The organism is Photorhabdus sp. RW14-46 (assembly GCF_963887965.1).
In the GTDB taxonomy this organism is placed as follows: domain Bacteria; phylum Pseudomonadota; class Gammaproteobacteria; order Enterobacterales; family Enterobacteriaceae; genus Photorhabdus; species Photorhabdus laumondii.
On the sequence record NZ_CAWPHH010000028.1, the window covers coordinates 1 to 57003 of the forward strand.

Annotated in this window: 59 protein-coding genes and 4 pseudogenes (1 of these 63 only partly in view); 36 read left to right on the forward strand and 27 right to left on the reverse strand. The window is 41.0% G+C overall.

Going from position 1 to position 57003, the window contains the following annotated elements; genetic code table 11:
- From AACQ38_RS18245 to AACQ38_RS18265, 5 genes and pseudogenes are all read left to right on the forward strand, one after another.
- A pseudogene (locus AACQ38_RS18245) lies at positions 1 to 110 on the forward strand (IS630 family transposase); the annotation flags it as partial.
- 29 nt (positions 111 to 139) lie between these two features.
- A complete protein-coding gene (locus AACQ38_RS18250) occupies positions 140 to 1093 on the forward strand; it encodes a methyltransferase (protein WP_165578756.1) in 954 nt (317 codons plus the stop codon).
- 113 nt (positions 1094 to 1206) lie between these two features.
- On the forward strand, positions 1207 to 1377 hold the full coding sequence (locus AACQ38_RS18255; protein ID WP_165578757.1) for a hypothetical protein: 171 nt from the start codon (positions 1207 to 1209) through the stop codon (positions 1375 to 1377).
- Positions 1378 to 1677: 300 nt separating this feature from the next.
- Complete coding sequence (locus AACQ38_RS18260; protein ID WP_165578758.1) at positions 1678 to 1914, forward strand: hypothetical protein; 237 nt, start codon at positions 1678 to 1680, stop codon at positions 1912 to 1914.
- A 91-nt stretch (positions 1915 to 2005) separates the two neighbouring features.
- Positions 2006 to 3040 (forward strand): methyltransferase, encoded by a 1035-nt coding sequence (locus tag AACQ38_RS18265; protein ID WP_327082907.1) that lies wholly within the window; start codon positions 2006 to 2008, stop codon positions 3038 to 3040.
- Positions 3041 to 3440: 400 nt separating this feature from the next.
- Here the strand turns inward: AACQ38_RS18265 and fdoI are convergent, their stop codons facing one another.
- The 3 genes from fdoI to fdnG are packed head-to-tail and all read right to left on the reverse strand — an operon-like array spanning position 3441 to position 8066.
- On the reverse strand, positions 3441 to 4082 hold the full coding sequence (fdoI, locus tag AACQ38_RS18270; RefSeq protein ID WP_011148943.1) for a formate dehydrogenase cytochrome b556 subunit: 642 nt from the start codon (positions 4080 to 4082) through the stop codon (positions 3441 to 3443).
- Positions 4079 to 5008: a formate dehydrogenase subunit beta gene (gene fdxH, locus AACQ38_RS18275; protein ID WP_165578759.1), complete on the reverse strand. Its 930-nt coding sequence runs from the start codon at positions 5006 to 5008 to the stop codon at positions 4079 to 4081. Before fdxH ends, fdoI begins: the two co-directional genes overlap by 4 nt.
- 10 nt (positions 5009 to 5018) lie before the next feature.
- A complete protein-coding gene (fdnG, locus tag AACQ38_RS18280) occupies positions 5019 to 8066 on the reverse strand; it encodes a formate dehydrogenase-N subunit alpha (protein WP_165578760.1) in 3048 nt (1015 codons plus the stop codon).
- Between the two features lie 197 nt (positions 8067 to 8263).
- Between fdnG and fdhD the strand changes: the two genes are divergently transcribed.
- Positions 8264 to 9094: a formate dehydrogenase accessory sulfurtransferase FdhD gene (fdhD, locus tag AACQ38_RS18285; RefSeq protein ID WP_011148941.1), complete on the forward strand. Its 831-nt coding sequence runs from the start codon at positions 8264 to 8266 to the stop codon at positions 9092 to 9094.
- A gap of 111 nt (positions 9095 to 9205) precedes the next feature.
- Here fdhD and AACQ38_RS18290 read toward each other — a convergent pair whose 3' ends face one another.
- A complete protein-coding gene (locus tag AACQ38_RS18290) occupies positions 9206 to 10063 on the reverse strand; it encodes a transferase (RefSeq protein WP_339367068.1) in 858 nt (285 codons plus the stop codon).
- A gap of 514 nt (positions 10064 to 10577) precedes the next feature.
- Here AACQ38_RS18290 and AACQ38_RS18295 point away from each other — a divergent pair.
- From AACQ38_RS18295 to fic, 4 genes and pseudogenes are all read left to right on the forward strand, one after another.
- Positions 10578 to 11498, forward strand: a complete 921-nt coding sequence (locus AACQ38_RS18295; protein WP_165578761.1) for a carbohydrate kinase family protein — start codon at positions 10578 to 10580, stop codon at positions 11496 to 11498.
- A 47-nt stretch (positions 11499 to 11545) separates the two neighbouring features.
- Entirely contained in the window at positions 11546 to 12763 is a 1218-nt protein-coding gene (locus AACQ38_RS18300) for an MFS transporter (protein ID WP_165578762.1), read from the forward strand.
- A 44-nt stretch (positions 12764 to 12807) separates the two neighbouring features.
- Positions 12808 to 13026 (forward strand): annotated as a pseudogene (locus AACQ38_RS18305) (MFS transporter); the annotation flags it as partial.
- A gap of 219 nt (positions 13027 to 13245) precedes the next feature.
- A complete protein-coding gene (fic, locus tag AACQ38_RS18310; RefSeq protein WP_165578763.1) occupies positions 13246 to 14355 on the forward strand; it encodes a protein adenylyltransferase Fic in 1110 nt (369 codons plus the stop codon).
- Between the two features lie 166 nt (positions 14356 to 14521).
- On the opposite strand, the pseudogene AACQ38_RS24165 reads toward fic, so the two are convergent.
- Positions 14522 to 14629: pseudogene (locus AACQ38_RS24165) on the reverse strand (DNA translocase FtsK); the annotation flags it as partial.
- Positions 14630 to 14877: 248 nt separating this feature from the next.
- On the opposite strand from AACQ38_RS24165, the gene AACQ38_RS18315 reads away from it, so the two are divergent.
- A complete protein-coding gene (locus AACQ38_RS18315; RefSeq protein WP_165578764.1) occupies positions 14878 to 15828 on the forward strand; it encodes a hypothetical protein in 951 nt (316 codons plus the stop codon).
- Between the two features lie 217 nt (positions 15829 to 16045).
- Here the strand turns inward: AACQ38_RS18315 and AACQ38_RS18320 are convergent.
- From AACQ38_RS18320 to AACQ38_RS18335, 4 genes and pseudogenes are all read right to left on the reverse strand, one after another.
- Positions 16046 to 16135, reverse strand: a pseudogene (locus AACQ38_RS18320) (type II toxin-antitoxin system prevent-host-death family antitoxin); the annotation flags it as partial.
- 3 nt (positions 16136 to 16138) lie between these two features.
- Positions 16139 to 16261, reverse strand: coding sequence for a hypothetical protein (locus tag AACQ38_RS18325; protein WP_255563007.1), 123 nt, complete (start codon positions 16259 to 16261; stop codon positions 16139 to 16141).
- A 144-nt stretch (positions 16262 to 16405) separates the two neighbouring features.
- Complete coding sequence (locus AACQ38_RS18330; protein ID WP_165578765.1) at positions 16406 to 17068, reverse strand: retron Ec48 family effector membrane protein; 663 nt, start codon at positions 17066 to 17068, stop codon at positions 16406 to 16408.
- Positions 17058 to 18239 carry a reverse transcriptase family protein gene (locus tag AACQ38_RS18335; RefSeq protein ID WP_011148932.1) on the reverse strand — a complete coding sequence of 394 codons (1182 nt, stop codon included), beginning with the start codon at positions 18237 to 18239 and terminating at the stop codon, positions 17058 to 17060. Before AACQ38_RS18335 ends, AACQ38_RS18330 begins: the two co-directional genes overlap by 11 nt.
- Before the next feature lie 488 nt (positions 18240 to 18727).
- Here AACQ38_RS18335 and AACQ38_RS18340 point away from each other — a divergent pair, with 488 nt between their 5' ends.
- The 3 genes from AACQ38_RS18340 to AACQ38_RS18355 all read left to right on the forward strand — a co-directional run bounded on the left by AACQ38_RS18340 (position 18728) and on the right by AACQ38_RS18355 (position 19989).
- Positions 18728 to 18922 carry a hypothetical protein gene (locus AACQ38_RS18340; protein ID WP_011148930.1) on the forward strand — a complete coding sequence of 65 codons (195 nt, stop codon included), beginning with the start codon at positions 18728 to 18730 and terminating at the stop codon, positions 18920 to 18922.
- 227 nt (positions 18923 to 19149) lie between these two features.
- Positions 19150 to 19581, forward strand: coding sequence for a type III toxin-antitoxin system TenpIN family toxin (tenpIN, locus tag AACQ38_RS18345; RefSeq protein WP_011148929.1), 432 nt, complete (start codon positions 19150 to 19152; stop codon positions 19579 to 19581).
- A 309-nt stretch (positions 19582 to 19890) separates the two neighbouring features.
- A complete protein-coding gene (locus AACQ38_RS18355; RefSeq protein WP_207631916.1) occupies positions 19891 to 19989 on the forward strand; it encodes a hypothetical protein in 99 nt (32 codons plus the stop codon).
- 303 nt (positions 19990 to 20292) lie between these two features.
- On the opposite strand, the gene AACQ38_RS18360 is transcribed toward AACQ38_RS18355, so the two are convergent.
- Positions 20293 to 21156 (reverse strand): YicC/YloC family endoribonuclease, encoded by an 864-nt coding sequence (locus AACQ38_RS18360; RefSeq protein WP_011148928.1) that lies wholly within the window; start codon positions 21154 to 21156, stop codon positions 20293 to 20295.
- 126 nt (positions 21157 to 21282) lie between these two features.
- Here AACQ38_RS18360 and rph point away from each other — a divergent pair, with 126 nt between their 5' ends.
- Together rph and pyrE are read left to right on the forward strand one after the other, a co-directional pair.
- The gene (rph, locus tag AACQ38_RS18365) at positions 21283 to 22011 is read left to right on the forward strand and encodes a ribonuclease PH (RefSeq protein ID WP_011148927.1); all 729 of its coding nucleotides are present in this window, start codon (positions 21283 to 21285) and stop codon (positions 22009 to 22011) included.
- A gap of 84 nt (positions 22012 to 22095) precedes the next feature.
- Positions 22096 to 22737 (forward strand): orotate phosphoribosyltransferase, encoded by a 642-nt coding sequence (pyrE, locus tag AACQ38_RS18370; RefSeq protein WP_011148926.1) that lies wholly within the window; start codon positions 22096 to 22098, stop codon positions 22735 to 22737.
- 59 nt (positions 22738 to 22796) lie between these two features.
- Here pyrE and slmA read toward each other — a convergent pair whose 3' ends face one another.
- The 3 genes from slmA to coaBC all read right to left on the reverse strand — a co-directional run bounded on the left by slmA (position 22797) and on the right by coaBC (position 25165).
- Positions 22797 to 23396, reverse strand: a complete 600-nt coding sequence (gene slmA / locus AACQ38_RS18375) for a nucleoid occlusion factor SlmA (RefSeq protein ID WP_011148925.1) — start codon at positions 23394 to 23396, stop codon at positions 22797 to 22799.
- Between the two features lie 115 nt (positions 23397 to 23511).
- Complete coding sequence (gene dut / locus AACQ38_RS18380; RefSeq protein WP_165578767.1) at positions 23512 to 23970, reverse strand: dUTP diphosphatase; 459 nt, start codon at positions 23968 to 23970, stop codon at positions 23512 to 23514.
- Positions 23948 to 25165 (reverse strand): bifunctional phosphopantothenoylcysteine decarboxylase/phosphopantothenate--cysteine ligase CoaBC, encoded by a 1218-nt coding sequence (coaBC, locus tag AACQ38_RS18385; protein WP_165578768.1) that lies wholly within the window; start codon positions 25163 to 25165, stop codon positions 23948 to 23950. Before coaBC ends, dut begins: the two co-directional genes overlap by 23 nt.
- A 198-nt stretch (positions 25166 to 25363) precedes the next feature.
- Here coaBC and radC point away from each other — a divergent pair, with 198 nt between their 5' ends.
- The 8 genes from radC (at position 25364) to AACQ38_RS18425 (ending at position 31649) form a co-directional block, all read left to right on the forward strand.
- Positions 25364 to 26056, forward strand: coding sequence for a RadC family protein (gene radC, locus AACQ38_RS18390; protein WP_011148922.1), 693 nt, complete (start codon positions 25364 to 25366; stop codon positions 26054 to 26056).
- Between the two features lie 239 nt (positions 26057 to 26295).
- Positions 26296 to 26532 (forward strand): 50S ribosomal protein L28, encoded by a 237-nt coding sequence (rpmB, locus tag AACQ38_RS18395; protein WP_011148921.1) that lies wholly within the window; start codon positions 26296 to 26298, stop codon positions 26530 to 26532.
- A gap of 11 nt (positions 26533 to 26543) precedes the next feature.
- Entirely contained in the window at positions 26544 to 26711 is a 168-nt protein-coding gene (rpmG, locus tag AACQ38_RS18400; RefSeq protein WP_010847629.1) for a 50S ribosomal protein L33, read from the forward strand.
- 170 nt (positions 26712 to 26881) lie between these two features.
- On the forward strand, positions 26882 to 28003 hold the full coding sequence (locus tag AACQ38_RS18405) for a glycosyltransferase family 4 protein (protein ID WP_011148920.1): 1122 nt from the start codon (positions 26882 to 26884) through the stop codon (positions 28001 to 28003).
- Between the two features lie 187 nt (positions 28004 to 28190).
- The gene (locus AACQ38_RS18410) at positions 28191 to 29213 is read left to right on the forward strand and encodes a glycosyltransferase family 9 protein (protein WP_165578769.1); all 1023 of its coding nucleotides are present in this window, start codon (positions 28191 to 28193) and stop codon (positions 29211 to 29213) included.
- Entirely contained in the window at positions 29194 to 30312 is a 1119-nt protein-coding gene (locus AACQ38_RS18415) for a glycosyltransferase family 4 protein (RefSeq protein WP_165578770.1), read from the forward strand. The genes AACQ38_RS18410 and AACQ38_RS18415 overlap by 20 nt, the downstream gene beginning before the upstream one ends.
- Positions 30293 to 31468, forward strand: a complete 1176-nt coding sequence (locus tag AACQ38_RS18420) for a glycosyltransferase family 4 protein (RefSeq protein WP_011148917.1) — start codon at positions 30293 to 30295, stop codon at positions 31466 to 31468. Before AACQ38_RS18415 ends, AACQ38_RS18420 begins: the two co-directional genes overlap by 20 nt.
- A 37-nt stretch (positions 31469 to 31505) precedes the next feature.
- Complete coding sequence (locus tag AACQ38_RS18425; RefSeq protein ID WP_207631917.1) at positions 31506 to 31649, forward strand: hypothetical protein; 144 nt, start codon at positions 31506 to 31508, stop codon at positions 31647 to 31649.
- Here the strand turns inward: AACQ38_RS18425 and rfaL are convergent.
- Positions 31626 to 32843 carry an O-antigen ligase RfaL gene (gene rfaL, locus AACQ38_RS18430; RefSeq protein ID WP_242685625.1) on the reverse strand — a complete coding sequence of 406 codons (1218 nt, stop codon included), beginning with the start codon at positions 32841 to 32843 and terminating at the stop codon, positions 31626 to 31628. The genes AACQ38_RS18425 and rfaL overlap by 24 nt on opposite strands.
- Before the next feature lie 119 nt (positions 32844 to 32962).
- Between rfaL and mutM the strand changes: the two genes are divergently transcribed.
- Positions 32963 to 33772: a bifunctional DNA-formamidopyrimidine glycosylase/DNA-(apurinic or apyrimidinic site) lyase gene (mutM, locus tag AACQ38_RS18435; RefSeq protein ID WP_058588927.1), complete on the forward strand. Its 810-nt coding sequence runs from the start codon at positions 32963 to 32965 to the stop codon at positions 33770 to 33772.
- Positions 33773 to 33868: 96 nt separating this feature from the next.
- Here the strand turns inward: mutM and coaD are convergent, their stop codons facing one another.
- The 3 genes from coaD to waaA are packed head-to-tail and all read right to left on the reverse strand — an operon-like array spanning position 33869 to position 36402.
- Complete coding sequence (gene coaD, locus AACQ38_RS18440) at positions 33869 to 34351, reverse strand: pantetheine-phosphate adenylyltransferase (protein ID WP_041380446.1); 483 nt, start codon at positions 34349 to 34351, stop codon at positions 33869 to 33871.
- Positions 34351 to 35124, reverse strand: coding sequence for a glycosyltransferase family 2 protein (locus AACQ38_RS18445; RefSeq protein WP_113025389.1), 774 nt, complete (start codon positions 35122 to 35124; stop codon positions 34351 to 34353). The genes coaD and AACQ38_RS18445 overlap by 1 nt, the downstream gene beginning before the upstream one ends.
- Positions 35125 to 36402 (reverse strand): lipid IV(A) 3-deoxy-D-manno-octulosonic acid transferase, encoded by a 1278-nt coding sequence (gene waaA, locus AACQ38_RS18450; protein WP_165578772.1) that lies wholly within the window; start codon positions 36400 to 36402, stop codon positions 35125 to 35127.
- Between the two features lie 228 nt (positions 36403 to 36630).
- Here waaA and rfaQ point away from each other — a divergent pair, with 228 nt between their 5' ends.
- From rfaQ to AACQ38_RS18470, 4 genes are all read left to right on the forward strand, one after another.
- Positions 36631 to 37695: a putative lipopolysaccharide heptosyltransferase III gene (gene rfaQ / locus AACQ38_RS18455; RefSeq protein ID WP_113049557.1), complete on the forward strand. Its 1065-nt coding sequence runs from the start codon at positions 36631 to 36633 to the stop codon at positions 37693 to 37695.
- The gene (locus tag AACQ38_RS18460) at positions 37692 to 38822 is read left to right on the forward strand and encodes a glycosyltransferase family 4 protein (protein ID WP_011148910.1); all 1131 of its coding nucleotides are present in this window, start codon (positions 37692 to 37694) and stop codon (positions 38820 to 38822) included. The genes rfaQ and AACQ38_RS18460 overlap by 4 nt, the downstream gene beginning before the upstream one ends.
- Positions 38819 to 39922 carry a glycosyltransferase gene (locus AACQ38_RS18465; RefSeq protein WP_011148909.1) on the forward strand — a complete coding sequence of 368 codons (1104 nt, stop codon included), beginning with the start codon at positions 38819 to 38821 and terminating at the stop codon, positions 39920 to 39922. The genes AACQ38_RS18460 and AACQ38_RS18465 overlap by 4 nt, the downstream gene beginning before the upstream one ends.
- Positions 39923 to 40189: 267 nt before the next feature.
- Complete coding sequence (locus AACQ38_RS18470) at positions 40190 to 41149, forward strand: polysaccharide deacetylase family protein (RefSeq protein WP_113049567.1); 960 nt, start codon at positions 40190 to 40192, stop codon at positions 41147 to 41149.
- Between the two features lie 124 nt (positions 41150 to 41273).
- On the opposite strand, the gene rfaC is transcribed toward AACQ38_RS18470, so the two are convergent.
- From rfaC to rfaD, 3 genes are read right to left on the reverse strand one after another with little or no spacing between them, the layout of a single operon-like run.
- The gene (gene rfaC / locus AACQ38_RS18475; RefSeq protein ID WP_165578773.1) at positions 41274 to 42239 is read right to left on the reverse strand and encodes a lipopolysaccharide heptosyltransferase RfaC; all 966 of its coding nucleotides are present in this window, start codon (positions 42237 to 42239) and stop codon (positions 41274 to 41276) included.
- Positions 42239 to 43288, reverse strand: coding sequence for an ADP-heptose--LPS heptosyltransferase RfaF (rfaF, locus tag AACQ38_RS18480; protein WP_165578774.1), 1050 nt, complete (start codon positions 43286 to 43288; stop codon positions 42239 to 42241). The genes rfaC and rfaF overlap by 1 nt, the downstream gene beginning before the upstream one ends.
- A 10-nt stretch (positions 43289 to 43298) precedes the next feature.
- A complete protein-coding gene (rfaD, locus tag AACQ38_RS18485; RefSeq protein WP_165578775.1) occupies positions 43299 to 44237 on the reverse strand; it encodes an ADP-glyceromanno-heptose 6-epimerase in 939 nt (312 codons plus the stop codon).
- Between the two features lie 234 nt (positions 44238 to 44471).
- On the opposite strand from rfaD, the gene kbl reads away from it, so the two are divergent.
- Both kbl and tdh read left to right on the forward strand, forming a co-directional pair.
- On the forward strand, positions 44472 to 45668 hold the full coding sequence (gene kbl / locus AACQ38_RS18490) for a glycine C-acetyltransferase (protein ID WP_011148904.1): 1197 nt from the start codon (positions 44472 to 44474) through the stop codon (positions 45666 to 45668).
- A gap of 9 nt (positions 45669 to 45677) precedes the next feature.
- Positions 45678 to 46703, forward strand: a complete 1026-nt coding sequence (gene tdh, locus AACQ38_RS18495) for an L-threonine 3-dehydrogenase (RefSeq protein ID WP_165578776.1) — start codon at positions 45678 to 45680, stop codon at positions 46701 to 46703.
- Here the strand turns inward: tdh and AACQ38_RS18500 are convergent.
- The 4 genes from AACQ38_RS18500 to envC form a co-directional block, all read right to left on the reverse strand.
- Positions 46700 to 46831 carry a hypothetical protein gene (locus AACQ38_RS18500; protein ID WP_255563005.1) on the reverse strand — a complete coding sequence of 44 codons (132 nt, stop codon included), beginning with the start codon at positions 46829 to 46831 and terminating at the stop codon, positions 46700 to 46702. The two genes, tdh and AACQ38_RS18500, sit on opposite strands and share 4 nt — an antisense overlap.
- Before the next feature lie 160 nt (positions 46832 to 46991).
- Positions 46992 to 48038, reverse strand: a complete 1047-nt coding sequence (locus AACQ38_RS18505) for a 3-oxoacyl-[acyl-carrier-protein] synthase III C-terminal domain-containing protein (protein ID WP_041380444.1) — start codon at positions 48036 to 48038, stop codon at positions 46992 to 46994.
- A gap of 662 nt (positions 48039 to 48700) precedes the next feature.
- Positions 48701 to 49612 carry a divergent polysaccharide deacetylase family protein gene (locus tag AACQ38_RS18510; RefSeq protein WP_165578777.1) on the reverse strand — a complete coding sequence of 304 codons (912 nt, stop codon included), beginning with the start codon at positions 49610 to 49612 and terminating at the stop codon, positions 48701 to 48703.
- A 4-nt stretch (positions 49613 to 49616) separates the two neighbouring features.
- Entirely contained in the window at positions 49617 to 50924 is a 1308-nt protein-coding gene (gene envC, locus AACQ38_RS18515) for a murein hydrolase activator EnvC (RefSeq protein ID WP_113049553.1), read from the reverse strand.
- A gap of 481 nt (positions 50925 to 51405) precedes the next feature.
- Between envC and AACQ38_RS18520 the strand changes: the two genes are divergently transcribed.
- The 5 genes from AACQ38_RS18520 to AACQ38_RS18540 all read left to right on the forward strand — a co-directional run bounded on the left by AACQ38_RS18520 (position 51406) and on the right by AACQ38_RS18540 (position 54531).
- Positions 51406 to 51843: a rhodanese-like domain-containing protein gene (locus AACQ38_RS18520; protein ID WP_011148899.1), complete on the forward strand. Its 438-nt coding sequence runs from the start codon at positions 51406 to 51408 to the stop codon at positions 51841 to 51843.
- 69 nt (positions 51844 to 51912) lie between these two features.
- Complete coding sequence (secB, locus tag AACQ38_RS18525; protein WP_011148898.1) at positions 51913 to 52389, forward strand: protein-export chaperone SecB; 477 nt, start codon at positions 51913 to 51915, stop codon at positions 52387 to 52389.
- On the forward strand, positions 52389 to 53411 hold the full coding sequence (gpsA, locus tag AACQ38_RS18530) for an NAD(P)H-dependent glycerol-3-phosphate dehydrogenase (protein WP_165578778.1): 1023 nt from the start codon (positions 52389 to 52391) through the stop codon (positions 53409 to 53411). The genes secB and gpsA overlap by 1 nt, the downstream gene beginning before the upstream one ends.
- 43 nt (positions 53412 to 53454) lie before the next feature.
- Entirely contained in the window at positions 53455 to 54276 is an 822-nt protein-coding gene (gene cysE / locus AACQ38_RS18535; protein WP_011148896.1) for a serine O-acetyltransferase, read from the forward strand.
- 51 nt (positions 54277 to 54327) lie between these two features.
- Complete coding sequence (locus AACQ38_RS18540) at positions 54328 to 54531, forward strand: hypothetical protein (RefSeq protein WP_165578779.1); 204 nt, start codon at positions 54328 to 54330, stop codon at positions 54529 to 54531.
- On the opposite strand, the gene AACQ38_RS18545 is transcribed toward AACQ38_RS18540, so the two are convergent.
- The 3 genes from AACQ38_RS18545 to AACQ38_RS18555 all read right to left on the reverse strand — a co-directional run.
- Positions 54501 to 55199, reverse strand: coding sequence for a class I SAM-dependent methyltransferase (locus AACQ38_RS18545; protein ID WP_041380442.1), 699 nt, complete (start codon positions 55197 to 55199; stop codon positions 54501 to 54503). The two genes, AACQ38_RS18540 and AACQ38_RS18545, sit on opposite strands and share 31 nt — an antisense overlap.
- A gap of 554 nt (positions 55200 to 55753) precedes the next feature.
- Positions 55754 to 56242, reverse strand: coding sequence for a tRNA (uridine(34)/cytosine(34)/5-carboxymethylaminomethyluridine(34)-2'-O)-methyltransferase TrmL (trmL, locus tag AACQ38_RS18550; RefSeq protein WP_165578781.1), 489 nt, complete (start codon positions 56240 to 56242; stop codon positions 55754 to 55756).
- A 198-nt stretch (positions 56243 to 56440) separates the two neighbouring features.
- On the reverse strand, positions 56441 to 57003 hold the 3' portion of the coding sequence (locus AACQ38_RS18555) for a class I SAM-dependent methyltransferase (protein WP_058588851.1). It continues 136 nt past the right edge of the window; the window shows 563 of its 699 coding nt (coding positions 137–699); the start codon falls outside the window, past its right edge; its stop codon occupies positions 56441 to 56443.

Consider the following 57003-nt stretch of genomic DNA (forward strand, 5'->3'; position numbering starts at 1 on the left):
AATTTCGAGACAACGTCTTCAAATTTTTCACCACAACGCTACCGGATATAGCGGACTCGCTGATGTCTAGAATTAACGACCATTTTCAGGTGCTAAAAACTGCATCTTGAAGTTTCTTGGGTATATACAGGATAACGCTATGCTAATCGATCTTATTACATCATGTAGAAAATCAACCGTAATTTATGCTTTTGTTGATATGGGTTTATCTGTTCACTTTAAAGATGGGGCCTGCGTAAATATCAGTGAACTTGCCAGCCAATATGGCCTTGATCATTCTCGCTTTAGCCGATTATGTGAATATTTAATCAAAATAGGGGTATTGGTTAGCTGCAATGAGGGAGTGGCACTTTCTGAGGAATGCAGTGCACTTGCCGATCCGGAAAGTATGGAATCATTGATGATAAGGTGCGAAGTTAGCCCAGAATACTGGAAAGCTTGGTCAATGTATTCAAAATCCTTATATGAAAATAATAGCAAAACGGCATTTGAAATAGCGCATGGAAAACCCTTCTTTGAATATTTGGATCATCATGAATTGTTCAGATCAAATTTTGATTCTTTTATGTCAAAAAACTCGGACAAAATAATAGAGAAATTACTTGATATTTATGATTTTAGTCAACATAACAGAATATTAGATGTTGGCGGAGGAGAAGGAAATCTTTTGATAAGAATAAATGAAAAAATCAAAGGAAAAGATTACGCTGTATTGGACAGATATAATGAAACACCTGTTTTAGAAGATATTGAATTTATAAACGGAGATTTTTTTAAATTAGTTCCATCTGGTTATGATTTATATATTTTAAAGAATGTTATCCATAATTGGTCTGATAGTAACGCAATACTCATTTTAGAGAATTGCCGAAAAGCTATGGATGATAATGCAACTATTTTGTTGATAGGTACGGTGAAAAAATTAAAATTAGAAATAATTGACTCTACGGATATATTAATGGATGTACTATTATTAGGAAAAGAGCGTTATTTGAATGAATTAGAAGATTTGGCTCACCAAGCAGGATTTGTCGTTAAAGATATCAAAGAGATAAATGAGAAATATTCAATTATAGAGCTAGGTGTAAAATAAACTACAGATAATTATGGAACTCCACAAAAATAGTTATATGGATATATACCCTATGGATTTCAAGATGTATCGCGACGGCAAGGGAGCGAATCCCCGGGAGCATAGGTAACTATGTGACCGGGATGAGTGAGTGCAGCCAACAAAGAAGCAACTTGAAAGATGACGGGTATAGTGTCTCTGAAAACAGGTATAACAAATATGGCATCAAAATATCTGATGCCATATTTCTATCTTATATTATTGCATTAAACTTAGCGTCTATCCCAATAACCTTGTTGAGATAGGCTGTTAATTAACAATGGGTAGAATATGACTACCTTTCATTGATGATATTTGAAGAGGAACTCATTGACATTTTTTTCCTATTGTTGAAATAGTATGTTTATAAAATACCTTATAGTTTTTCAGGTTTTATAATTATTTATTTCTTCTATAAATGAATGTAAATAGTAATATATATTCTACGTTATTTTTTTATATTTAACCATCAAGAATTCTGAGAAGAGCTAATTGTGATCTTTGTCATTTCTTTTTATCAAATTTAATATAATCTGGTAGCTTACTTTTAACAATGCGGAAGCAAAGTGAATTATATCTTTGCGCGAAAAAGTAACAAAGTTAATAATTACATTTTGTTTTATACCCAATGGATTTCAAGATGGATCGCGACGGCAAGGGAGCGAATCCCCAGGAGCATAGCAAACGATGTGACCGGGGTGAGCGAGTGCAGCCAACAAAGAGGCAACTTGAAGGATAACGGGTATAAACAGATTGTTGCGATATCCAATCTATCATCATGTTATTTCTTGGATTTTGGATAAAATACTTAATTTTTTCATAATATATACCCTATGGATTTCAAGATGCTTCGCGACGGCAAGGGAGCGAATCCCCGGGAGCATAGATAACGATGTGACCGGGGTGAGTGAGTGCAGCCAACAAAGAGGCAACTTGAAAGATAACGGGTATACAGATAAAAAGGATGGCTCAATGCTAACTGAACTAATTGCATCAAATAGAAGATCAGCTGCAATTCATGCTTTTGTTGATACCGGATTATCTACTCACTTTAAAGATGGAATTTATGTCGATATAAGCGAGCTTTCCCGTAAATCTGGTGTTAATTATGCTCGGTTTAGTCGATTATGTGATTTCTTAGTTGAAATGGGAGTGTTGGTTAGTAACGATAATAAATTCAGGCTTTCTGATGAGTGTCATGTTTTTGCCAATCCTGAAAGTTTTGAGTCATTCATGATAAAGCTTGAAATTTGCTCACATTACAGTAACGCTTGGTTAATGTATGGAAAATCCCTATTTGAAGATGATGGCAAATCGGCATTTGAAATGGCACATGGCAGGCCATTCTTTGAATATTTGGATGGTAACAAGTTTCTCAAATCAAATTTTGATGCTTTAATGACAAGAGTCTCAAATTTAATCGTTGAGAAGTTACTTGGTATTTATGATTTTAATCAGCACAATAGAATATTAGATGTTGGAGGGGGCGAAGGGGAGCTTTTAGTAAGAATTAGTGAAAAAGTAAAAGGAAAACATTACGCTGTATTGGATAGATATAGTGAGCTTCCCGTTTCTGATAATATAGATTTTATCAATGGAAATTTTCTAAATTCAATTCCATCGGGTTATGATTTATATATTTTAAAAAATGTTCTCCATAATTGGTCCGATAGTGACTCAATACTCATTTTGGAGAATTTCCGCAAAGCAATGGATAAAAACTCATCTCTATTATTGATAAATATGGTGAAAGAGCCAGAATTTTCTAGATCTTTCGATATATTAATGGATGTGTTATTTTTAGGGAAAGAACGTAGTTTTACTGAATTCGAATATCTGGCTAACCAAGCTGGACTTGTCGTTCAAGAGACTAAAGTTATAGATCAATCATATTCACCGTATTCATTTATCAAACTACAGATAAAATAGATTGTAGGAACTACAGATTATTCCCAAAGATGATTACATGATATTGTGTTTTTGAGGAATTAATATATAAAAAAAGCATCAAGATTTTTTGATGCTTTTTTATATTAAAGAGATATATAGATTAAAATAGAAAGTGAATTGAATTTAAAAATTGATGATAAAAGAATAAATTAAATAAAAATATTAAACCTAATATTTAATCATTCCTTGCATTATTCGTGCTTAATAAGGAATATATCCGTTATCCTTCAAGTTGCTTCTTTGTTGGCTGCGCTCGCTCACCCCGCTCACATCGTTTGCTATGCTCCCGGGGATTCGCTCCCTTGCCGCCGCGATGCATCTTGAAATCCATAGGGTATAAGCAGGATATACTTATCCTGCTGCGATGATTATAAACGTATTAACGTTTCTCTTCTTGCTGCTCCTGTTTCATTATTTCACGATACCAACGTGGGTGATGTTTCTTTGCCCATCCACGGGTTACCCAACCTTCAACCATTGCTCGAAGAGTTCCTTTCACCCAGAATGCCGCATAAGCGTGAACCATAATCGTCAAGATTAAACCAATAGCTGACATTGAATGGATTAGAAGCGCAATTCGAATTATTGGAATAGAGAAGAGATCAGCAAAATAGGGGCGCCAAATAATAACACCACTGACAGCGAGTAATATCAGGAAAATAGTGATAGACCAATAAACCCCTTTTTGACCTAAGTTATACTGACCAATATCACCCGCTTCCTCATTTTTTACAATCTTACGGATATTTTTTAGCCATATAATGTCATCTTTGTCGATAAAGTTATGTTTAAAATATCTGAAGAACATAAAGATAAATAAAATAAACATCACTGAACCAACAAAGGGATGCAAAATCCGTGACAATTGAGGTGTACCGAAGATATTCATCAGCCAGTTAAAAGAGGGGAAAAAGAATCCTAATCCACTAATGGCGGTAAAGAAAAAACAGAGCACTACCGCCCAATGGTTTATTCGCTCAACAGGTGAGTGACGGATAATAATATCTTTCCTGCTTTTCATTGCTGTTCCTCCCCATTAGCTGATTTTTGTGATGATTCCGTATCACGACGCGCATTTTCCTCGTCTTCTTCAGTTACTCGGTTTGGTCCAATTCCCACATAATGGAAGAGGCTGGCAGCGAATGTGGCAGCAAATCCCACTGCGGCCAGCGGTTTCCAGATACCTTTCCAGAAGGTGACGGTCGGGCTGATAGCGGGATTGTCCGGTAAGCCATGATATAGCTGTGGTTTGTTAGCATGGTGTAGCACATACATCACATGAGTCCCACCAACCCCATCAGGATCGTACAGGCCCGCGTTCTCATAACCTCGGCCTTTCAACTCACTCACCCGTTCAGCCGCCAAATCTTTCATCGCTTTTTTACTGCCAAAATGGATTGCACCGGTCGGACAGGTTTTCACACAGGCAGGTTCCTGACCGACGTTAACGCGGTCAACACACAGAGTGCACTTATATACCCGGTTATCTTCTTTGTTGATCCGTGGCACATTGAACGGACAACCCGCGATACAGTAGCCACAGCCGATACAGTGTTCAGACTGAAAATCAACAATCCCATTTGCATACTGGATAATCGCCCCTTCGGCTGGACAAGCTTTCAAGCAGCCTGGATCAGCACAGTGCATACAACCATCTTTACGAATCAGCCATTCCAGTTTGCCGTTCTCTTCAACTTCTGAGAAGCGCATCACGGTCCATGATTTAGCGGTTAAGTCCGCCGGGTTATCATAAACACCAACGTTATGACCGATTTCGTCACGGATATCGTTCCACTCAGAACAGGCCACCTGACAAGCTTTACAACCGATACATGTTGTCACATCAATCAGTTTTGCAACGCCCTCTTGGTCATCCCGCACCCGTGGTGCAGGAGTAAAAGAATTTGTGGCAGAGCGACGAATGATGTCTTGAGTTTGCAATGACATGATTTCTCCCTTACACCTTTTCTATATTAACCAGGAACGCTTTGAACTCAGGCGTTTGTGTGTTCGCATCCCCAACAAATGGTGTCAACGTATTGGCAATAAAGCCTTTCTTCGCAGCCCCTTCAAAGCCCCAATGAATCGGAATACCGATAGTATCTACTTCACGACCATGTACATTCAGGGTTCGAATACGTTTGGTGACAACCGCTTTCGCTTTGATGTAACCACGATTAGAGCTAACCTTGACGGTATCACCGTGTTTGATGCCTTTCTTTTCCGCCAGTTTTTCACCGATTTCTACAAACTGTTCAGGTTGGATAATCGAGTTCAATAATGCATGTTTTGTCCAATAGTGGAAATGCTCTGTCAAGCGGTAAGTCGTTCCTACATAAGGGAATTTATCTGGCTTACCCATTGCTTCAAAGTCGCTTTTGAACACTCGGGCTGCCGGGTTGGATACCACATTCGGATGCAATGGATTGGTCCCCAATGGTGTTTCAAAAGGTTCATAGTGTTCAGGGAACGGCCCTTCAGCCATCTTATCAATAGCAAACAGACGTGCCATACCTTCCGGTTGCATGATAAATGGACCAACATCCGTTTCCGGTGCCGCCACGCTGTAATCAGCAGTATCGACACCACCCCACTTAGTACCATCCCACGTCAGTAACTGACGTTTCGGGTCCCACGGCTTACCCTGCGGATCAGCCGATGCGCGATTGTACAAAATACGACGGTTTAACGGCCATGCCCATGCCCAACCTAGCGTATTACCCAATCCTGATGGATCTGCGTTATCACGACGGGCCATTTGGTTACCTTCCGGCGTCCAGCTTCCAGCAAAGATCCAACAACCACTGGCGGTCGTGCCATCATCACGTAGCTGCGCAAAAGAGGTTAATTGCTGACCTTGTTTCACGATGACGTTGCCATTAGCATCAATCAGATCAACCAGTGCCCGGCCATTACTCTCTTGAGCCACCTCTTCTGATGTGGGGTTGTCCGGGTTGAAGTAATCCCAAGTCATGCTCAGCATCGGCTCTGGGGATGCACCCCCTTCCGCGCGGTACATATCCCGCAGACGTTTGAAGATTCCTGAAAGGATTTCGCCATCACCGATGGCTTCTCCCGGTGCATCAGCCCCTTTCCAGTGCCATTGCAACCAGCGGCCAGAGTTAACAATTGAGCCATTTTCCTCTGCAAAACAGCAACATGGCAGGCGGAAAACTTCTGTCTGAATTTTGGATGAATCGACTTCATTAAATTCACCGTGGTTCTGCCAGAAAGTTGAAGTTTCAGTATTAAGCGGATCGATCGTGATCAGGAATTTCAGTTTCGACAGGGCACCAACGACTTTGTTTTTATTCGGAAAAGAGGCTACCGGGTTAAAGCCCTGACAAATATAGCCATTCACTTCACCTTTCGACATCATGTCAAAAAATTGCAGAACGTCATAACCTTTGTCCCATTTCGGCAGCCAGTCAAAACCCCAGTCGTTATCTTTACGGGCATTATCTCCGTAGAAACTCTTCATCAGACTGATAAAGAATTTTGGGTAGTTACCCCAATAGTTAACCTGACCCGGCCGCATTGGTTTTGGCGTATTTGCCTGGAGGTAAGTTTGCAAATCAGCCTGTTTCTCTGAGGGGAGTGTCAGATATCCCGGCAAGCTTTGCGACAACAGCCCCAAATCAGTCAATCCCTGAATATTCGAGTGACCCCGCAATGCATTAACACCGCCACCTGCCATCCCCATATTGCCCAACAGTAGCTGGATTATTGCCATAGTCCGGATGTTCTGTGCACCCACTGAGTGTTGAGTCCAACCCAGCGCGTACAGAAAAGAAGCGGTCTTATCCTTAACACAAGTTTCTGCAATATATTCACAGACTTTCAGGAAGTCCTCTTTTGGCGTACCGCAAATATTACTGACGACATCTGGCGTGTAACGACTAACGTGCTCTTTTAGCAGATTCCATACACAACGTGGGTGCTTAAGTGTGATATCACGTTGAGCAAAGCCGTTTTCATCCAGTGCATAGTTCCAACTGGTTTTATCGTATTGACGTTTTTCTGCATCGTAACCACTGAACAAACCATCATCGAACGAGTAATCTTCACGCACGATCAGACTGGCGTTGGTATACGCCTCGACATATTCATGATTAATCTTATCGTTGGTCAGTAGGTATAAAATGACACCTGACAAGAAAGCAATATCAGTACCAGAACGGATTGGAGTATAGAAATCCGCCACAGATGCTGTACGGGTAAAACGCGGATCAATCACAATTAACTTAGCGTTATTATGGATTTTGGCTTCCATTGCCCAGCGGAATCCCACTGGATGTGCTTCGGCAGCGTTACCACCCATAACGACGATCAGATTCGCGTTCTTGATATCAACCCAATGGTTGGTCATCGCACCGCGACCAAATGTTGGAGCAAGACTTGCTACCGTTGGTCCGTGTCAGACACGTGCTTGGTTGTCTACGGCGAGCATGCCGAGAGCGCGACTAAATTTTTGCGATAGATAACCTGTTTCGTTACTGGCAGCGGATGCACACAGCATACCGGTCGTCAGCCAACGATTGACTGTGACACCCTCTTGATTGGTTTTAATGAAATTAGCGTCACGGTCTGCTTTCATTAGTTTAGCAATGCGATCAAATGCCTCATCCCAAGTAATACGTTGCCATTTGTCAGAACCTGCTGCACGATATTCCGGATATTTCAGGCGGCTTTCGCTATGAATAAAATCAACCAAGCCCGCCCCTTTAGGACAAAGTGCACCGCGGTTTACTGGGTGATCAGGATCACCTTCAATATGAAAAATAGTTGCTTTCGCATTTTTTGCGCCATCGCCAAGGCTGTACATCAACAGCCCACAGCCGACAGAGCAGTATGTACAGGTATTTCGGGTTTCACGTGCACGCAACAGTTTATAATTACGCGTTTGTGCAAGGGCTGCGGTTGGTGCAAAGCCCAATGCTGCTACCGTTGTACCTGCCATACCGCCAGCGCAGATCTTAAAGAACTGCCTTCTGCTGACTTGCATGGGAATCTCCTCGCTCACATTGTCTTAAAATGCATTGTCTTAAAACAGTATCCATTCCATCATGGGAAAAATTTCAAATGTATTCTTTCTTATTAAAACCACTTTCCGTAGCGGGATCAGATTTATTGCCTGACAAATAGTATAGACTCTTTTTTCCACACAATTATTGTGTCGTAACACTATTAGGAACTCATCTAATGTATAACGTAAAATCAGGGAAGTTGTTACCATTTGGTGTGATTGAGGGGGTAACACGAACGAATGTGCAACAAAAACACCATTTCGATACATTAAAAGTTGATTGGATTGCAGAAGAAGTTCCTGTTGCTTTAGTTTATAACGGTATTTCGCATGTTGTGATGATGGCAAGTCCCAAAGATCTCGAATATTTCGCTATTGGATTTTCACTTTCCGAAGGCATCATTGAATCTCAACACGAGATTCGTAGTATTGATATTGTCGCTCATTGTCGCGGCGGCATTGAGTTGCAAATAGAACTTTCTAGCCGCCGTTTTGCGGGTTTGAAAGAGCGCAGACGTAATCTGGCGGGACGAACAGGTTGCGGCATCTGTGGAGCAGAACAACTTTCTGATATTTTTCGCCCTATTTCCCCGTTGCCTTTCACTCAAACTTTTTCATTAAACCAGCTTGACTATGCTCTCTCTCAATTGACTAGCGTCCAAGATGTTGGTGCATTGACAGGTTGTACTCATGCAGCAGGTTGGATCAATCCGGAAGGTAAATTATTGGGCGGATGTGAGGATGTAGGTCGGCATGTTGCACTGGACAAGATGCTAGGCATGAAGGCAAAAACAGGCTGGCAGCAAGGCGCTGTTCTGGTATCCAGCCGTGCCAGTTATGAGATGGTACAAAAGTCAGCCATCTGTGGCGTTGAAATTTTATTGGCTGTTTCAGCCGCAACTTCATTAGCGGTAGAAATCGCTGACCGATGTCATTTGACCTTGGTTGGTTTCTGTAAACCCGGTAAAGCGACTATTTATACCCATGCTGAGAGATTAATAAGTTAAACCCGCTAAGAATATGCAATATCAAGAGTGCCTATATTCCCCCCCGCTGTGATTAAGGTGAAAAGTTTATTTTTATCTTAAATCAACAGAGATTGTCTTAATAATGCTAAATCACGCATGCAAGTTGTGAAACATCCATAGGTTGGGTTCAATGTAATAAGCCATTTGTTGTTGTACATCCACCACTAGCGGCACTAAACCACCAGGAATAATATACTGCCCACTTTGCAGAAATTTCATTCCTGTCCATTCCTGCCATTTATCAAGCGTGGCATTTATAGACATTGAGTGCATAGCCGGTTGAATAATCTTCGCTCCCAGGCGCCAGTGTGTCCGAATCCAAGGATCAAAAGGTTCATTGTTGTCATTTTTCCATCTACAGTATTGTACAAAATCCTGCAATGGATAGTTTTGCTTTAACGTCGGCCTAACAGGAACAACTAACCCTTTTAACCCCTCCTCAATAGCCGCTTGTTTTAAGCTACTAATGAGTAATGCCGGTAAATTCTTGCCACGAAATTCAGGAGATACTGTTACTGACAGTGCTGACAACATTTTTGTTACTTTTTTTCCACGGGCAAACATACCTCTGCGGAAAACTTCATCCCAACCATTATCTGGCAGTTGTTCTAATGAATCGCCTTCCCAAGGGAAAGGTACTGAATTAGCAACACCAATTAATCGCTGTTTTTCTCCTTGCTGCAAAATAGCAAATTGCTGAAAACGGCTGAAATCTGATTTAAATAATTTATTCCAATGCTCATATGTTACTGGGGAGTTCTGCATAAACAAAGGCCAATTATTATAAATAAGCTCATCAGTGGCATTTTTTAAATCAGGTCGTTGTTTTGCAGATTGAATAATAATGTGTGTTTTCAAAGTAGGATTTCCGGTAAAAGTAATTCGTAAGATTGATAAATGCTTCATGAGTTGATAATTATGTAGAATAGCAGTAATATTTATAGACATAAAGAGATAATATGTTTTAAGTAATTGTTACTAAGAGCTAATTAAATAAATTTTTTATCTTTTATTAATTATTTAAATTAAATTTTTATTTATCAAGCATACTTGGATTCACATAATAAGTGCAACATCGTTAATCCGGAAGTAAACATGTTCGTATTCCTTTAAATAACTCATTCGTTTTGGCTCTCCTCATGAGGATAATTTTATGAATTCATCAATATTTTCCATGAGTTTTCATATATCTTGATAACAATGATTATGTGTCACTATTTCACACAGGGATTGTCATCGCCTTATGACCGATAAATTGGAGATCAATCACATTGGTATCACATAATTGATACAGGTTGACTTTTATTGAACCTGATTAATGTTAAAGTATAAGTATTTATTATGTATATGAATTCAGCAATTCAATTATTGCTGCAAGTTTTCTTTCCTAAGTGATTTATCTGTTTCTTTTCCAATTTGATGTGACTATGGCTGATATTTAGGCCAGTAAGAGGAGAGCCTGATGGCGGGTTTACTACCGATTACTGTAATTGCTGCGGCGGCAGGAGATATTGTTCTTAGTTTACCGAGACTTCCTCGTAGTGGAGCAGATCAGGAAGCTAAAGAAATTGATCGGCAGATTGGTGGTTCAGGTTTCAATGTTGCTCGGGCTTTAGTTCGCCTGCAAATCCCTGTGATTAATGGTATCCCGGTTGGTAACGGATGCTGGGGGGAGCAGATAACCAAAGAGATGCAGGACCTTGGGCTTGAGGTCACATTGACCAATCCATATCTTGATAATGGTTGGTGTTTGGCAATGGTTGAACCGGACGGTGAAAGAAGTTTTGTCTCCGTGAGTGGTTGTGAAGTTGACTGGAGTACGGCAATGCTCTCTTCTATTGTTTTGCCGGAAAGGGGGTATATCTACTCCAGTGGTTATGTCATGGCGAGTAAATCAACGGCGATTTTATGTGACTGGTTACTGGCGTCTCCATCCGGGCAGACGTTATTGCTGGATTTTGGTCCGCGTTTACCAGAAATAGATCCCACTTTCCTTGATGCATTACCTGCTGACCGGACCATTCTGACACTGAACCGTGATGAAGTTGCTATATTGTGTGGAGAAGGTGATCCTGTCGTCCAAGCTAGCCGTTATTCCAGCGAAAGAAAAATCACTATTATCTGCCGGTTAGGTTCACAGGGTACATGGATATGTCTGCCTGATCGTAAGCCAGAATATGTTGCTGCTTATAAAGTAAAAGTGGTGGATACCATCGGTGCTGGTGATGCCCATAGTGGTGGCATGCTGGCGGGATTATCGCAGGGAATGTCGCTGAGAGATGCTGTTGAACTTGGCAATCGTGTTGCTGCTATTGTCGTCAACCGTTCTGGTGCTGCTGGTGCACCGACAATAAAAGAACTAGAGGAGTTTGTGTTTGAATAATTATTTTCAAGCACTACACCTCTTAGGTTTTAAGGGGCGTAGTTAAAATGAGTGCATTACTTCCAGGTTGGAAACGCAAAACGGCTTTATTTTTATCAGCTCAAACAATTTCTTTGCTAGGTTCTTCCATTGTCCAGTTCTCTATCGTCTGGTATATCACCCTAAGTACTTCATCGGGGGAAATGCTGGCTATTTCGGTGCTCTGCGCATTTCTTCCTCAGGTATTGATCTCTTTATTTGCCGGTGTTTGGGCAGATACTTATAACCGTAAGTGGCTCAGTATTGCCTCTGATGCGTTAATTGCATTAGTCACTCTTGGTTTAGCAATCTCTTTTATGCTCGGATTTAAGAGCATTGAGCTGTTATTTGTCGCACTGATTGTCCGCTCGTTCGGGACGGGCATCCAAATGCCGGCTGTTAATGCGATTATTCCGCAACTCGTGCCGAAAGAGAAATTGCTGCGGGTCAATGGTATTAATACTTCTCTGACTTCACTGATGATGTTGGCATCTCCTGCTATCAGTGGCTTTTTATATTCTCAAACTTCAATTGAGAATATTTTTTTAGTGGATGTAACGACTGCCATTATCGGCATTAGTATTGTTGCGTTTATTCCTATTCCTAAAATTGTTTCTGGCTCCATGCCGGATAATAAATTTCAGGCAATCTTAGCGGGTTTCCGTTATTTGCAAGAGAATAAACTAATCAGAAATCTTTTGATTTTTCTGATTTGTGTCTGCTTTCTGGTTAGTCCGGCTGCATTTTTGACACCTTTATTAGTTAACAGGACATTTGGGGAAGAGCCGTGGCGTTTAGCCATTAATGAAATGACATTTAGTGCTGGCGCGGTTTTAGGTGGATTGCTGATTTCTTTCTGGAGTGAATATAAAAACAAAATGCGTATAACGGCGGTAGCTTGTGCGTTGTTTGGCATATTTATGATCGCTCTTGGTAATGCCTATTGGTTCCCGCTTTATCTGGTACTCAATATCTTTTTGGGCATGGTAACACCTTGTTTTAATGCACCGATAACTGCGGTTTTTCAGGAAAGAGTCGAACTTGAAATGATGGGCAGGGTATTCAGTTTAGTTCAGATTGCTATGTCTTGCTCTCTACCATTAGGTATGGTGCTGTTTGGCCCCATTGCTGACTATATTAGTATTCAATCTCTTTTAATGATATCGGGTGGATTGATATTACTGACGGGCACACTGTTTTTTATGTTTAATGGAGAAGTCAGCCGAGAAAGTAGCAGTGCAGTTTAATCGGACTTAATGTTGCCAGTTATGCGATAAGCGCAGCGTCGTGAATTGGTGCTGCTTCAATTACAACCGTGCAGCTCTTCGCTACTGCCTTTAGAGCCGCATTGGCGGGGATGGTGGTGAACCTTTCAGGATTTAATGAACCGGGTGGTGTAACGGGGACAGCTTCTGCCGCATACTGGTTATTCTTGTTATTTGCTATCGCACCATTGCTGGCGCTGTTTACCGCATGGAGAGCAGCGAAGATTAGGTTAGTGGCTGAGTAGTTCTGTTTTATGGTGCGAGGGATGGATTATGATATCGACGTTTGTTGATGACACGTCGATATTTTCCTGTTTTTTCGATGCACGGTTTCCGCATGTCGATTCCATCGACATATCGCTAACACGTGTCGAAATTTTTCGGTTTTATCGACATGAAGTCTTTACGTGTCGATGCCGTCAACATATACACGCAACGTGTCGAAAAAAATAGGAAATATAAACATGACATGGCAGCCCGATGCGCCTTTTAATGCTATTCCCTTATTGCCACCAACCGTAAAGGTGATGGAGTCTATTGCGGTATTAAAAGCCTGTATACCTGCCAGAGCTGCACTGGCTGAGCTTAAGCAAGCTGGTGAATTGTCGCCTAATCAGGGGTTACTCATTAACTTGTTGCCGCTGCTGGAAGCAAAAGACAGCTCAGAAATCGAAAATATTGTTACTACTTCAGACAAACTGTTCCAATATGCACAAGAAGACAGTCTGGCTGATCCTGCAACGAAAGAAGCACTACGCTACCGCACTGCACTTTATGAAGGGTTCATACAATTAACTCGGCGGCCACTATGCACGAATACAGCGATTGAAGTTTGTAGCCGACTAAAAGCTGTTGATATGAATATTCGCAAAGTTCTTGGTACAACGCTGAGTAATCAGGCAACGGGTGAGATTATTTATACGCCGCCAGAGGGAGAATCTCAGATACGTGATTTACTCAGCAATTGGGAGCAATTTCTTCATGCAGAAGATGGAATCGACCCATTAATCAAAATGGCTATTGCTCACTACCAGTTTGAGGCTATTCATCCATTTACTGATGGCAATGGACGTACTGGTCGTATCATTAATATTCTCTATCTTATTGAACAGCAGCTTTTGACATTACCAATTCTTTATTTAACTCGCTACATTGTACAACATAAGAGTGATTATTATCGGTTGCTTTCCCAAGTTACTGCTGCTGGCAAATGGGAAGAGTGGATTATCTATATGTTAACCGCAGTAGAGCAAACTGCTAAATGGACTACGAATAAAATTGCTGCGGTAAGAGAATTGATTGAACATACCAGTGAGTATATAAAACAAAGTTTGCCTAAAATTTACAGCCATGAGCTGGTGCAGGTGATATTTGAACAACCTTATTGCCGTATTAGTAATTTGGTTGAGAGTGATATTGCTAAGCGTCAAACTGCTTCGGTTTATTTAAAACAGTTGTGTGATATTGGAGTATTACGAGAAATTCAGGCTGGGAAAGAAAAGCTATTTGTTCACCCTAAACTGGTACAGTTAATGACTAAGGATAGTAATACATTGAGTTATTACACAGTTTGAAAAGTATCTACATCAAATTTATTAAAAATCTTTGTGAATAACTGGTAAAAATTGAAGCCGAACATGATGTAGTAAAAACCGCTAGCTTTCATTGTTGCAGTACTGCTGGCTATACAACGATAAAGAGCTAAACGTAATTTGCAGAAGTGACTTATTCTTTGTTTTTTTATGATGGAGAGGCTAATACTCTCCGGTTGCCATTATTCTCCGGCATACTGATGATATCAGCAGTTTCCATCTGTTCAATGATACGTAAGGCTCTGTTATAGCCAACAAAATAATGTGTCGCTTAAAAATTTCTTACAATACATATATCCACTTCGCTGGCATGACCTTAAAAATAAGTAGTTACTGCGACAATAGTAAATTTTAATAGCATAACTAATTGATATTTATTAATTATTCATTATTTTTGTACTTAGGGAAGTGGGGGGAGCTTTTTCAGATAAGAGAAACACTATAGCTTTTTTAACTTATTGGGGGTAACTTATCAGAATGATTATAGTGCGATGGTGATGAAATATGTCTTTGGATGTAGCTTATGGCATTGAATTAAATGAGTATATCGACCCTGATCGAGCTTATGATTTGTATTGGTCTGGATTAATTACTAATAAAAAATTATTTATATGTCCTGGCGAAGATTGTTCTGCACAGGTTACTTGTGCGAATCTTGATGAAGATATGCAGAACATGCGTGTAGTTCCTCATTATCGCATTTATGGTAAACATCATCCTAATTGTGAAATAGAGAGAAAAATTCCGCTTAAGATATTAAGTGTCATTGAAAATGCTAAGCAAGGAGAGAAAAAGACACTTGATCAGTCGATAGTTGATTCTTTTATACTTCATCGCCCGGATAGTTATTATGAATCTAAGAAGAAGGATGATAATAAAAATCATGGAAATAAGCGGAATAAATATCTATCAAAGTCACATGCTCTTAATCTGAAAGAAATCGGCAATATAGGGAAAGTCTACTCGGTTAGAACTATCGTAAGTCGTTATATAAGGTATATTAAGGATAACACGTTAATAAATAGGAAATTGAATATATCTGGAATGGATATACCATATTCTGGGGTGTTTAAATGTATTTGGGAGCAGAAAATAGATTCGTTGCCAGAGTATGGGATTATATATTATGGTTGGGCTTATATAGATAAGTATGAAGGTAAAGGATATCGTATTAAATTTAAAAAAAAGATAAAAAACTCACATGGTGAATTGCTACAAACAACTTGTTTTATATCCAAAAAGCTAATAGATAAATATCATGTAAAAAAACTTGTCATCAAGAGGTTGTCAAAAATAATACAGACACAAAAATCTACAGCATTTGTCTTCATTTATGGGCGGCCTGAAATAATTAGATCGAAAATCAATAATAAAGAGTATGTTAATTTCTATGTTGATAACTTAGACTACATTGATATTAATGTAGATAATCCTCTTCCTAAAAGAAAAGTTTAAATTTAAGTATGGGGAAAAACAGGGTTTTTAGCTGAGTGAGCTAGTATTTTTTACCAACGTTCCGTAAATTCTGTGCCAGCGGGCTAACACTTTTCTCACTAGTAGCGGTATCTACAGCCAGATTTTCCAGTGTATTGTCGTTATTTAAGGATATGTATGCCATTACGATGCAGTATACAATCGTGGAATGCGATAATTTCCTGCGCATTCACCCAAATCATCGGTAAGTCAACGCCTCTACAGTATATCTGTGGCGCTGCATAATGTGAACAAACTCGGCATCCAGTTTAGCATTTCGATAATTCTCATTTCATTTATATCCGTTATCTTTTAAGTCGCCTCTTTGTTGGTTGCATTTACTCACCCCGATCACATAGTTGTCCATGTTCCCGGGGATTCGTTCCCTTGCCGTCGCGATGCACTTGAAATCCATAGGGTATATATGGCAGAGTAAAATAATGTCAATGCATGGTGTTGATTTTGCTTTTAATTTTTCCAACCGAAGGGCGAAAAAACAATGGAGAATTTAAAGTATCTCCGAAGGAGATGCTGAAAGTTAGTCCTTGCTTTGAAACTACTATTCTTTTTTAATTGTAATACTGAACCAAATTTCTATAATTTCGATTACTTCTACACATATGGAGTTAACGATCTCATCCATACGCTCTATATCTAATTCATCATCAATTGTAAAGCCAAAGGATAATGGAATTATAAGTATATTTTTTTTATAGGCTTCTTTTTTATTTTCATCAAGTAAGGTTATTACTCCATGAGATTTTCTATTTTTAATGTATAATTCTATTTTTTCCTTTTCCCCGGTATTAAAATTCAATTCATCATCGAATAGAGCATTAAAAAGTTTCTTTTTGTTTAATGCCTTCAATAGATCTTCTTTATCGCTTGGGTTTTCTTTTAAATAGGCGTAGAAATCTCGTTCTTTGTTTAATATGTTATTATTTTTTGTATTTATAATCGCAAGTTTATAGTTGTATAGACCTATAAAAAAAACAAATACAGGTATAAATATCAGCGATTGTTTCAAGAGAGAAATTGGTGTTTTGAAAATTTGTTCTGCCGTTAAAATACACTCTTCAGAGAAACAAAATGTCCAATCTCGTTTGATGATAATATCCAAAAAAACCATGATTGCCGTAGAAATCATCGAGAAAAAGCAAACTGTAATAAGTGAAATTATTATGTATGATATTATGCTGGTTAGTGATGCTTTAATTTTCATTTTTAATTGGACTTATTAATTTTAGACGAGCTTTGAACTCATTTGCCTCTACAGGATACAGTTTCTTCAAAATTTCTAAGCGAAATATGACTTGAAAATAACGGCTTCTATATCTTTCAGTGCTACCAAAAGTAGCATGATCTTTTGATAGGTTAGATATCACCCTATTAATTCTTTTTATTTCTTTATGTTCTGGGAGGGGATCGCAATGTTTTGCCAGCAATTTTTTTAGAAGAGGATAATCAGGACAATTAACTCGTTTTAATTTAGTGATTTTCCCTTTGACAGAAAAATAGACGTCATGATAATTCTTCTGCATTCTGATATTATCACGATTATATCCTGTTTTTACAACTCGCTTTACTTGTGTTTTTATATTTATTCTTTCATTCTTTGTAAATCGTGGAGTTGTTTCTTCTATACATAGTCCATGTACTTTAAACGATTGTGGTGAATTAGCTGATAATAATTGAGTCTTATCTTTATTCACTGATAATTCTTTCTGCGTTATAAATTCTGAAATGATAGTTTCAACAAATTTCCAATCACCTTCTTTTTTTAAGCGAGATACTGTTATATCGTCAATTAAACGAGTGTATCTGAAACCGAGACTACGTAGGTAATTTACCTTATTTGGCTCACAATCATAAAAATATAAGTTTGCTAAATAAGTACTTGTTGGGGCACCTTGTGGAACAAAACCATCATACGTAGTAAGCTTTGTTAAAATGTTTGATACTTCATCAGAAAACTTAAATAAGTCTTTGAATATATTGAAAACAAATTTTGTTTTCATTGTAGGGAAAAAATTTTCAATATCAAGTTTGATAAGAATTTTTGCTTTACAATGTTGATGAGCACATAAAATGTAATCGCGAGGGTTTTCTTTGTCTGGTATTGAACCATACAAATAATCAGGGAAATTAATTTGATTAAATATTCTATTGTTTATTTTTCGAAGAATTGATTTAAGCATTCGATTTGGTGCATAAACAATTCGTTCACCACCGTTTTTTTTCTTAATCGGTGGCTTAATATAATATGCGTTTTCAACACCATCTCTAAGCAGACTTTCAAATTTTTCAATATCTTTTATCCCCAGCAAGCCGATTAAGCTTTCTTTTCTTTGAATGGGAGTAAAAGTATCCTTAAACGAGAAACCCTTTGGCATGTAATCCTTCTTAGATAAAAGTTAGCGTCCTCACGGCCAAGAAGGGCAGTTGAATCCGAAGGAAGCAACACAAAAGTATAAAATCCACCCTACCTTCACTAACTTTTTCCAACTGTGTACTGTACTCCGTGGTCTAGCTTTTGCATGGCTCGCCAGAGTGCACCCAGAAAGACCTTTCGGTCGTCCTAGACTTAAGGACAGATCTTTTTGCTTTAACGCTTCCTTTTTCATCAAGTGAGGTCTTAGTCCCACGAAAGTCTTTTACCAGAAATCGGATTGCTCTTAAAGTTTTTTTATTCAGTATCTAATAACTGATCTTCAAGACGGGAATTGCTAGATTTGCTAATAGCCATGTCGTTAGTCCTCTAACGGTGTAGTTAGCCCCTGTCTGGTACTGCTAATACCTTTCAGGGGAGAGATTGGTGATGAGATACTTTTGTGGTAGGGTACGTACCTATAAAAGCCATCATAGTCAAAAAGGTACGTACATGTCAGCGATAAAACGCGATACGAAAAAATCTTCATCGGCAGGCAAATCTCCGACTTTCCAGATACGGATATCACCTGAGCTACGTGAACAGCTTGATGAAGTTGTGGTAAAAGAAGGTGTCAGCTTGGGCAACTGGTTCAAAGAACTCGCCCGTAAAGAGCTTCGTAAGCAAGGGATTGAGCCGAAGGGGTGAACGGGCTACTGTTTGCTATTTAAATCTCCCTTGACATTGTATATCAGTTGTATTAAAATCCACTATGTAGATTATGTGGCGGTAGAGGCATCCCCACGTTAAATAGAACAACCTCATTGGATTATGTGGCGGTAGAGGCATCCCCACGTTAAATAGAACAACCTCATTGGATTAATCTACACGGAAAGCCCTCCATTGGAGGGCTTTTTTGCATAGAGAATAAGAATATGATATTGCGCCAGATCAAACAAGATGTCTACAACAGGCTTTGTGAAAATAGACCGCAAGTTTTAGAAAAAAATAGGGGGTATGGCGTTATATCGATTACTTTAAACGGACTTACATTCGCAGTCCCTTTACGAAGTAATCTAAATCATCCTAATGGGTTCAAGACTATCTTCATAAAGGAAAAAAAATGCTGGAGTGGCTTAGATTACTCAAAAGCTTTACTCATTGATGTTGATGATCTAGAACCACAAGCTTTTAAGCTAAAAATGGAAAAAGAGTATGAAAAGTTAAAAGCAAACGAAAAAAAGATCGAGGTGGAATTTGGGGCTTATGTTCAAGGATACATTGAATACATAAATACGGGTGAGGGTGATGATCGTTGTTATAAATTTACTACACTCCAGTATTTCCATAGAGATTTGGGCTTATAGCCACTAATTATATTAATATTGCTAAGTTGCCCATATTTCTAGCTGAATCAAAGCTATCTGTAAATTCAGCTAGTCAGCTTTATATCGAGTGGTTAAATAATGGATTCAAGTAATTTAGCAACTTTCACATGAGCTTCTTTCCTTTCTTCAAAATAATCATATTTGGCCATAAATGCTTTCAACACCTTTGAGCTTGTGATTAAGGCATCTTTCAGCAACATGAAAAGGAACGAAAGAGAGGCAGGTAGACTACGGCAAGCTCGTCTTAAATCATGAACAGAGAACCTCTAAAATCTGTCTGATGAAATGATGGAATATCAGTTGCTTGATCGTGATCGCCTTAGCTGGCAGTATTTCTGTCGTCTGGCCGATGTCATCAATAATATTCCTGACCGAAATACCATTTGACATTTTGAACAGCGTATCGGGAAAGATGGCGTTCAGGCTTTATTTGAAGACGCTAACCGCCAATTATCCGCTCAGGGATTTATTGCCTGTCGCGGGCAGGTTATTGATGCCACGTTGATCTCAACGCGTAAGCAACATAATACCCGCGACGAAAATCAGCGGATACGCAAAGGTCACCCCTTAATGACTGGAGCGCACACAAGCGCTGTCAAAAAGATACCGAGGCAACCTGGACGCAAAAACACGGTAAAAATTATTTTTGTATCAGCTTCTTGTATAGTAATTGATAGAATTGAGTGGACTTTACTCAATATTCTGAATCTGCTCCCTCATCTGTTCGATTAGCACTTTCAATTCAATGGCGGAGTTAGTGATATCGGCGTTGATAGATTTGGAGGCAAGCGTATTAGATTCGCGATTGAATTCCTGCATCATAAAATCCAGTCGGCGGCCGACGGCTTCTTTTTTCTTTAGAATATTACGGGTTTCTTTGGTGTGGGCATCAAGGCGATCTAACTCTTCTGCCACATCGAGGCGTTGAGCCAGTAAAACTAACTCTTGCTCAAGACGGTTATTTTCAAGCTGTACCTGCGCTTCTTCCAATTTGGTTTGCAGGCGTTCCCGCTGCCATTGCATGATTTCAGGCATTTGTTGGCGAACTTTACCGACTTCTTCGGTTACTGCGTCCAAACGTTGTTCAATCATAATTTTAAGTGCGTTGCCTTCGGCTTCACGGCTTTGAATAAAGGCATCCAGTGTTGTATCCAGTTCTTGCAACAATTGAGTGTTGATAGCATCCAGGTCTTGCTCTTCTGCGGCCATAACGCCAGGCCAACGCAGAATATCAACAGGGTTGATTTCACCTTCGTTGCTCTGTTGTTTGACCCAGTTCGCCGCATTGACTAGCTGTTTTGCTAAAGTTTCATTCAGGATAAGTTCGCCTTGAGAGCGTGAATCCAGTTCAAAACGTAAGTTGCACTCAACTTTTCCGCGAGTCAGACGGGAACGAATGCGTTCACGGATCACCGGTTCCAAGCTTCTGAATTGTTCTGGTAGGCGGATATAAGTTTCTAAATAACGCTGATTAACGGAGCGTAGTTCCCAAGCCGCATTTCCCCATTCACTTTTGATATCTCGCCGTGCAAAAGCAGTCATACTACGGATCATGATTCGTTCCCAATTTAAACAAAAGATTAAGAGATTATAACGCTCGTTGTAGATGCAGGATAGGAATTAGCCCTGTTAGGCCGTATAATGCGCCCCCAATAATGATTTAACAACGGAGATAACACTATGCGCCCAACAGGAAGAGCGGCAGAACAAGTGCGTCCTATCACGATAACCCGTCATTATACTAAGCACGCGGAAGGTTCGGTTCTAGTAGAGTTTGGCGATACTAAAGTGTTATGTAATGCCTCCGTTGAAGAAGGGGTTCCTCGTTTCTTGAAAGGTCAGGGGCAGGGCTGGGTGACGGCGGAATATGGCATGTTACCGCGGTCTACTCATACCCGAAATGCTCGTGAAGCAGCTAGAGGCAAACAGGGCGGGCGTACGATGGAAATCCAGCGTTTAATTGCCCGTTCGCTGCGCGCCGCTGTTGATTTGAAAAAACTGGGTGAATACACCATTACACTGGATTGTGATGTTATTCAGGCTGATGGCGGTACCCGTACAGCTTCTATTACTGGTGCTTGTGTCGCGCTAGTTGATGCGTTGAATAAAATAGTTGAAGCAGGCAAGCTGAAAGAGAGTCCTCTGAAATCAATGGTTGCTGCGGTCTCTGTTGGCATTGTGGATGGTGAAGGTCGTTGTGATCTGGAATATGTGGAAGATTCCGCCGCTGAAACTGATATGAACGTCGTGATGATGGAAGATGGCCGGATGATTGAAGTGCAAGGCACTGCGGAAGGCGAGCCATTTAGTCATGATGAGTTGTTATCCTTATTGGCTCTTGCCAAGGGAGGATTAGAGGATATTTTTGATGCGCAGAGAAATGCGTTAAAACAAAATGCATTAAAATAATAAGTTGATCAGGCGACATGATAGTCGCCTTTTTTATGCCTGTTGTATGACGATAACTATGACTCAAAAAGAGGAGACACACCAATGAAAGCCTATCAGCGCGAATTTATCGAGCTTGCGCTAAAAAAACAGGTACTGAAATTTGGGGAATTTACCCTGAAATCAGGACGTAAAAGCCCGTATTTTTTTAATGCCGGGCTGTTTAATACTGGGCGTGATTTGGCGTTAATCGGGCGTTTTTATGCAGCAGCATTGTTGGATAGCGGTATTCAGTGCGATTTGTTATTCGGACCCGCTTACAAGGGTATTCCAATTGCAACGACAACGGCAGTGGCACTGGCAGAACATCATGATATTGATATGCCATATTGTTTTAACCGTAAGGAAGCTAAAGATCATGGCGAAGGTGGTACTTTGGTTGGTAGCCCACTTAAAGGCAATGTTGTTCTGGTTGATGATGTTATTACCGCAGGTACAGCTATCCGTGAATCGATGGAGATTATCAAGCAGCATAATGCGACGCTTGCCGGCGTGATGATTTGTCTTGATCGTCAGGAACGTGGGAACGGTGAAATCTCGGCAATTCAGGAAGTGGAAAGGGATTATGGTTGCAAAGTGTTTTCTATCATTACTTTGAATGATTTGATTAATTATTTGAGTGGTCAGCCAGAGATGAAAGATCATCTGGATGCAGTAAAAGCCTATCGTGCGCAGTACGGTATCTGATAGATAAGCTTCAAAAAAAGCCCTCGCCCAATAACGGGCGGGGTGAGTAGTAGAATAACTTATTGTAACTGAGCCAGTAATAATGGCCAGCGTGCTTCAAATTCCTGCGTTGGACGATAGTGGAACTCAGAGCGTACAAAACGTGAAAGCATCCCTTCACAAAATGCGAGTAACTGAGATGCTAATAACGACTCATCATAACTGAAACCTTGTCCATCACGTAATTTTTTCTCTTTTAAAACTTGGCGGATCTGTACTTCAATTCGTTCAAATAACTGATTTATGCGCCCTTGCAGCCGGTTTTGTTCAAACATTAGAGCATGACCTGTCATGATGCGGGTCAGACCGGGATTTTTTTCTGAAAAACCCAAGATCAGGACCAATATCAGGCGAATACGAGTTATGGTATCTTTTTCATCTTGCAGAATCAGGTTAATCCGTGAAATTAATGAGTCTTCAATGAACTCGATCAAGCTGTCAAACATCCGGGTTTTACTAGGAAAATGCCGATATAGGGCAGCTTCGGAAACACCCACGTTGGCGGCCAGTTTAGCAGTAGTGATGCGATGGCTACCGTCACTGGATTGCAACATATGCGCCAGCGCCTGCAAGATCTCCTCGCGTCTGTTTCTTTTCTTTGTATTTTCGTTTTCTGCCATGTCTGACAAGACCTTTGTTAAGAACAGCAAAACAAACAAATCAGTAATTCTTTGCTCAAAATGCCATTGAGCAAAGAATATGATAATGGGTTAAACGGTATGGTCTTACAGAGATTTATTGGCGACCGGAATGACCGAAACCACCGCTGCCTCTTTCGCTGGTTTCAAAATCTTCTACCAGATTGAATTCAGCCTGGACGACGGGTACAAAAACCATCTGAGCGATACGTTCGCCTGGTTGGATAGTGAAAGCTTTATCACCACGATTCCAGACTGAAACCATGAGCTGACCTTGGTAATCAGAATCGATCAAACCCACCAGATTCCCCAGAACGACGCCATGTTTATGTCCAAGGCCCGAACGGGGCAGAATAACGGCGGCCAGTTGTTCATCACCAATATGAATAGCAAGCCCGGTTGGAAGCAGTTCTGTTTGGCCTGGAGCCAGTTCTACCGCATTGTCCAGGCAAGCCCGCAAATCTAAACCTGCGGAACCCGGTGTAGCGTAAGTTGGTAAAGGAAATTCTTCCCCGATACGTGGGTCAAGGATTTTAACGTCGATTTTTTTCATCATAGCGTCTGACTATCTCGTCTAATAAATGGTGGCTAAGTAATAACTTATTACTATGAGGTAAGCGGATTTCTCCCTCATGCCAGAACAAATGTAATGCATTAGTATCACTGTTAAAGCCGTGGCCAGTAAGGGATACATCATTTGCACAAATCAGATCCAAATGTTTTTGGTTCAGTTTTTTTCGTGCGTATTCTTCCACATTCTGGGTTTCAGCCGCAAATCCAACCACAAAGGGGCGGTTTTCTTGCATTGCTGCTACATTGGCAACAATATCCGGGTTTTTGATCAGGGTAAAAGTGATCTCATCACCCTGTTTTTTAATTTTTTCTTCGGCAATCTGTTTAGCGCGATAGTCTGCAACCGCAGCACAACCAATGAAGATATTCTGTGAACCCGCTACTGCCTGTGCTTGTTCATTCATTTCCAGAGCGCTGGTGACGTCGATTCGTTTGACTCCCGGTGGTGTCGGTAAATTAACGGGGCCAGTGATCAGGGTGACTTCTGCACCACGTGTTGCCGCAGCCTGGGCGATAGCAAACCCCATTTTGCCGGAGCTGTGATTGCTGATAAAGCGGACTGGGTCCAATGCTTCACGGGTTGGTCCGGCGGTAATAGCAAGTTTTAGGTGAGCTAAGTCTTGGCTTGCTTGAAAATGTTGTTCAGCGAGTTCGACAATCGCCATGGGATTTAGCATCCTGCCGGGACCAACGTCACCACAAGCTTGGCTGCCGTTGTCCGGTCCCCACAGGAGAACGCCTCGTTCTTCAAGATGCTTGAGATTATGTTGCGTTGCTTGAGCTCGAAACATTTGTTGATTCATTGCGGGTACGGCGGCAATTGGGGCTGGGGAGGCCAAACAAAGAGTTGTTACGAGATCATTTGCCATACCGACGACCAGGCGTGCCAGTAAATCAGCAGTAGCCGGGGCGAGAATAATCAGATCAGCCCATTTACCAAGTTCAATATGCCCCATAGCAGCTTCTGCTGCTGGATCTAACAAGTCATCGGAAACGGGATAACCAGAAACCGCCTGCAACGTCATTGGTGTAATAAACGCTTCTGCTGCTGGTGTCATCACTACACGTACTTGTGCGCCGCGATCACGCAGGCGACGTACTAGCTCGGGAGTTTTGTAAGCGGCTATTCCTCCGCTGATACCGAGCACAATCTGTTTGCCGGAAAGTCCTGCCATCATGATTGTCCGAATATATAAGTTGCAAGGGGCCAAGATTTTATCACAAGAGATTACAGAGTTGAGCAGAGTCTGAGCTTTGATTGTAAAAAAGAATAAGTTTGCGAGCGGCTACGCAGCTCTGGAATATGATATTCGCCCTTATATTTAAGGCATGGAATACTGTTTGTATCAGGTGAAACAGAGCAGGGAGATGAATATATGGGAATTGATGTCGCTGAAAATACAGGAGAAATATATTCAAATTTAGCTCCCAGAGAAAAATTGTTGGCTTATGGTTCTGTTTCTCTAACAGATGCTGAGTTACTGGCTATTTTTTTACGTACCGGGACCAGAGGACTTCCTGTTTTACGAATGGCTGAATTTCTACTGAAAGAATTTGGATCTTTGTACCATTTACTCTCTGCTGATTATGACACTTTTTGTTCTCATAAAGGGATGGGATTGGCTAAGTATGCACAATTACAAGCCATTGCAGAACTGGCAAAGCGTTTTTTTTCCAGCCAGTTTATGCATGAGGATATTATGAGTAGTCCAAGTGTGACTCAAGAGTATTTGCAAAACCTATTATCAGGGCGCGATAGGGAAATATTTGTTGTGTTGTTTCTCAATAATCAAAATAGAGTCATCTGTCATGAGGAGATGTTTAAAGGCACCATTAATAAAGTTGAAGTTCATCCTCGTGAAATTGTCCGATCGGCGATAAAGGTGAATGCTTCATCCGTTATTTTGGCTCATAATCATCCATCAGGTCATGCAGAACCAAGTTTGGCAGATAAGATTGTTACAGATAAAGTGATTGATGCCTGTAATTTGGTTGGTGTAAAAGTGCTGGATCATCTGGTTATTGGTCGGCAATGTTGTGTTTCATTTGCTGAGCGAGGATGGATTTAGCTAACTTTTTCAAGATCCTTATGGATCTTTGGTTGTGCGGGACTTGAGCGTCAGCGATTGAGGGCGTATACTACGCCACCTTTGAGGATCTTTGGTTTGGCGAGAAGAGCCTATCTCAGCACATTTTCTGAGTAAATGTGAGTCTTTTCAGTGGAATTTGCTGAGATGGGCTCCTAAGCCTGACGAGGCGGCCATACCCAATACAAAGCTCGAGCTGATTTGATTTTTGGAGAATAGACATGTCCCGAGTCTGCCAAGTTACTGGCAAACGCCCGATGAGTGGTAATAACCGCTCTCATGCATTGAATGCGACTAAGCGTCGTTTTCTGCCTAACCTGCATTCCCACCGTTTCTGGGTTGAGTCCGAGAAGCGTTTTGTGACTCTACGTGTATCTGTTAAAGGTATGCGTGTGATTGATAAGAAGGGTATCGATGCAGTTTTGGCTGAGCTTCGTACCCGCGGTGAGAAGTACTAAGGAGCTGAAAAATGGCTAAAGGTATTCGCGATAAAATTAAGCTAGTTTCTTCGGCTGGTACTGGTCACTTCTATACCACTACGAAGAACAAGCGTACTATGCCAGAGAAACTGGAAATGAAAAAATTTGATCCAGTTGTTCGTCAGCATGTTATGTATAAAGAAGCCAAGATTAAATAATTTTGGTTGATTTGAAAAAAACCCGACTTAGGTCGGGTTTTTTATTGTAAGAATATTAAACAGATATTCACTGATTCTTCTTTCTATTTCATAGAAATTTTGTTATTCGTAGACGTAAGATGCTGTTTAGCTATACTAATGCCTTCCGGTAGGCGGAATATAGAAACAAAATGGCTAAAGAAAAACTAAATATTTTACATACAGAATCATCTTGTGGCTGGGGTGGTCAGGAAATCCGTATCCTGACGGAATCCCAAGGAATGATAAAACGTGGACACAAGGTGGTTATTGTCTGTTGTCCCAGTTCTAATATCTACCGTGAAGCAAAATCTTATGGTGTGCCGGCCGTAGCTCTGCCTATTGAAAAAAAGCGGCTGTCCTGCTTGCTTGCTATGCGTCGTTGGTTGAAAAAAGAAGGCCGTCAATTTGACGTTATTAATACACATAGCTCGACGGATGCATGGTTGGTTGCTGTAGCTTGTGCAACGTTAAGGCATATGCCGCCAATGGTTAGAACCAGGCATGTTTCTACTCATGTTTCTAATTCAATATCAACTCGTTGGTTGTATCTGAAAGCGTGCTGGCATATTGCGACTACCGGTGAAAAACTACGCCAACATCTGCATGCTAATAATCGTTATCCATTACAGCATATGACATCAGTGCCTACCGGCATCGATTTAGATCGTTTCCGACCGGAAGATAAGAAAGTTTGCCGTCAACGGATTGGGATTCAAAATAAACCGACATTAGGTGTCGTTGCGACCATGAGAACCTGGAAAGGGCATCGCTATCTGTTGGAAAGCTGGAAAGTTCTGCATCAGAAATATCCTGATTGGCAACTTTTGTTTGTTGGTGATGGTCCACAACGTAAGTCATTGGAACCTTTAGTAAAGCGAGAAGGTTTGTCAAACAGTGTCATTTTTTTAGGTAACCGTCAGGATGTTCCTGATTGTTTGAATGCGATGGATTTATTTGCATTACCTTCTTTTGGTAATGAAGGCGTGCCACAAGGCATTATGCAAGCAATGGCGTGTGGGATACCTGTTGTATCAACCTCCGTTGGTGCAATTACCGAAGCGGTAGTTGATGGTGAAACGGGTTATATCGTGGAACCCAGAAATACAGAGTTATTGACGAAAAGTTTAGAGTTGTTGATTCATAATAATGAACTGCGTTTGCAATTCAGTCATTCTTCATTAGAGCGGGCAATGGCTTTATTTGGCATGGATAATATGTTGGATAAAATGGAAAATATCTTTTTTCACAGCATTAAAGGTAAAAAACGTTAACATTATTTAGGATTTATTCTGGTCTTATTCTTTGGTTTATGGTTTTGGGTAATGTTCAACTTATTGATATTAAATTACTTTAAAGTTGATTATTAGTTAAATCACACTGTTGTGGTCAATCGTATACAAAATGGTTTTTTTATATATTTTGTTGAATTTTATGGCAGATTAATTAGATAATTGTCTTATGCAGATCAAGAATATTCTGGTCATTGTTATAGCACGTTTCGGTGATACCTTATTGGTAACGCCAGTGATCCGTGCTTTAAAACAGAAGTGGCCTGGTGCAAATATTGATGTTATGGCTCATAAAAGGACTAAACAGATCCTTGAAAATATAAGCGATATCAATAAATTGACTGCTTTTTCGAAAGGTAAGGCAAAATGGTGTGGTTGGTTTACCCGTAAGCATTATGATCTGGCTTTAGTATACAGTGACGATAAACCTTTATTACAGTATGCGAAACGTAAATCACACTTAACGGTTTCATTTTCAGATAAGTCCGCGTTGCAATCTGGTTGGCTGACAGTGGAAAAGCCAAAGGGGTTGATGCCAGCTCAGCAGGAACGGGCCATGCTTGCTAGTGCGGTAGATGTTGAGGTCAATGACTGGCAGTTGAATTATTGTGTGAGTGAAAAGGAGTTACACTTTGCCGAGGGTTTTATACGGCAGTATCATTTAGAGAACAAGCTCCTGATTGGTTTTCAGTTACAAAGTTTCCCGGCAAAAGCTTATCGTGATTGGCCGGTTGAACATTTTTACCAATTAGCGCAACACATTTGTGGCCGTTATCCCCAGTCGCATATTATGTTACTAGGCAGTGCTGACGGTAAAATTGCTGCACAGTCACTGGCAAAAAGATTAGGGGCTGAAAAGTGCACTTCATTGGTTGGTAGACTAACAATGCGGCAGAATGCAGCAATAATGAGTCAACTTGATTTGTATGTTGGTGTTGATACCGGGCCGACACATTTAGCTGGCGCATTAGGTATCCCGATGGTTGCTATGTATCATAGTTTCCACCCAGGCCGTTTTTTGGCACCTCAACAGCATTCGCATTTGGTAGTTATTGAACACCCGGTTCACTATATGCAAGCCACCCGCAAAGACTCGATGTCTGCAATATCTGTTGAACAAGTCTGGCAGGCAACGCAAAAGTTACTAGAAACTCAGTTGTCAGGAAGAAAAGATGAAAATAGGTTTGGTTGATGTCACGGTAACTATGTCTTACGGTGGTATTCAGACGGCAGTCTGGGAACTGGCGAAAGCGTTGACTGATGCCGGTCATGAGATCCATATTTTTGGTGGAAAGGGTGATATTCAACCAGAACTCAATGGGAGAGCAATCCAGGTTCACACTTTTCCATTCATTCCCAGAGAGAAAGTCATTAATATTGGTCGACGTTTTCAACGTATTATTGAACGTTACTCATTTGCTCGCCATGCTCACGATACAGTTGTTACTGAGGATTTTGACTGGGTTATTCTGACGAAGCCATTTGATTTTTTCTGGCCTCGAATGATGCCAAAAGAGAGCCGCACTAAATTTTGCTATATGAGCGGTGGCACCAGTTTTTTCAAGGGTGACAGAAAGCTGAGTAAGCGAATTTCAGCTTGGGTGGCATGCAGCCATTTTAATGCCTGGCAGATTCAGCACCATTTTAAACAATTCCCGAAGGTGATTTACAATGGTGTTGATATTAATAAATTCAGGCCGATAGACTCTTCTGTCAGAACTCGTCTTGGGATCAGTGATAAAACATTTTTGCTGACCTTTGCCGGCCGGTTGGTTGGCTGGAAAGGCATGCATGTGGCTATTGATGCAATGGCTCAGCTACAGGATAAAGATGTTAAATTGCTGATTATCGGGTCAGGTGAAGATCTGAAACACTTAGAAAAGCGGGTTGCGGTATTACGGCTGGAAAAACAGATAATTTTTCATCCACCGGTAGGACATGATCAGTTGCCTGAATATTATGCTGCTGGTGATGCCGGGATTTTCCCAAGTATTGGTGATGAAGCATTTGGGATCACAATTGCGGAAGCGATGGCGTGTGGCCGACCGGTAATTGCGAGTTATATTGGAGGCATACCTGAAGTTGTCGGCAACGAAAATAATTCGGGTATTTTAGTCACGCCAGGCGATGCTTCAGCAATTGCCGATGCGGTTAATTTTTTATTGTCTCAACCAGACAGGGGGCAAAAAATGGGAAAAGCAGCTCGTCAACGGATTGAAACAATGTATACCTGGGAGCATTCGGCAAATCGTTTACTGAAAGCGATAAATAATGAAGATTGCCTATATTGATCCCTATCCGGTTCCTGATTATCGGGTAGCATCATTGCAAATTTTGCAGAATGTTGATGCGTTTGCTCGCCAGGGAGCCTGCGTATATCTGGTTACACCGGAAGGTAAAAATACCGCAGAAGAGGTACTGGGGCGTTCATTGTCACCATCAGCGAGACTGATATCTTTACGCAATATTCGGCGTAAATGGTATTTTCCGTTTAATACCCAAAAAATGTTCTATTTCCAGGTTTCCCATTGGTTGAAGAGAAATGAGGTCGATGCCGTTTTTACCCGCAATCTGAAAATGGCAAAGTATTTATTATGTGAACATCCAGAAATTCCGCTATTTTTTGAAAGTCATGAGATTTTTGCCCAGTCATTTAAAGAATCGCATGATTTAAGTAAAAATAAAAATCAGCGTAAATATCAGAAGCTGAGAGAAATTGAACACTTTGTTTATCGTCGGTCCAGGATTACTTTCGTTCTGACGTCGTTACTCCGTGATGATATTATTAGTGAATATAATGTCAGCACGCCAATAGTTGTTGCGCCAGATGGCGTGGATATGTTGGCAGTCGAGTCGATGTCGTTAGATAAACGTGTATCAGACGATGGTGAATTACCAACCCAGATCCTTTATTTGGGCAGTTTGCATCGTTGGAAAGGTGTTCCGACGGCGATCAAAGCGATGGCTTACCTTGAAAATGCAGTATTGAATATTGCTGGTGGTGAACCAGGGCAAATTCAGCAATTGCGGCAGATTGCTCAGCAAATGGGGGTCGGCGATAAAATCAATTTTCTTGGTTTTATTCAACCTAAATTACGTTTTCAGATAATTGCAGATAATGATATTTGCTTGTTGCCATTAACGAAAACCAGTATTGGCAGTCGCTATACTTCGCCACTGAAATTATTTGAATATATGGCGATGGATAAGCCGGTGGTTATCTCTGATTTTCTTTCTATTCGTGACGTGGCTGATGAAAATGCGGTCAGTTTTGCTGACAGTGAGAATGCAGAAAGTTTTGCTCAACAGATTCAGTTACTGAGGGATAATCCAGAAAAAGTTAAATCACAAGTCAGTTATGCAAAAATGTTGGTGACAGAGCGTTTTAATTGGGAACAGCGAGCGAAGCTGATTATGCAGACAATATCAAAGGATATTTCTGCATAATAATCGGTTTAATAATATATACCCTATTGATTTCAAGATGCATCGCGGCGGCAAGGGAGCGAACCCCGGGAGCATAGATAACTATGTGACCGGGGTGAGTGAGTGCAGCCAACAAAGAAGCAACTTGAAAGATGACGGGTATAGCCGAGATATCTGGTTAATCGTTTTTCTGCTGATATAGCGCAATCATCAGGCCGAATAGAATACCTATTTCATTGATATAGGTATTTTCAAAGGCTCCTCGAACGATAAATAATCCGATGAATCCCGTCAGTAGAATAATACTGGCCTGCTTTATTACGCCATTGTTACGGCTAATAATGTAGCTACTTGTATACAGCGCTGAGAAGGTCATCAGCAAAGTGGTAATCAAACCAATGATTCCACCGGCAAACCAGAGTGCCAGCAAGATATTGTGGGGGCCGATGGATGTGCGATATATCCAGTCTGGATAGTCAGCAACTCGTTCGTTGTAGACTTTATGATAGACTTTATTGCCATAACCGTAGCCTTTAATGGGGTTCTCTAAAATCAACTCAAAAGCAGTCCCTTGTGTGCCATTTTTATAACGATGGCTGCTATCAGTTTGAGTCAGTTTCCAAAATAATAACTTAGTATTTTCATTAGCGATTATTGTAGTGTGAGAAAGCACAACTGAAAAACTAAGGATTAAACTCACTATTATGGTCAGCTTCCATTCCCGATTAATGATAATGATAAAAGCCGTGATGACGGCAATGGCGACCCAAGCGCCACGAGCTAAGGTACCTAATAACAAAAACAGACTGATAGCGGAAGCAGCAGCCAGTATCAGCCAACTCACTAAGGTATGTTTCTTCCACAATGCCCAAGTACAAAGTAAGATCGGAAAATAGAAAATAAAACCGTAAGAAAATTCTCGATGGTTGAAGTTGGTAAAAGGCATTTCACCTTTATTGTAGTTAATAATGTATTTACCAACATCAGTTAGGCATATTGCCAGCATACCAATGGCAAATGAGTACAGAATCATCTTGGCAATACTTTCTTTATTTTCTTTGTACAGTACCACGGGAAAAGTAAAACTGAACAATAATAGCCCATTTAAGATGGGTTTATTCATCTCTTGAAAACTCAATGCGGGATCGACGGAAATCGCTACTGAATAGAACATTGCTACGATGAATAATATAATGGACAGAAACAGTGAATTACGCATGGAGTGCATCACTTGGCGAAAATCTGTCACTAGATAGGTTAGTGCTGTAATGCCAATAAGCACGATAACCAGATTTTTATATCTCGTTATATCAGGCAGATAAACAAGGGCTATATAAATCCCAATGATGGATAAATTCCATAATGATCTTTTATCACGACTTTTAATGTTAAACATATTCATCAATCTGCTTTCATTTCTGTTGAGTTTGGTTGGAAATAATACATGAAAAGATTATCTTAATCTGCTCGGATGCAATAGAGTTGAAACAGTATCTATAATTAGGAGTTATTACCATGCCAGAACTACCAGAAGTAGAAACCAGCCGGAGGGGAATAGAGCCACATCTGGTAGGGAATGTGATCCAGTATGCGGTAGTCAGGAATGGTCGGTTACGTTGGCCGGTGGCGGAAGAAATTATGAAGTTGAGTGACCAGCTTGTGCTTAGCATTCAACGCCGGGCCAAATATTTGCTGATTGAATTGGCAAATGGTTGGATTATTGTCCATTTGGGGATGTCGGGCAGCTTGCGTATTTTGCCAGAGGAGCGCCCCGCGGAGAAACACGATCATGTGGATTTAGTGATGGCAGATGGTAAGGTTTTGCGTTATACCGATCCCAGACGATTTGGTGCATGGTTGTGGAGTGATGATCTCGAACGGTGCTCGGTATTGGCTCATTTAGGGCCTGAGCCACTTTCTGATGATTTTAATGGTTCTTATCTCTACACCCGATCAAGTAATAAAAAAACCTTGATTAAACCTTGGCTAATGGATAACAAACTGGTTGTTGGCGTTGGTAATATCTATGCGAATGAAGCGTTGTTTACTGCCCATATTCAGCCGGATCGTCCCGCGCAGACTTTAACTGAGCGTGAAGCTCATTTACTGGCGGAAACGATTAAGAAGGTTCTACAACGCTCTATTGAGCGGGGTGGTACGACACTCAGAGATTTTCTGCAATCTGATGGTAAACCGGGCTATTTTGCTCAGGAATTGTTTGTCTATGGCAGAGCAGGAGAGCCATGTCGAATTTGTGGTGAACAAATAGAGAGTATTAAGCTTGGACAGCGCAGTACTTTCTTTTGCCGTCACTGTCAATATTAGTTGATATCGGATAGTTAGTTGATATCGAATAGTTTGGGGAGGCGTTTCATAGGGAATATTCTACTTTTTTGTGCCGCCTCCAGTGAACGGAGTAAATTACTTGCCCAGTTTTTTTAGCATGGCTTGGGCGATAGGTTCTGGCAAGAATGATGAGATATCGCCATCGTGGAGAGCGACATCTTTAATCAAGGATGAAGATAAAAACGAGAGATTTTGTGATGGCAGCAGAAAAACGCTCTCTAATTCGGGCATAAAGTGGCGGTTCATATTGGCAAGCTGCCATTCATACTCAAAATCAGATACTGAACGAAGACCACGGATAAGAATATTTGCTTGTTGTTTTTTTGCAAAATTAGCCATTAATTCACAGAAACCTATCACCTCCACATTATCCAGATGTGAAGTTACCTCTTTTGCCAGGGTAATGCGCTCATCCAGAGTAAACATAGGATTCTTTCTGGCACTGTTGGCGATCGCAAATAGAACATGGTCAAACATATCTGCGGCGCGGGTGACGATATCGATATGACCGTAGGTAACAGGATCAAATGTTCCGGGATAAATGGCTTTGGTTTTCATCAATTTTTGCCCTTTTGTTGTCTCTTTTCCCACAATGCGACGTACTTATTAAACGTATATTGAGCATTGACAATAGCCAACACTAACCCTTGTTTACCATCAAGAAAGCCAGCTCGCAACAGCCAGGTTTTAAAGAAAGCCCCAAAAGTGTGACTGAAAATTGAGAAATAACTGCACTGTTTACCTTGTTCATCGCGCTGTTCTGCCCAGGCTTTAGCATAATTTAGCTGTTTTCTCTGAAATTCCATCAAATCACGGCAAGTAAGATGAAGTAAATCCCCTTGCAAAATAACGACTGGAGCGCCATGAGTTTCAAGGGATTCATGCACTTGATTATCATTGTATTGATAACGATCACGGGCGTAGAGACGAATGACCCTATCTGGGTACCAGCCGCTGTGTTTCATAAAGCGGCCAAGGAACAAGTTCCGGCGGGCACAACTGTAGACTTTATTGTTATCAATATGTGCCAGAGTCTGTTCTATGGATGCTCTGAGTTCTGATGTTACGCGTTCATCAGTATCGATCATAAAAATATAATCGCCAGAAGCGTATTGCTGAGCTAGCTGACGCTGACGACCAAATCCCGGCCAGTGAGTATTGGAGAATACTTTTGCGCCCATTGCCTGTGCTATCTGGCAGGTATCGTCTGAGCTACCCGAATCGAGCACGATGATTTCATCAGCCCAACGGACTGAGGTCAGACAATCTGCTATCAGATCCGCTGAATTCTTAGCGATCATGACAACAGAAAGACGTTTTTTGTCACTCATTCAGTGGCTCCGAGGTGGGAGATAGGGTTCCAGCAGTTTAAGTAGACGTTGAAGAGCCCCCTGATTTTCATGCAGTACTTCTGCTGCGTGGCGACCATAATACAGACGATAATCTTCGTCAGTCAGTAAACTGTTGATCTCGGTGAATAAAGAGTGGCTGTCCATCACGGTAATCAGACCATTAGCCTGATTCAGCTTGGTGCAGATATCCTTAAAGTTAAAGGTATGAGGGCCCATCAGCACCGGAATAGCATGGGCTGCCGCTTCTAGCGGGTTGTGGCCGCCACGTTCAACCAGACTGCCACCAACAAAAGCCAGATCGGCAATACCATAGAGCAGCATCAGTTCCCCCATCGTATCGCCGATAACGACCTGAATATTGGCGTCAGGGATTTTATCAGAACTGCGAAGAATATAGCTGAGTCCGGCTTTCTTTGTTAATTCTTCAGCTTTAATAAAACGTTCAGGGTGGCGTGGTACCAGGATCAGCAGCAGGCTTGGGCATTGTTTCAGTAACTTGCAATGAGCATCAAGAATAATACTCTCTTCTCCATCATGGGTGCTGGTGGCTATCCAGACAGGGCGGCGAGCAGCCCATTGGCGCCGTAATGTCACTGCCTTGGCTGCCAATTCCGGTGTTACTGAGATATCGAATTTCAAACTACCCGTGATAGTCAGTTGAGAGCGTTTTAGACCCAGCTCAATAAAACGTTCACCATCTTCCGGATTCTGAGCGGCAATTAAGGTAATGCTGCGCAAAATTGTTTTTACGAAACTCCCTACTTTTTGATATCCCTCAGCGGAACGGGCAGACAAACGGGCATTAGCAATGACCAGAGGAATGTTACGTTGGTGAAGTTGGAAAATCAGATTAGGCCAAAGTTCTGTTTCCATAATAATGACTAACTTTGGATTAACTTGATTGAGAAAGCGCTCCATAGAACCGGGGAGATCGTATGGCAAATAGACGTGATTAACATCATTTCCCAGAGCGGAAAGCACTCTTTCTGAGCCGGTTGGCGTCATCGTGGTCACGGTAATCGGTAAAAAAGGATAGTGATGGCGCAAGGCTCTGACTAAAGGGATGGCGGCCAACGTTTCACCAACGGAAACGGAATGGAGCAGGATGCCTCCAGAGGCAACTTTACCGGCACAGAAACCGTAGCGTTCACCCCAGCGCTGACGGTAAGCAGGGGCTTGGCGGCTGCGGAGCAATAAACGCAACCAAATCAGAGGCTGGATAAGGTAGAGAAGTACCTGATATAAACGCAGTAACATTCTATCAAATTCACTTATATAAATTAGCGTCAATAGTATCACATTGCGGCAAAGAAAGTATGAAAATGCGTATGGCTTCTAGGATCTGAACAGAATTAGAAAGGTAAATTAGGATTTTTGCGTAAGATCGTGCTTCTATTATATATGAAGGTAAAGCGGATTTTCTGTAGCTTCTGCACATGTTGCGGCAGTTTTTTCTTTTATCTGTATCTTTATACTGGGAATGCAATGAGTAAATTACAAGCTCAATTTGACCGTATTCTGATAATAAAGTTACGACATCATGGTGATGTATTATTAATTACACCGGTTATTAATACCCTTAAGGATAATTATCCGGCGGTGGAAATTGATGTTTTACTCTACAAAGAAACCGAACCAATATTGGCTGATTTTCCTGCTGTGGCTAATCTATTTTCTATAGATAGACAATGGAAGAAACAGGGAATTAAAACACATCTTGGTCATGAATGGAGATTGCTTAAACGATTAAGGCATCGTCAATACGACCTGGTTATTAATCTTACTGATCAATGGTATAGTGCATTTGTGACACGATTTACTGGCGCAAAAGTGCGTATTGGGTTTGATTTAGCAAAACGACGCAGCCTATTTTGGAAAAAATGTTTCACAAATTTTGTGCCGACAGAGCATAGTCAGTTTTTGCATATTGTTGAGCAGAATTTGTCAGCTCTTTCGCTGTTAAATCTTCCGTTAATCAACACTACAGTGACGATGAGTTACCGCCAGCAGGATAAAGAGGCTGTTTTGATGCTTCTTGATAAGCATGGTGTAGATCAAAAATATATTGTTGTGCAACCGACATCCCGCTGGTTTTTTAAATGTTGGGATGAAAAAAAGATGAGCAAAACGATTAATGCATTACAGTCTGATGGTTGGACAATTGTTGTTACCTCCGGGCCAGATCGTAAGGAGGAAGAGATGGTGGCGAAGATTTTATCAAATTGCCCAAAAGAGAGAGTGATTTCTTTTGCCGGCCAATTAACTTTGCCTCAACTTGCAGCGCTGATTGATGGGGCCAATTTATTCATCGGGATGGATTCTGTTGCTATGCATATGGCCGCTGCGTTAAAAACACCGGGTATCGCTTTATTTGGGCCATCAAAATTAGTATTCTGGCGTCCGTGGGAAGCGAAAGGTGAAGTTATTTGGGCTGGTGATTATGGTGATTTACCTGATCCTGATGATGTTGATACTAAAACGGATATACGTTATCTGAATGTCATTCCCAGTGAGATGGTTATTGCCGCCGCCCGGAGAAATTTATTATGAAATTAGTACGTCTTGCGATTGTCCGGCAGAAATATCGCCCGGATGGTGGTGCAGAACGTTTTGTCTCCCGCGCCTTAGAGGCTTTAGGGAATGAAAATTTGGAGCTTAACGTTATCACGCGTTCCTGGCAGGGAGACGTTAATCCTGATTGGCATGTTCATTTAACAAATCCTCATAAATGGGGGCGCATCAGCCGTGAAAGAGGATTTGCCAAAGCTGCCAAAACAATATGGCAACAAGAGCAATTTGATCTTGTTCAAAGTCATGAACGTATTGCCGGTTGTGATATTTATCGTGCGGGTGACGGCGTTCATCAGCGCTGGTTACAGCAGCGTGCGCGTGTTTTATCTCCTTGGCGGAGCAAATTACTTTTTACGAGTCGTTACCATCGTTATGTGATGGATGCTGAGCAAAAGATGTATTCGGCACCGGAATTAAAAATGGTTATTTGTAACTCGGAAATGGTAAAAAGGGAGGTCATGACGGATTTTGGGCTTTCTGAGGAAAAAATATCGGTTATTTATAATTCGATAGACAATAAACAATTTTTCCCGGCAACGGAATCTCAGAGAACACAATTAAGGAAAGCGCATAACCTTCCCTTGCAAGCTAAATGTTTAGTTTATGTTGGTTCAGGGTTTGAGCGAAAGGGATTAAAAGCTGCAATTCAGGCGGTGAGTGCGACTGATGCTTATTTAATAGTTGTGGGGCAGGATAAAGAAGAGAAGAAATATAAGCAGTTAGCTAATTCACTGGGATGTAATGAGCGCATCAGGTTTATGGGAGTCCAGAAAAGGACATTGCCTTTTTATCAGCTTGCAGATGGCTTGTTGCTACCGACCTTATATGATCCGTTTCCAAATGTGATACTGGAGGCAATGGCTTGCGGGCTTCCGGTAATAACCAGCATGACATGTGGAGGCGCTGAATTTATTACCTCTGGGAATAACGGGTTTGTATGTGATGCTTTGGCTGTTTCAGATATTACGGAAGCTATTCAGAATACGCCTTCGGATCATTTGAATAATAAAATGTCAGAATTAGCGAGAACAGGAATACTCGGTTATACACCGGAACATTTATCACAACAGCTCATTGGATTATACGAAAGGGTGCTCTCATCATGAAGGGACATGTATTATTTATCATTGATGGATTACCTGGAGGGGGGGCGGAAAATGTCACTATCCGGCTTTGTGATGGTCTGCAACAGAGAGGATATGATGTTACGCTGCTCTCTTTGGCAGAGAAATGTGAATATTCAATACCGAGTGGTATTGAACTGATCATTGATGTTGATGGATACAGAGGACCTTTTAGAAGACAGACTGAGATTTGCCGTAGGGCTAAATCTATGGATAAGGTTTTAGAAAAAGTTTTTCTTCGCAAGGGAATCCCTACCTTAATTGTCTCAAACTTGCATAAAACTGATCGCATCGTCGTGCAATCAAAGGTGTTAGCGGGGTTAAATGTATGGTTTTGTATTCATGGCGTATTTTCAAACTCATATCTTGGTAATAAGACGGGATTATCTCGCTGGATCAAGAAACAAAAAATCAAATGGACATATAATAATCGGAATTTAATTTGTGTATCTGATGCTGTAGGGAAAGATTTAAAGAATAATTTGTTACTTACGCCTAATGAAATGGTGACGATTTATAATCCTTTCAACATCCCAGATATTAAAGAAAAATCGCTGCAAAATAACCCTTATTCGGATGAGACTTATTTATTGCATATAGGTAGATTCCACCGGGTTAAGCGGCATGATCGTTTATTAGAAGCGTTTGCGAAAGCAGATATTCCGTGTAAGTTATTGATTGTTGGCCATGGAGATGAAGCTATCACTCAACAAATAAAACAGAAGATTGTGGATTTAAACTTACAGTCTAAAGTTGTTTTAACGGGATTCCTTGAAAATCCATTACCGGTTATCCGTGGAGCTAAAGCGGTTGTTTTGAGTTCTGACAGTGAAGGATTAGGGAATGTGTTAATTGAATCGTTGATTTGTGATACTCCCATTGTTAGCACGATGTGTCCCGGCGGTGTTAATGAAATTATGGTTGGTGAGCTAGAAAAATATAAATCAGAGCTAACAACTGATTCACTGGCAGAAAAAATGAAGTTTATCTACCATGAACCGCCGGTGATTACAGAGGATATGTATAAGAAGTTTGATTTAGATATTATTTTGGCAAAATATCTATCCTTAATGAAGCGGTAAGAATGGTGATATGTGCTTTTTAAGTTTAGTTGTTGAGATAAGTTAATGAATAAAAAAAGTCCCAAAAATTAAGAGAACTGAATAGAAGAAAAATCAAATTTCCGAAAGATCTAACATTTCATAGTGTTTTTTATTGATAAGACTAGATACGAAATATAGGATTTAATGAGATATAGAACTGCTATATATATGATAAGATAATTGCACTATTTTATAGATCTGCGTACTATAAAAGCCATTATTTTATTCTATTGTGGGCATATTCTGATGACTCGACCTGCATTTATTATCACTATTGATACTGAGGGTGATGACCTGTGGCAAAATCACGGTCAGATCTCGACAAAAAATACTCATTATTTACCGAGATTTCAGCATTTATGTGAACGTTTTGGTTTTAAGCCAGTTTGGTTGACGAACTATGAAATGGCAATGGATGATTTATACATTGAATTTGCTAAAGATGTTATTGCCAGAGGACAGGGGGAAATTGGTATGCATTTACATGCCTGGAATAACCCACCACTTGTTCCTCTTACCGACGATGACATGCGTTATAAACCTTATCTGATTGAATTTCCAAAAGAACAAATTAGAGCCAAAATTGATCTGATGACTAAGTTATTGGAAGACAAACTACAGATTAAAATGTTAAGCCATCGGGCAGGTCGTTGGGCATTTAATGAATATTATGCTGAATTGCTGGTGGAATATGGTTATCAAGTCGATTGTTCAGTAACACCACGGGTTAATTGGCGTTTTACCAAAGGCGATCCTAATGGCAACGGTGGAACTGATTATCGTCACTTTCCATCTTATGCCTATTTTATGGATTTGCAGAATATTGCTAAAGAAGGTGACTCTCCTTTGCTGGAAGTTCCGATGAGTATTCAATATAAACACCCTCCATTGATGAATTTCCTTAAACAAAAATATGATAGTTTACGTGGAAAACCGCGTTCTCCATCTGTTAACTGGTTAAGACCAAAAGGGGGCAATTTGGAACAAATGAAAAAAGTTGTCCAACAGACATTAGCAGAAGGCAGTGATTATATTGAATTTATGCTGCATTCATCTGAATTTATGCCTGGTGGTAGTCCGACATTTAAAAATGAACAACAGATTGAATTACTTTATCAGGATCTTGAAGCACTATTTAACTATTTACAGCCACAGATTCGAGGAATGACATTGGCTGAATATTATCAATGGAAGCGATTATCATAGTTAAGAAAATAAAATTAACATGATCAAGGACATTAATAAAGATTCACTTAATTTTGGGCAGATAATACTGCCTAAATTAGGTGAAATAGGCGCTTACCAGAAACGCCTCAGATTTAATAATTAATCAGCCAATATTTTCTTGAAGATGAGCTAATACTTTCGATGGTGTAATACTTTTGATATTCCCATCCGCCGCTTTTAACGATATTTGTTCTTTGCCATAACCGCCAATGAGTCCTGGATCTGTCGGACCAAACAACGTGATATTAGGGCGATCCAGTGCGGCAGTGAGATGGCTCAAGCCAGTATCAACAGAAACAACGGTTTTTGCTCCGGCCAGCTCTTGGGCGACTTGTGCCAAAGTCAGCTTTGGTAATACTTCCACATGAGAGAAGTTTTCCGCTAATCTCAGCGCACGTTGGTATTCATGTTCTGCGCCCCAAGGGAGCTTAATTTTCATACCTGTTGGCTGAATTTCAGCAATAAGTTGTCGCCAATGGCTTTCCGGCCAATGTTTTTCATCGCGCGTGGTGGCATGGAGAAAAACCAGATAATCAGCCTGATTTTCTAGTTTCTGCTTTAAAAAGTGACGGGCAATCCCATAATCACCCTGTGCTGCCAGTTTGGTATAACCCAAGCTGACAGCAAACAGTTCTCGGATGCGCTCTACAGCGTGCTGTTGCTTGCTGACTGTATGACGGCAATCATAAAAAAAACTCGCTAATGGCTCACGGATACTTTTGCGGTCGTAACCATGTTTAGGACCATAAGCGAGTCGGGTTACCAGAAATGCGCTTTTTAATAACCCTTGAGCATCGATGATGGCATCATATTGATGTAATTTTAATTTTTCTTTGAATAAACGACGTTCTGCACGAATTTCTGGGTTAAACCAGTTTTTACGCCAGCGGCGAATAGCAACAGGAATAATTTGATCAACCGCATTGTGCCAGCCGGGGATTTGAGCAAAACCTTCCTCTACTACCCAATCAAAACGGACATCAGGTAAGTTTCTTTCTGCATCAGTCAGTGCAGGGAGCGAGTGGAGGACATCGCCCATAGAAGAAGTTTTGACCAATAAAACCCGCATTAACTCTGGTTCTCCGCTTGTAATAATTTTTCTAGAGAAGTGATAACTTGTTCTGGTTGAATATCGATCAGGCTCTGATGATAGCCATGTGAACTGTCACCTTTTCTGACTTTGTGATAACCAGTAATAAGACGGATAACTTCCGCTTTATCGGATAATGGTGGAGTAAAATCTGGGCTACTTGGGCCGTAAAGTGCAACCAGAGGGCGATTAAGTGCTGCGGCAACATGCATCAAACCGGAGTCGTTGGTCACAATAGCATCACAGGCCGCGATAATATTGACTGCCTGTTCAAGAGAAGTTTGTCCGGCAAGGTTGATACAGTGTTCACGAGCTTCTCCCGTCAGTGAGTTGCAGATATCCTCTCCACCTTCATGATCTTTGGCAGAGCCAAATAGCAGAATTTGATATCCCTTTTGAGTAATAAGCTGCTGAGCTAATGCGGCATAGTGATAATGCGGCCAGCGTTTTGCCGGGCCAAATTCTGCGCCGGGGCAGAAACCGATGATAGGCCGATGATCAGAAATATTGAATGCTGCGGTGGATTCAGCAATATCTTCATCACTGACATCCAGTTGAGGCCAAAGTAATGGTTGAGGCAGATCTGCCGCACTACTGGGTTTTGCATCGTAAGCCAATGCGGCATAGCGTTGAACCATTAATGGGAAGGCTTCTTTATTCAATGTACGAAGATCATTAAGCAATCCATATCTCATTTCACCGCGCCAGCCAGTGCGCAGAGGAATATTGGCGAAGAAAGGCACCAAGGCAGATTTAAAAGAATTTGGTAGCACATAAGCGCGATGATATTTACGTTCACGCAGGGCGACCCCCAAACGGCGGCGTTCGCCCAATGCCAGTGCGCCATGTCCTAATGGCATAGCTAATGCTTGATTGACCTCCGGCATTTTATCCAGCAGTGGGCGGCACCAGGCTGGGGCCATCACATCAATTTCTGCATTAGGATGCAAAGCCTTTAATGTCCGGTAAAGGCTCTGCGACATCATCATGTCACCCACCCACGAAGGGCCGATCACCAATATTTTCATAGTGAGTAGATTACTTATCCTGATTGAGCCAATGCATATATTCCGTTACCCCTTCGGCAACGGTTTTGAATGGCTTATCATAACCCGCCGCGCGAAGTTTGGTCAGATCTGCTTGCGTGAAGCGCTGATAACGACCTTTCAGATGTTCAGGGAAATCAATATGTTCAACAGTGAGTGATTTATCTTTATGGCATTCAACAACTGCATCTGCAACCGCTTGGAAAGATTCAGCACGACCCGTTCCACAGTTATAAATACCGGAAACGCCGTTTTTCCAGAACCAAAGATTAACCGCAGCGGCATCACCAACATAGATAAAATCACGTTGAAAGCCTTCACTGCCGGCGAATAATTTGGGGTTTTGTCCCTGATTGATTTGATTATTCAAATGAAAGGCAACGCTAGCCATACTCCCTTTGTGCCCTTCACGTGGTCCATACACATTGAAATAACGGAAACCACAAATTTGTGAATCAGCTTGAGGCAAGATTTCCCGGACATATTGGTCGAACAGAAACTTAGAGTAACCATAAACATTGAGTGGTTTCTCATATTGACGCTCTTCGATAAAATTATCCGTGCGGCCGCCATAGGTTGCTGCTGAGGAGGCGTACAGGAAAGGAGTGCGGCGTTCAAGGCAATAGTGCAGCAATTCTTTGGAATATTGATAGTTATTATCCATCATATATTTGCCATCCCACTCGGTTGTGGATGAACAAGCGCCTTCATGGAAAATAGCGTCAATATCACCGAAGTCATCACCGGCCAGAATACTGGCAATAAACTCTTTCTTGTCCATGTAATCAGCAATATCCAAGTCAGCCAGATTGATGAACTTAGTACCATCTTTTAGATTATCTACGACCAGAATATCTTTATATCCTTCGTCATTTAGTGCTTTGACAATATTGCTACCAATAAATCCAGCACCGCCAGTGACAATAATCATCCGACTCACCTCTACAATCGGGTTAATGAAGCAAATTGCTTCTATAATAACATCTAACATCCGTGACGACAGCAGCTTAAGCAGGGGAATATACTGAAATATTATGGTAATTCAGATTGCATGACGTGACGGATACAGCAAAGTTAATATTATCTGCCTGATAGTGTCGTCAGTAGCTTGATCAATGAGTAAAATATCTCACAACCCTTCATTTATAAATCAGGAGAAAAATAAATGTCAGCGTCATTTTATCAGCAAATTAATGAACAATTAGAACAAGCCCATTCTGAAGGATTGTTCAAAAATGAACGTATCATCACCTCTGCACAAAATGCTGACATTGCTGTAGCCGATGGCAGCCACGTTATTAACTTCTGCGCAAATAACTACTTAGGTTTGGCTAATCACCCTGAGCTTATTGCCGCGGCTAAAGCAGGAATGGATAGCCACGGTTTTGGTATGGCATCTGTTCGTTTTATTTGTGGAACTCAGGATACTCATAAAGCGCTGGAGAGAAAACTGGCAGAATTTTTGGGTATGGAAGATGCTATTCTTTATTCTTCTTGTTTTGATGCTAATGGTGGTTTATTTGAAACGCTATTTGGGCCGGAAGATGCCATTATCTCTGATGCGTTGAATCATGCTTCTATTATTGATGGTGTCCGTTTATGCAAAGCGAAGCGTTATCGCTATGCTAATAATGATATGCAGGAACTGAGAGCACAATTAGAGAAAGCGAAAGCAGATAATGCACGCCATATTGTGATTGCAACCGATGGTGTGTTCTCGATGGATGGTGTGATTGCTGATTTAAAATCTATCTGTGATCTGGCTGATGAATTTGATGCAATGGTCATGGTGGATGACTCCCATGCTGTTGGTTTTGTTGGTGCTCATGGCCGTGGTACTCACGAATATTGTGACGTCATGGATCGCATTGACATCATTACCGGCACATTAGGTAAAGCGTTGGGTGGTGCTTCCGGTGGCTATACCGCGGCACGTAAAGAAGTTGTTGAGTGGCTGCGCCAGCGCTCACGCCCATATCTGTTCTCTAACTCACTGGCTCCGGCGATTGTCGCGGCATCCATTAAGGTGTTGGATATGCTGAAAGAGGGAGATGCATTGCGTGATCGTCTGTGGAAGAACGCTAACCTGTTCCGTGAAAAAATGACAGCCGCAGGTTTCACTTTGGCGGGGGCTGACCATGCGATTATTCCGGTTATGTTAGGTGATGCGAAATTGGCACAGGAGTTTGCCGCAGAATTACTGAAAGAAGGCATTTATGTTACTGGTTTCTTCTATCCGGTAGTCCCTAAAAATCAGGCCCGTATCCGCACGCAAATGTCAGCAGCGCATACGGAAGAGCAAATTGAACGTGCAGTTGCAGCGTTCACGCGAATTGGTAAGCAATTAAATGTAATTGCATAAGGCATCTCTATGAAAGCATTGTCAAAGTTAAAAGCAGAAGAAGGCATCTGGATGATCGATGTGCCCGAGCCAGAGCTGGGGCACAATGATGTGATGATCAAAATCCGTAAAACAGCGATTTGTGGTACGGATGTGCACATCTATAACTGGGATGATTGGTCACAAAAAACCATTCCTGTACCGATGGTTGTCGGTCATGAATATGTTGGTGAAGTTGTTGCCATTGGTCAGGAAGTAAAAGGTTTTAAAATTGGTGATCGGGTGTCTGGCGAAGGGCATATTACTTGTGGTTACTGCCGTAACTGTCGTGGTGGCCGTACTCACTTATGCCGTAATACCATTGGCGTAGGGGTAAACCGCGCTGGTTGTTTTGCTCAATATCTGGTTATTCCTGCATTTAATGCGTTCAAAATTCCAGATAACATCTCTGATGAACTGGCTGCTATTTTTGACCCATTTGGCAATGCTGCTCATACCGCGCTTTCGTTTGATCTGGTTGGTGAAGATGTGCTGGTTTCTGGTGCTGGCCCAATTGGTATTATGGCGGCGGCAGTATGTAAACATGTTGGCGCGCGTCATGTTGTCATCACCGACGTTAACGAATATCGCCTTGAGTTGGCACGTAAAATGGGTGTCACCCGTGCGGTGAACGTTAGTCAGGAAAATCTGACCGATGTCATGGCGGAATTGGGCATGACGGAAGGTTTTGATGTTGGTTTGGAAATGTCTGGTGCCCCGGCGGCGTTTCGTACCTTATTAAATACCATGAATCACGGCGGCCGTGTTGCATTGTTGGGCATTCCTCCATCAGATATGGCAATTGATTGGAATCAGGTGATTTTTAAGGGGTTGTTTATCAAAGGTATTTATGGCCGTGAGATGTTTGAAACCTGGTATAAAATGGCTACATTAATTCAATCTGGTTTGGATCTGACACCCATTATCACCCACCGGTTCTCTATAGATGATTTCCAGAAAGGCTTTGACATCATGCGTTCAGGGCAGTCTGGTAAAGTTATTCTGAACTGGGATTAATCAGTAAAGTTACTACTAAGATTGACAGGCGTTTTCAGTTTTCTTGAGCGCCTGTCTAATTCTATGACACTATACCCGTCATCTTTCAAGTTGCCTCTTTGTTGGCTGCACTCGCTCACCCCGGTCACATAGTTATCTATGCTCCCGGGGATTCACTCCTTTGCCGCCGCGATGCATCTTGAAATCCATAGGGTATATATCCTGTGTAAATAAGTATTCACTAATCTGACTTTGAGTGGATGGCAGATTATAAGCAAATTTTATTTCTCTTTAACCAACCTGAAGAAATTAAAATTTAAACGTCATTGCGGCAAAGACCATTCCACCACTACCAGCCCATCCCATACAAAGTTGATTTTTTTCCAATATACCTTGATTAATGGCATCGAATATTCCGAACGGGATAGATGCTGTAGCAATATTACCTACCCGTTGGCCAACATGATGTATCTTGTCGTCAATACCCATCTTCTGACCAAGGCGTGCCCACGTTTTTGGTGAACCTGTATGAATAAAAATATGTTCGATATCGTCAGATATTTTGTGATGATTAAATAGATTAATAGTCTCTTTCTCTCCATGATCGTGCAGTAGTGCCGAGTGGGAGTTCACTTGATATTTCCCGCCTGTAGGCCCAATACGTTCAACGTCTGTATCATTGCAGAATAGCCTCCAGTCTGGCAGTGAAATTGTTGATAAGTCGCTTAAGTCTGGGCGATTGATATAATTAAATTTGAAGTTTTCAGGCGATTCATTACTAATAATAGTGACGGTTGCTGCCTCTCCGACTGTGCAACCTATGAATTTATAAGCTACTTCTGACAAGGAGTTTAGGGAAAAAGTCTTTGGAAAAATTGGTCCATTTTGGGACATAATAAACTCCATATTAACAATAGCGGCATGGCGTATTTCACCAGCTTTCATTTTGCTATTGATAATATCCATAGCTGCCACCCAACCGTTACAGGCGTCTACAACATCGTAGTTCCTACAAGTTAGCCCTAGTGCCTTTGAGACAAAAGTACTGTTAGCTGGTTCTATGAAGCCGCGGGCAACACTGGAATAGATCAGTAAATCGATATCTTCCTTAATGATATTGGCTTGTGCTAAGGCATGATTAAATGCGGCCTCAATGAGTTCCATAGGTTTCTCGTTATCTGCCAACCAATACCGGGAATTTATACCTGCTTTATTAAGCATTTTTCCGATTAGCTTCAATGTCTTGGGCAAATCACCATGGAAAATTTCTTTTGAATAATATTCAACTAAATCAATAACCTCTTGATTAGAGACGAATCGGGAAGGAAGTAATCCGGCTATGCCTGTTATTTTCATAAAATGCTCTCTCAAATGAATATAATATTTTTAAAACCTACTTAGAGGTATTATAAACTCTGAACTTAATTTATCATTTATGTATATTGCTCATGAAAATATATAATTTATTTCTTGACGACATTAATGGGGTGAAAGTTAAACATCACCATGGGAAAAATTTAGATTAATTATTTAATGTTGAAATATTAAATACACTTAATGATACATTAATTACAATATGTGTTGATTTATTCTAAGTAAAAATATTGATTGTGAAAAGTGTACACTATTAAATTAACCATTTATCTGGGTAAAAATCAATTCAAACCAAAGTGAGATAGTTAAAATTGAATATTTTTAGGTATGGTGGAAATGTAAAAACATACAACTGATCACATTCTTAATTATTAATGACATGAAGTTGTTTAAATTAGTTACAATTTTTTTGTTACAATGCATCCGGAAGAAATAAATAGTGTATAATTCATTTCGTGTATTTAATCTTACTATCAATGATGAAATATTTATATAACCAAATCATCTCTTAAGAATGGAACTAAAATACCTGAAGTATAAATAAAATTTATTTTTCTGAATAATTATTAAGAAAAAACAGATTTGAATGCTGTCGACACATAAATAAAAATAACGTGTATTAACCCACCTTTTAATATGAATTTCTATTCTGTTTTATCCTGAGATTTATCGCCGGCCAGTTTCTGGATATATTGGCTCACCGTGTTCACAATGGGATTATCAACCAGAGTATCGCCGATAACTGTCAAATAATCTTGGCTGGTAACTGTAGCGGGTGCCTCTTTTATTTCACACAGCTTGCCCCATTTATGTGGGTTATCACCAACAGGTTTGCCACTTAACAACCTACTTGGGCTGACTAACTCAATATCAGCGGGAAGCGTTGGCAGCATCTGTTGTAATGCACGAATGGTTGTTGAATGAGGATGACCGATAGCAATAGCGGAACCATTCTTACGGGCAATGGAAATCGCACGGTTTAACTGATGACGAGTTTCCGCTTCTGATTGCACATCATCTAGGAAAACATTACGGCGGATAACGCGAACAGGTGTGCCTTGTGCTGCCTTTGTTGCTTGAGTATTGCCAATCGTCACGCTGTCGAGAAAATAGAGGTTATAACCAGACAGTGAATGCATCACTTTCTGCATTCCCGGCAAGCTCGAAGTCATAGCGCTGCCCATATGGTTATTGATTCCTACAGCATAAGGAACTTTTTGTATTGCACGCTGGATGATGCGGTCAATATCTTCACTGCTCATGGTTGGCTGGAGAGTATCCGGCTCTAGCAGTTGCTTACTTAAAGGTGCCATTGGCAGGTGGATTAAGATCTCCCGCCCTTGTTTATAGGCTTTTTCAGCCATCTCCCTGCCATGCGGTGAATCCGGCAGAATGGCGATAGAGATTGCAACAGGCATCTGCAATATTTTGTTTTCATTATGAGGACGGTAGCCAAAATCATCGATAACAATAGCCAAACGGGCAGCACTGGTTTGTAGGCTCAAAAGTAACAGGGCGGTAGTACCAATGAGTTTTGCGAGTTTGCGTTGTCTCACCTGATTATCTCCCAAGCCACGGTTGTGGGTTTACTGCTCTTCCCTGACGGCGGATTTCAAAATAGAGTGCGGGTTGTTGCTGACCGCCACTGTTACCGACCAATGCAATAGGTTGTCCGGCACGAACTTGCTGGCCGACACTGACCAGAGCACTCTGATTATAGCCATAGAGACTCATATCACCTTTACCGTGCTCGATAACGACAACCAGCCCATAGCCTTGCAACCAGTCAGCCAGTAAAACCCGACCATCAGATATCGCTTTGACTTCCGTACCTTCTGTGGCTGAAATCACCATGCCTTTCCAGCGTAATTCGCCTTGCAGCGCTTCACCAAACTGATGTATCACCTTACCGTGGACCGGCCAGATTGCCTGACCAGCCGGACGGCCAAGGCCACCGGTACGCGCCATCAATGCGCGCTCATCCTCAGTTGGCTTGTAGCTTGAACCTTTTTGCTGTGCTTGCTTCTGTTTTGCGGCAATCTGGGCACGGACGCGGGCTGCTTCTCTGGCTTCTCGTTCAGCACGTGCTTTCGCTTCCCGTTCTGCTTTGGCAATTTTATCTCGCAGACGGGTTTCATTTTGTTTTAGTTCAGCGAGATTTTTCTGATCTTTCTTTAAGGAAGATTCCAGTTCAGACAACGTTTTTTGCCGAGCGTTGCGGGCCACTTCCATCTGCTGTTTCTGCTGCTGTTGTTCAGTCAGCACTTGTTTCTGCTCTTCCTGTTTCTGCTGTTCAAGCTTTTTCTGTTCAGTTAAATCAACCGCTGTTTGTTCAAGTTTAACAATGGTGTCCTGGCGGGCTTGATTAAGGTAGCTATAGTAAGCGAGTATACGTTCTCCTCTCTTACCCTCCTCTCCTCTGAACATGAGTTCGAGCCCTTGATATTGCCCTTGACGAAATGCTGCATCCAATTGGTGTGCCAGCATATCTCGTTGTACTTTTTGTTGTTTTTCCAGTTTTTTAATGTTGGAGACTAGAAAGGTAATCTCTTTATTCAGCTTACTGAGTTGAGTTTGAGTATTGTGTAGAGATTGACCGATTTTGGAAATGGTATTTTCCTGATCTTTCAGTTGATTTAGCAAAGAACTACGTTTTTGCTGTTGTTGTTGCACGCTCTTCTCTTTCTCCGCGATGTTTTGTTGGAGATCTTTCAACTGATTTTTATTGTCGATAATTTGATTCGCAAAGGTATTAAAGCTAAAAATAACCAATAGGAAAACATAGAACAATAAGGCAAAGATATCATTCCGCCGTGAGTTCTGATTGCGCCGATAATTACGGCTATGCATTTCCTTGTCGTCAGCCATTTCTGTAAATATACCTTGCTACTATGTGCGTTAGATTATTTCATGATGAACAAAGAGTTACCAGATGCTACGCTGATTTTTTACACTTTCAGATAATGCTGTCTTAACATCGAAATCGAATATACCCGTTATCTTTCAAGTTGCCTCTTTGTTGGCTGCACTCGCTCACCCCGGTCACATAGTTTTCTATGCTCCCGGGGATTCGCTCCCTTGCCGTCGCGATGCATCTTGAAATCCATGGGGTATAAATATAAACATATTAGCCTACTTACCGTTGAAATTCCTGCATGCATCCAGTGTGACAGAACATATGCTGGTAATGTACTTAAGATGCTTCATTTTCAGGATATTTTTATTTTTTCTCGAAACTCTCCGCAAAATTTGCATTGAGCTTATGCTATTTGGCTGTAATTGACGCAACACAAAGGTATACTCTGGAATCTTAGATATTTGTTATTAACCAACGGGAGTTGTTGCCCCCATGCTGCAAGAAATCATGCAATTTATTAACCAGCATATGACCTTAAGCCTCATTTGGATTGCGCTGCTGGTTGCTGTTATTGTGACGACAACGAGAGGTTTCTTCTCTAAAACCAAAGAGATAACTCGTGCTCAAGCTATTAATCTGATCAATAAAGAAGAAGCCATCGTCGTGGATTTACGTTCCCGTGAAGATTTCCGCAAAGGGCATATTATTGGTGCAGTAAACCTGACTCCCTCTGAAATTAAAGACAACAATTTTGCTGAGTTGGAAAAACATAAAAAGCAGCCTGTAATTGTTGTTTCTGCGAATGGCACTGAATCTCGTACTCCGGCAGAGAATCTTCTTCGTGCTGGTTTTGAACGCGTATGTTCCTTGAAAGAAGGTTTGGTTGGTTGGACAGGCGAAAACTTGCCATTGGCACGTGGTAAAAAGTAATCATTTTGGGCGTGAATGGCGACATTCACATGAAAAATTTAATAAGGACATCTAAAGGTAACAATTATTATGTCAGAACAAAGCAATACAGAAATGGCTTTCCAGATCCAACGTATCTACACCAAAGATATCTCTTTTGAAGCACCGAACGCACCGCAAGTGTTTCAGCAGGAATGGCAGCCGGAAGTAAAACTGGATCTGGATACCGCTTCCAGTGAGTTGGCTCAAGGGGTTTATGAAGTTGTTCTGCGTGTGACTGTGACCGCAGCTTTGGGAGAAGAGACGGCATTCCTGTGTGAAGTACAGCAAGGGGGTATTTTCTCTATTGACGGTATTGAAGGAACTCAGTTAGCTCACTGCTTGGGGGCATATTGTCCGAATATCCTGTTCCCGTATGCTCGTGAGTGCATCACTAGCTTGGTCAGCCGTGGTACCTTCCCACAGCTGAATCTGGCTCCAGTAAACTTTGACGCCCTATTCATGAACTACCTGCAACAGCAGGCAGAACAGTCTCAGGGTGGTGAACAAACTGAACAGGAAGCTTAATGAATAGTACTGTTTCTATGACAGTGATTGGTGCCGGCTCATACGGCACCTCATTAGCCATTACGCTGGCTCGTAATGGTCATAATGTTGTACTTTGGGGGCATAATCCAGAGCATGTTGGGGCATTGCAACGGGTGCGTTGTAATCAAAAATTTCTGCCGGATGTTTCCTTTCCTGATAGTTTATTGCTTGAAACGGACCTAATAAAAGCACTAACAGCGAGCCGCGATATTCTTGTTGTGGTACCTAGTCATGTGTTTGGTGAAGTGTTAAAGCAGATAAAACCACATTTACGGCCTGATTCACGTATCGTATGGGCAACTAAAGGCTTGGAAGCGGATACCGGTCGGTTATTGCAGGATGTGGCCCGTGAGATATTAGGCAATGAAATACCGCTAGCGGTGCTCTCTGGGCCAACATTTGCTAAAGAGTTAGCGGCTGGTTTGCCTACCGCGATTGCTATTTCCGCGACGGAATCTGCTTTTGGCGATGGACTTCAACAATTATTCCACTGTGGCAAAAGTTTCCGGGTTTATAAAAATCCTGATTTTATTGGTGTTCAACTCGGTGGTGCCGTAAAAAACGTGATCGCCATTGGCGCGGGAATATCTGATGGCATGGGATTTGGTGCTAATGCTCGTACCGCATTGATTACTCGTGGATTGGCGGAAATGAGTCGTCTTGGTGCAGCGCTTGGTGCTGATCCTTCTACCTTTATGGGCATGGCGGGATTGGGCGATTTGGTCTTAACTTGTACTGATAACCAATCACGTAACCGTCGTTTTGGCATGATGCTGGGGCAGGGAATCAGTGTTGAAGAAGCGCAGGATCAGATTGGGCAGGTTGTTGAAGGTTATCGCAATACCAAAGAAGTACGTGCATTGGCTAATCGTGCCAATGTAGAAATGCCGATTGCAGAACAAATCTACCAGATACTCTATTGCAATAAAAATGTGATAGAAGCTGCTCAGGCATTATTAGGAAGAGCCAGAAAGGATGAGAGCGATAATGTGCGCTCTTAAATAAAAATCTAATGAGATAGGTTCTAATGTGAGAGTAAAAAATATGTCGCTAGAAGAATTGGACGAAGTTTGGAAGAACATAAAAACAGAAGCGAGAGCACTGGCTGAATGTGAACCGATGTTGGCCAGTTTTTTTCATGCAACATTACTCAAGCATGAAAATCTTGGTAGTGCTTTAAGTTATATGCTGGCGAATAAGCTGGCTACGCCGATTATGCCGGCTATTGCTGTTAGAGAGATCGTAGAAGAGGCTTATGGCTCGGATCAAAAGATGATTGTCTCTGCTGCCCGCGACATCATAGCGGTACGTCTACGTGATCCCGCCGTAGATAAATACTCAACACCTCTGCTGTACCTCAAAGGGTTTCATGCTCTACAAGCCTATCGTATTGCCCATTGGATCTGGGGAGAAGACCGTAAAGCATTGGCTATTTATCTGCAAAACCAAATCTCGATGTCTTTTGGCGTTGATATTCACCCGGCAGCAAAGATTGGTTGTGGCATTATGCTTGACCACGCCACTGGCATTGTGATTGGCGAAACGGCGGTAGTGGAAAATGACGTTTCTATCCTGCAATCCGTCACCCTTGGTGGTACGGGTAAAACCGGGGGTGATCGTCATCCGAAAGTCAGGGAAGGGGTGATGATTGGCGCAGGTTCGAAAATATTGGGTAATATTGAAATTGGTCGTGGGGCTAAAATTGGCGCAGGTTCAGTTGTCCTTCGCTCTGTTCCACCGCACACAACAGCCGCTGGAGTGCCTGCCCGTATTGTCGGTAAACCTGAAAGCGAAAAGCCATCATTGGATATGAACCAGCATTTTAATGGTATCAACCATGGCTTTGAGTATGGGGATGGGATTTAATTTATCGAAATCTGGATAATTAGTGAACGCTATCATATTTTCACATGCTGAATGTGGAAATATGATCTGGCATACTTAACGTGTGAAATCTGCTATACCCTATGGATTTCAAGATGCATCGCGGCGGCAAGGGAGCGAATCCCCGGGAGCATAGATAACTATGTGACTGGGGTGAGTGAGTGCAGCCAACAAGGAGGCAACTTGAAAGATGACGGGTATATAAATTATTTTTTTGCTACACCTATTATAATATAGTGCCAATGCTTAGGAATGACTTTATTTAGAACTTTATTATCTAACACCCCTAAAAATTTTCTTTGAAATTCATTCCTACCAAGCGTAGCAAGGAAGCCTAATGTTGTATAATTAACATCTGAAAATGCTGATAAATACTCTGTCATTTCCTTGGTGGTAACATAACCCCAAGTATTTCCCCAATTAACATAATTTTTCCTGAGGAATTTATGCAATGGTGATGCAACCAGATTTTCTGCAAACCAAAGTTCACCTCCTTCCTTTAATGAATAAAAGATTTGATTAATAGCCTCTTTTTGTGCTGTTTTATTGAAATTATAACCGACAGCACCTAATACTGATTTAAACATAACAATATCAAAATGGTTCTTATATTTAATATCCGATGCGTTTAATTTATCATACTGAATGCTCTTTTCTATATTATAACGCTTATGTTTCTCCAGTGCTTTTGGCGTAGGGCCATCTAAATCAGTACATAAGACATTTGCTCCATTCAATGCTGCCCATAATGATAACCCACCATTTCGACTACCTAGCTCTAGAATATTAGCTGACTTTAATTCTAATCCAGAATGATCTTGCCAATATTTTAAGGAATGACTCCAATTATATATGTCCCATTCTATGACATCATGGAGAAATTCTTTTGAATTTTTTGCTTTCATAGTGTAACCAATATATATCAATGAAAATGAGTTATTTTAATACTAACTTTATTAAATTATTATGATCTAAATAGTTTTATCAAATAGTAGATCATTTGAGGGAATCAACCCCGATATAAGTTATATGAATCAATTTTCAAAGAGAAAAAATTCCCCAATAGGGTTAGGTTATACTAATCATAGCACCTACGTCCTGTAATGAATGATGATTTAGCGCAAAACTTATTCATAAAATCCAGGAAAAAACTATGCCCTTGATGTCTTACTGTTTTCCTAACGACACATCATGGACATTCGGTCACTTACATTGCCAAAACCTGTTGCTTTTGCCCATCTTTGGTCGAATGCGATATGGGAGTACAGAGCTGATAACCATCGTGGCCGTACCATGCTTCCGAAAATGGTTATCTGATTCTCATCGTGGGTCTGGTGCAGAGCGGTTCCTAAACTGCATTGCTGTGACCCACGCAAAGAAGAAAAAATTACCGTGATATGGTCAATAACACATTGAACCATTGCAGGAATGTGTAGCGATATTAGGCATTATTGGCACACTATTCTCTGATGATAGCGCCCTGATAATCTAGTTGCCGCCAGGCTTCAAAAACAACAACAGCTACTGAATTGGAAAGATTCATACTGCGACTGTTTGCTAGCATTGGGATACGAATTTTTTGTTGTGGTGACATATTATCCAATACATAAGGTGGTAACCCTCTGGTTTCCGGCCCAAACATCAAATAATCGCCTGCTTGATAACTTACAGCACTATGTGCCGGAGTTCCTTTTGTTGTGAGAGCAAACAAATGAGCAGAAGATGCTCCTGTTAATCCTTCATTCTCTAAAAAAGCAAAATAATCATGATGTTGCTTAATATTGGCAAACTCATGGTAATCCAGCCCGGCTCGACGTAGCCTTTTGTCATCCCAGGTAAAACCTAGGGGCTGAATCAGATGCAATTGAAATCCGGTATTAGCACAAAGGCGAATAATATTACCGGTATTCGGTGGGATTTCAGGTTCAAATAAGACGATGTTTAGCATAAAGCCCCCCAGAAACAAGGGGCACAGATTAGCAGAAATCAGGAGGGGATGCAGGGGGATCTTCATCGATATTCTTATTTATCTATTAGAAGATCTTTCCTTGTTGGGGGGACTCACTTGTATTGTCAGTAAACTTAAAAATGAAAAAACATCACTGAATATAACCTAACAGACTAAATTTTCTAGAGACTCTCTGGATTACTTTTTTGCCACACCGATGATAATATAGTGCCAATGTTTAGGAACGACCTTATTTAGAACTTTATTATCTAACATTCCTAAAAATTTTCTTTGAGATTCATTCCTGCCAAACGTAGCAAGGAAACCTAAAGTTGTATAATTAACATTTGAAAATGCAGACAGATACTCGACCATTTCATTGACGGTAACATAGCCCCAGGCATTTCCCCAATTAACATAATTTTTTCTGAGAAACTGATGCAATGGCGATGCAACCAAATTTTCTGCAAACCAAAACTCCCCCCCTTTTTTTAATGAATGAAAAATCTGATTAATTGCCTTTTTTTGTGCAGATTTATTTGAATTATAACCGATACCGCCTAATACTGATTTAAACATAACGATATCAAAATGGTTCTTATATTTAATATCTAATGCACTTAATTTACCATATCGAATACTGCTTTCTATATTATAGCGCTTATGTTTCTCCTGAGCCTTTGAAGTAGGGCCATTTAGATCCGTACATAAAACATTACCTCCATTTAATGCTGCCCACAGTGATAATCCACCATTTCGGC

Excerpts from the sequence above, each read along its gene's own strand:
- AACQ38_RS18250 (WP_165578756.1), top strand. The coding sequence starts at position 140 with ATGCTAATCGATCTTATTACATCATGTAGAAAATCAACCGTAATTTAT.
- fdoI (WP_011148943.1), bottom strand. The coding sequence starts at position 4,082 with ATGAAAAGCAGGAAAGATATTATTATCCGTCACTCACCTGTTGAGCGA.
- fdxH (WP_165578759.1), bottom strand. The coding sequence starts at position 5,008 with ATGTCATTGCAAACTCAAGACATCATTCGTCGCTCTGCCACAAATTCT.
- fdhD (WP_011148941.1), top strand. The coding sequence starts at position 8,264 with ATGTATAACGTAAAATCAGGGAAGTTGTTACCATTTGGTGTGATTGAG.
- AACQ38_RS18290 (WP_339367068.1), bottom strand. The coding sequence starts at position 10,063 with ATGTCTATAAATATTACTGCTATTCTACATAATTATCAACTCATGAAG.
- AACQ38_RS18295 (WP_165578761.1), top strand. The coding sequence starts at position 10,578 with ATGGCGGGTTTACTACCGATTACTGTAATTGCTGCGGCGGCAGGAGAT.
- AACQ38_RS18300 (WP_165578762.1), top strand. The coding sequence starts at position 11,546 with ATGAGTGCATTACTTCCAGGTTGGAAACGCAAAACGGCTTTATTTTTA.
- fic (WP_165578763.1), top strand. The coding sequence starts at position 13,246 with ATGACATGGCAGCCCGATGCGCCTTTTAATGCTATTCCCTTATTGCCA.
- AACQ38_RS18315 (WP_165578764.1), top strand. The coding sequence starts at position 14,878 with ATGTCTTTGGATGTAGCTTATGGCATTGAATTAAATGAGTATATCGAC.
- AACQ38_RS18325 (WP_255563007.1), bottom strand. The coding sequence starts at position 16,261 with ATGGATTTCAAGTGCATCGCGACGGCAAGGGAACGAATCCCCGGGAAC.
- AACQ38_RS18330 (WP_165578765.1), bottom strand. The coding sequence starts at position 17,068 with ATGAAAATTAAAGCATCACTAACCAGCATAATATCATACATAATAATT.
- AACQ38_RS18335 (WP_011148932.1), bottom strand. The coding sequence starts at position 18,239 with ATGCCAAAGGGTTTCTCGTTTAAGGATACTTTTACTCCCATTCAAAGA.
- AACQ38_RS18340 (WP_011148930.1), top strand. The coding sequence starts at position 18,728 with ATGTCAGCGATAAAACGCGATACGAAAAAATCTTCATCGGCAGGCAAA.
- tenpIN (WP_011148929.1), top strand. The coding sequence starts at position 19,150 with ATGATATTGCGCCAGATCAAACAAGATGTCTACAACAGGCTTTGTGAA.
- AACQ38_RS18355 (WP_207631916.1), top strand. The coding sequence starts at position 19,891 with ATGGAATATCAGTTGCTTGATCGTGATCGCCTTAGCTGGCAGTATTTC.
- AACQ38_RS18360 (WP_011148928.1), bottom strand. The coding sequence starts at position 21,156 with ATGATCCGTAGTATGACTGCTTTTGCACGGCGAGATATCAAAAGTGAA.
- rph (WP_011148927.1), top strand. The coding sequence starts at position 21,283 with ATGCGCCCAACAGGAAGAGCGGCAGAACAAGTGCGTCCTATCACGATA.
- pyrE (WP_011148926.1), top strand. The coding sequence starts at position 22,096 with ATGAAAGCCTATCAGCGCGAATTTATCGAGCTTGCGCTAAAAAAACAG.
- slmA (WP_011148925.1), bottom strand. The coding sequence starts at position 23,396 with ATGGCAGAAAACGAAAATACAAAGAAAAGAAACAGACGCGAGGAGATC.
- dut (WP_165578767.1), bottom strand. The coding sequence starts at position 23,970 with ATGATGAAAAAAATCGACGTTAAAATCCTTGACCCACGTATCGGGGAA.
- coaBC (WP_165578768.1), bottom strand. The coding sequence starts at position 25,165 with ATGATGGCAGGACTTTCCGGCAAACAGATTGTGCTCGGTATCAGCGGA.
- radC (WP_011148922.1), top strand. The coding sequence starts at position 25,364 with ATGGGAATTGATGTCGCTGAAAATACAGGAGAAATATATTCAAATTTA.
- rpmB (WP_011148921.1), top strand. The coding sequence starts at position 26,296 with ATGTCCCGAGTCTGCCAAGTTACTGGCAAACGCCCGATGAGTGGTAAT.
- rpmG (WP_010847629.1), top strand. The coding sequence starts at position 26,544 with ATGGCTAAAGGTATTCGCGATAAAATTAAGCTAGTTTCTTCGGCTGGT.
- AACQ38_RS18405 (WP_011148920.1), top strand. The coding sequence starts at position 26,882 with ATGGCTAAAGAAAAACTAAATATTTTACATACAGAATCATCTTGTGGC.
- AACQ38_RS18410 (WP_165578769.1), top strand. The coding sequence starts at position 28,191 with ATGCAGATCAAGAATATTCTGGTCATTGTTATAGCACGTTTCGGTGAT.
- AACQ38_RS18415 (WP_165578770.1), top strand. The coding sequence starts at position 29,194 with ATGAAAATAGGTTTGGTTGATGTCACGGTAACTATGTCTTACGGTGGT.
- AACQ38_RS18420 (WP_011148917.1), top strand. The coding sequence starts at position 30,293 with ATGAAGATTGCCTATATTGATCCCTATCCGGTTCCTGATTATCGGGTA.
- AACQ38_RS18425 (WP_207631917.1), top strand. The coding sequence starts at position 31,506 with ATGCATCGCGGCGGCAAGGGAGCGAACCCCGGGAGCATAGATAACTAT.
- rfaL (WP_242685625.1), bottom strand. The coding sequence starts at position 32,843 with ATGTTTAACATTAAAAGTCGTGATAAAAGATCATTATGGAATTTATCC.
- mutM (WP_058588927.1), top strand. The coding sequence starts at position 32,963 with ATGCCAGAACTACCAGAAGTAGAAACCAGCCGGAGGGGAATAGAGCCA.
- coaD (WP_041380446.1), bottom strand. The coding sequence starts at position 34,351 with ATGAAAACCAAAGCCATTTATCCCGGAACATTTGATCCTGTTACCTAC.
- AACQ38_RS18445 (WP_113025389.1), bottom strand. The coding sequence starts at position 35,124 with ATGAGTGACAAAAAACGTCTTTCTGTTGTCATGATCGCTAAGAATTCA.
- waaA (WP_165578772.1), bottom strand. The coding sequence starts at position 36,402 with ATGTTACTGCGTTTATATCAGGTACTTCTCTACCTTATCCAGCCTCTG.
- rfaQ (WP_113049557.1), top strand. The coding sequence starts at position 36,631 with ATGAGTAAATTACAAGCTCAATTTGACCGTATTCTGATAATAAAGTTA.
- AACQ38_RS18460 (WP_011148910.1), top strand. The coding sequence starts at position 37,692 with ATGAAATTAGTACGTCTTGCGATTGTCCGGCAGAAATATCGCCCGGAT.
- AACQ38_RS18465 (WP_011148909.1), top strand. The coding sequence starts at position 38,819 with ATGAAGGGACATGTATTATTTATCATTGATGGATTACCTGGAGGGGGG.
- AACQ38_RS18470 (WP_113049567.1), top strand. The coding sequence starts at position 40,190 with ATGACTCGACCTGCATTTATTATCACTATTGATACTGAGGGTGATGAC.
- rfaC (WP_165578773.1), bottom strand. The coding sequence starts at position 42,239 with ATGCGGGTTTTATTGGTCAAAACTTCTTCTATGGGCGATGTCCTCCAC.
- rfaF (WP_165578774.1), bottom strand. The coding sequence starts at position 43,288 with ATGAAAATATTGGTGATCGGCCCTTCGTGGGTGGGTGACATGATGATG.
- rfaD (WP_165578775.1), bottom strand. The coding sequence starts at position 44,237 with ATGATTATTGTCACTGGCGGTGCTGGATTTATTGGTAGCAATATTGTC.
- kbl (WP_011148904.1), top strand. The coding sequence starts at position 44,472 with ATGTCAGCGTCATTTTATCAGCAAATTAATGAACAATTAGAACAAGCC.
- tdh (WP_165578776.1), top strand. The coding sequence starts at position 45,678 with ATGAAAGCATTGTCAAAGTTAAAAGCAGAAGAAGGCATCTGGATGATC.
- AACQ38_RS18505 (WP_041380444.1), bottom strand. The coding sequence starts at position 48,038 with ATGAAAATAACAGGCATAGCCGGATTACTTCCTTCCCGATTCGTCTCT.
- envC (WP_113049553.1), bottom strand. The coding sequence starts at position 50,924 with ATGGCTGACGACAAGGAAATGCATAGCCGTAATTATCGGCGCAATCAG.
- AACQ38_RS18520 (WP_011148899.1), top strand. The coding sequence starts at position 51,406 with ATGCTGCAAGAAATCATGCAATTTATTAACCAGCATATGACCTTAAGC.
- secB (WP_011148898.1), top strand. The coding sequence starts at position 51,913 with ATGTCAGAACAAAGCAATACAGAAATGGCTTTCCAGATCCAACGTATC.
- gpsA (WP_165578778.1), top strand. The coding sequence starts at position 52,389 with ATGAATAGTACTGTTTCTATGACAGTGATTGGTGCCGGCTCATACGGC.
- cysE (WP_011148896.1), top strand. The coding sequence starts at position 53,455 with ATGTCGCTAGAAGAATTGGACGAAGTTTGGAAGAACATAAAAACAGAA.
- AACQ38_RS18540 (WP_165578779.1), top strand. The coding sequence starts at position 54,328 with ATGTGGAAATATGATCTGGCATACTTAACGTGTGAAATCTGCTATACC.
- AACQ38_RS18545 (WP_041380442.1), bottom strand. The coding sequence starts at position 55,199 with ATGAAAGCAAAAAATTCAAAAGAATTTCTCCATGATGTCATAGAATGG.
- trmL (WP_165578781.1), bottom strand. The coding sequence starts at position 56,242 with ATGCTAAACATCGTCTTATTTGAACCTGAAATCCCACCGAATACCGGT.